Here is a 55,925-nt window from a genome sequence, read left to right on the forward strand (position 1 = left end):
CCGTCCGGCGGTGCGTCACTAGGCTGACCGCGTCATCACCAGGCAAGGACGCACGGGGGTGGGATGAGCGTCACCGAGGACCGGTCGCCGGCCGAGGCCGAGGCCGATGCAGGCGCGGTGCGGCGGATCCTGGACCGCGTGCGCGAGCACCTCGGGATGGACATCGCGTTCCTCTCGGGCCTGACGACGTCCGCGGAGGTCGTGCTCGCCACCAGCGCCGAGACGGGCCCGATGCAGATGGCCGTGGGCGACGCGCGGGACCTCGACGACACGTACTGCGTGCGGGTGCTGTCGGGCAGCCTCCCGGGGGTGATCCCCGACGCGCGTCGGCACCCGGTGGCACGGGAGCTGACCGCGACGGCGGAGCTGGGGATCGGCTCCTACGTCGGCGCGCCGCTGCGGGGCCCGGACGGCCGGCCCGTCGGGATGCTCTGCTGCCTCGGCCGGGGGCCGAACCCGCTGCTCGACGAGGACGCGCTGCGCGTCATGGGGCTCGCCGCGGCGCTGGTCGAGGACCGGCTCGGGGTGCTGGGCCTGCCGCACCGGCCGGCGGTGTCCGAGCGGGTGCGCTGGGTGCGGCAGGTCGTCGCGACCGGGGACCTGCGCACCGTGTTCCAGCCGATCGTGCGGCTGGCGACCGGCGAGGTGGTCGCGGTCGAGGCGCTGTCCCGGTTCGACCCCGCCCGGTTCCCGACGCCGGTGCACGCGTTCGCCGCCGCGTCCGCCGCCGGCCTGGCGGTGGAGCTCGAGCTGCTGGCCGCGCGGTGCGCGCTCGACCGGCTGCCGGACCTGCCCGCCGGCGTGCGGCTGTCCGTGAACCTGTCCGCCGAGGCGCTGCTGGACCCCCGGACGCCCGCCCTGCTGCTGCCGGGCGGCCGGTCGGTCGGCGTCGAGGTCACCGAGCACACCCCGGTGCAGGACTACCCGGCGCTGTGCGCGGTGACGGACCGGCTGAAGGACGCCGGGGTGCACGTCGCGGTCGACGACGCCGGCGCGGGGTTCGCCAGCCTCCGGCACGTGCTCCAGCTCCGGCCGACGATCATCAAGCTCGACCTCGGGCTGGTCCGCGGGATCGACGCCGACCCGGTCCGGCAGGCCCTCGCGCGAGCCGTCGGCGACTTCGCGGGCACGCTGGGGTCCCGGCTGGTGGCCGAGGGCGTCGAGACGCCGCAGGAGCGGGACGCGCTGCTCGGGCTCGGGGTCGAGCTCGGGCAGGGGTACCTGCTGGGGCGGCCGGGGCCGTGGGAGGACGCGGTGGCGGCACCCGCCCGCTGACCGGACGAGGTGCCGCGCCGCCTCAGGCCACGTCCCGCCGCGCCGTCCGCCACAGGCCGATCGCCAGCGGCACCCCGACCCACAGCGCGGTCGACGTCGCGAGGCGCGCCCAGTCGCCGCCGGCCATGTCCCCGGACATGAGCGTGGACACCGGCCCGGACATGTCGAGCCACTCGGCGGGCTCCCGCAGGGCGTCGACCAGGTTCGCGACGATCGTCCACACGGTCGGGAGCGCCAGGTAGGCGACGATCGCCGCCGGGGTGGACAGCAGCGCGAGCCCGAACCCGAGCCCCTGCGCGACGAGCAGCAGCAGCCCGAGGGTGCTGCCGCCGACCAGCGCCCAGTCGAGGGTCCACGGCCCCGCGCCGTCCCGCAGCGCCCCGCCGGTGAGGTTCGCCAGCGCGGCGGCCGCGACGGTGGCGACCATGATCGCCAGCGCGAGCAGCCCGGCCGCGGCGGCCTTCGCCCCGTGCACGCGGGTGCGCCGCGGCTCCAGCACGAACGTCGTCAGGGCGGTGCGCTGCGACCACTCGGAGGTGGCGGCGAGCACGCCGACCAGCGGCAGCAGCAGCAGCTGCCCCGCGGTGGCGGCCTCGGTGAGGTCGGACCAGCTGAGCGACCCCGCGTCGGAGGTCCACAGCATGAGGGCCATGAAGGCGACGTCGACGAGGACGATCAGGGCCAGCAGCCAGCGGCCGGCACGGGTGTCGATCTGCTTGCGGAGCTCGACGCGCACCTGGCGGTGCCACGGGATGCCGGGGAGCGCGGCGGGGGCCGGCAGCGCCACGGCGGGGTTCTCACGGACGGCGGTCATGCCGCGGCCTCCTGTCGGTCGGTCCCAGCGGTGAGCGTGAAGAACAGGTCCTCGATGCCGGCGGACCGGGCGGGGCGCAGGTCGAGCACGACGACGCCCTGGTCGAGCGCGCAGCGGCCGACGGCCTCCGCGCCCGCGGACGTGGCCAGGCCCCCGCCGTCGAGCGGCCGGACGTCGTGGCCCGCGGTGAGCAGCGCGCGGGCGAGCGCGCCGTCGTCGAGGCTGCGCACCTCGGTGCCCGGCGCGGACAGCAGCTCCTGCGCGCTGCCCTGCGCGAGCACCCGCCCGCGGCCGATGAGCACGAGGTCGTCGGCGACGGCCTCGACCTCGCGGAGCAGGTGCGAGGACAGCAGCACGGTGCCGCCGTCGTCGGCGAATGCGCGCAACAGGTCCCGCATCCACCGGATGCCGGCCGGGTCGAGGCCGTTCGCCGGCTCGTCCAGCACCAGAGCCCGCGGTTGCCCGAGCAGCGCGTGCGCCAGCCCGAGCCGCTGCCGCATGCCCAGGGAGTACGTGCGGGTGCGAGCGTCGGCCTCCGCGGCGGTCAGCCCGACCAGCGCCAGGCACTCCGCCACGCGCGAGCCGGGCAGGCCCATGAGCCGCGCCGACAGGGTCAGCACCTCGCGGCCCGAGCGCCCGGCGTGCTGGGCGGACGCGTCGAGCAGGACGCCGACGACGCGGCCGGGGGTGGGCAGGTCCCGCAGCGGCCGGCCCGCGACGGTCGCCGTGCCGGACGTCGCGGTGGCGAGCCCGCACAGCACGCGCATGGTCGTGGACTTGCCGGCCCCGTTCGGGCCGAGGAACCCGGTCACCCGGCCGGGCCGGGCGGTGAACGACACGTCGTCCAGGACGGTCGTGGCGCCGTAGCGCTTGGTGAGGTGGCTGATGTCGATCATGGTGGTCAGCCTCGCCGCGGGGCGTCCCGGCCCGCGTCGGCTCCGGGGCTCGACCCGGGCGGCGCCGGTGGGTGGGCCGCTCCACCTTTCGGCGGAGGCGTCGCAGCCGCCGGGGCGATCCGCGGCGGGCAGCGCCCGACCTATGCTCGCCGGCATGCCCTCCCGTCCCGCCACCGCCGCGGTCGCCGAGCCGCCGCGCCTGGGCGGCTGGTCCCGGACCTGGCGCTACCTCGTCGCCATCGGCACGGGGCTCCTGCTGTGGATGATCGTGGTCATCGACCTCAGCACGCAGCCCGGGGTCGAGGACGACGGCCGCGTCGGCGCCGCCGTCCTGCTGGACCTCGTGGTGGGGGTCCTGTCGATCGGCCTGCTGCCGCTGCGCCGGCGGTACCCCGTCGTGGTGGCCGCGGTGCTGGCCGCCGCCACGGCGGTGTCGTCGTTCGCTGCTGGACCCGCGATCCTCGCGCTCGTGTCGCTCAGCACGCGGCGGCGGTGGCGCGAGGTCCTGCCGGTCGCCGGGCTGTGGTTCGCGGCCGGTCTCGTCTACGAGCTCGTCTACCAGACCGGAGCCCAGGAGGAGCCCCCGAGCCACCTGATGACGATGCTCGTGATCGCGCTCAGCGTGCTCGGCACGGCGCTGGTCATCGCCACGGGCTTCTACATCGGCACCCGGCGCGAGCTCGTCCGCTCCCTCGAGCTGCGGGCCGAGGCCGCGGAGCACGCGCAGGAGTCCCGCGCGGAGCAGGCCCGGCAGGCGGAGCGCACCCGGATCGCCCGGGAGATGCACGACGTGCTCGCGCACCGCATCTCGCTGGTCGCGATGCAGGCCGGCGCCCTGGCCTACCGCGAGGACCTCACCCGGGAGCAGATCACGCAGTCCGCGGAGACGATCCGGGACAGCGCGCACCAGGCGCTCGGCGAGCTGCGCGAGGTGCTCGGCGTCCTGCGCACCGACGGCGGCTCGGGGGTCCTGCGGCCGGGACAGGCCGGGCAGGTCGCCGTCGAGGCCCCGCAGCCGACCCTCGCGGAGCTGCCCGCGCTGCTCGCCGACTCCGTCGAGGCCGGCGGCCGCATCCAGCTCGACACCTCGGGCCTGCCCGGCGGTGACCTCGCGGCGCTCGCGGCCCTGCCCGGCACGACGTCCCGGACGGCGTTCCGCGTCCTGCAGGAGGCGCTGACCAACGCGCGCAAGCACGCACCGGGTCAGGAGGTGCGGGTCCGGCTGGCCGGCGTCCCGGGGGAGCGGCTGCTCCTGGAGGCCCGCAACCTGGTCCCCGCGACCGTGCCGGCCGCCGTCCCCGGTGCCGGGCTGGGCCTGGTGGGCGCGGCGGAGCGCGCGGACCTGCTCGGCGGCTCGCTGGAGCACGGGGTCGAGCGGGACGGCACCTTTGCCATGAGAGTGTGGCTGCCGTGGCCGAGCTGACGACCCCCGCCCCGGTCCGCCTCGTGGTCGTCGACGACGACGCCCTCGTGCGGGCCAGCCTGCGGATGATTCTCGGGGGCGACCCCGCCATCGACATCGTCGCCGAGTGCGCCGACGGGGCCGAGGCGGTCGACGTCGTCGGGCGGCTGCGTCCCGACGTCGTGCTGATGGACGTCCGGATGCCGCGCGTCGACGGCCTCACCGCCCTGCGCACGCTCCGCGCCCAGGGGTCGACCGCCCGGGTGGTCGTGCTCACGACGTTCGACGCCGACGAGCTCGTGCTCCGGGCCCTGCGCGAGGGTGCCGCCGGGTTCCTGCTGAAGGACACGCCGCCGGCCCAGCTGGTCGAGGGCGTCCGCCGCGTCGCCGCCGGGGAGCCGATCCTGTCCCCGACGGTCACGGCGCAGCTCATCGCCACGGTCACCCGCCCCGAGGACCGGACCCGCCGCGACGACGCCGTCCGCCGGCTGGAGCAGCTCACCCCTCGCGAGCGGGACGTCGCGACCGCCGTGGCGCGCGGGCTGTCGAACGCGGAGATCGCCGAGCAGCTCTACCTCGGGCTCGCGACCGTGAAGACCCACGTGGCGCACCTGTTCGCGAAGCTCGACGTGACGAACCGGGTGCAGATCGCGCGGCTGGTGCACGACGCCGGGGTGGAGTAGCGCGCACCGACCGGGTCAGGCCGTCACGTCGCCGATCACGTGCGGGTCGCCCTGGAACGGCCGGAGCGTCGCGGGAGCGGGGAACGGCAGCGTGTGCGTCCCGCGCCCGGGCGCGCCCATGACGTCGGGCGCGACCACGACCCGGTCCGGGCCGACCTCGACGAACCGCACGCGCTGCACCGACCCGTCCGGCAGGTCGAGCTGCCACAGGTCGGCGAGCCACCGCAGCCCGCGCCCCTCCAGCGCCTCCTCCGCCGCGAGCCAGTCGACCGGACCGGTCAGGTCGCGCCCGAGGCGGTCGACCGCGACGAAGTCCTCGCCGTCCGGCCGGATCCAGCCCAGGAGCTCGCGGTCGTCGGCGCGGCGGTGCTCGGACCAGTCGGCGGGCAGCATCGGCACAGGCTAGTGGGGCGCCGCGTCAGCGCAGCCGCACCGGCCCGGCGTCGATCGGCACCCGGAACAGCGCGTACGGCCGCTCGCGCAGGTCCTCGCCGCCCTGGTACGTCGCCTGCCGGTGCAGCTGGTTGGCGGTGACGTAGAGGTACCCGTCGGCGACGGCCATCGTGTCCGGCCAGAGCACGCTCGGGTGGTGCAGCACCGTCCGGAACGTCCCGTCGGGCTCGCGGCACAGCACGGCGTCGTGCTCGTAGGCGGTCAGGTACAGCCGGCCCTCGTCGTCGGTCTCGAGCCCGTCGGAGCCGGTGCCCTTGTCGCCCTCGTCGCGGACCGTCGCGGCGACCCGTGACTCGTCGGCCTGCTCGTCGGCGAGCGCGTCGACGGACACGCTCCACCACCGGCGGGAGGCCAGCGGGCAGTACCAGAGGCGCTCGCCGTCGGCGGAGATGGAGATGCCGTCGGCGCCCATCGCGACCGGCTGCGGCTCCGCGTCCGGCTCGGGCCGCTGCACGAACGGGCGGCCCTCCACGACGGGCCGGAACTCCGACCACGGCTGCGCCTTCGTCGACGGGTGGTCGTGCAGCCGGCGCCACGCCCGGCCCGACGCGAGGTCCACGACGACGATCCCGTTCGGCCCGGAGTCTGAGGAGTCGGTGATGAACGCCGTGCCCGCCTCCCCGCGGCGCAGGTCGAACCGCACGTCGTTGAGGTACGTGCTCGGCAGGGCGACGTCGGTGTCGAACGTGATCACCTGGACGACCTCGTCGGTCGCGAGGTCCACGCACACCAGCTTCGGGCCGCCCTTCGACGTCGGCCGGAACATCGGGCTGCCGGTGTCCAGCACCCAGAGCCGGTCGGCGGGGTCGACGACGACGCTCTGCACCGAGACGAACGCGCTCGCGTCGTCGTCGCCGCCGGGGGAGTTCCACGCCTCGTCCGGGTACGGCACCGCGACGCCGTCGCGCAGCTCCGTGACGGTCGCCGGCACGTCGTCGCCCCACAGCGGGTAGTTGACGAACACGCGCCCCGCGGCGGACACCGTCACGCCGGTCGGCATCGGGCCGTCGAACGCGTGCACGAGCTCCGGCTCGCCGACCGGCGCGTCCTGCGCGGTCACCTCCGGGCCGCTCACGTCCCGCCCGCTCACGCGGCGGCGCCCGGGCGCAGCAGCACCTTCGTCCACCCGTCCTCGCGGGCGTCGAACCGGGCGTACCCGTCGGCCGCCTGGTCGAGCGGCAGCTCGTGGGACACGATGAACGACGGCTTCGCCCTGCCCGCGACGATCAGGTCGCGGAGCTGCCGGTTGTACCGCATGACGGGCGCCTGGCCGGTGCCCATGTGCTGGCCCTTGGTGAAGAACGTGCCGTAGTCGAAGCCGATGCGGCCCTCCTTCGCGCCCTCGTCCGCCGCGCCAGGGTCCTGCGGCATGTACACGCCGACGACGCCGATGCCGCCGGTGGTCCGCACGCTCGCGACCAGGTTGTCGAGCACCAGCTCCGGGTGCTCCTCGCCGGAGGGGTCGTGCGCCTGGTACCCGACGGCCTCGACGCCGCAGTCCACGCCGCGGCCGAGCGTCGCGTCCATCAGCTGCTCGACCGGGTCGCCCTGCGAGAAGTCCACACCGATCGCGCCGATGCTCTCGGCGAGCCTCAGCCGGTCCGGCTCCTTGTCGACGACGAACACCCGGGAGGCCCCGCGGAGCAGCGCGCTGTGCGCGGCCATCAGCCCGACCGGGCCGGCGCCGAACACGGCCACGTCGTCGCCCGGCGACATCCGGGCCAGCTCCGTGCCGTGCCAGCCGGTCGGGAAGATGTCGCTCAGCATCGTGAAGTCGTTCTCGTGCTCCGTGCCCTCCGGCAGCTCGAGCAGGTTCACGTCGCCGTACGGGACGCGCAGGTACTCGGCCTGCCCGCCGTCGTAGGGCCCCATGTTCGCGTAGCCGTACGCCGCGCCGTCCATGCCCTCGATCGGGTTCGTGCGCAGGCAGAACGACGTCCAGCCGTGCAGGCAGTTGCGACACGTCCCGCACGCGATGTTGAACGGGACGCTCACCCGGTCGCCGACCTTGATCCGGCTGACCGCCGGGCCGACCTCCTCGACGACGCCCATGTTCTCGTGCCCGAGGACCTTGCCCTCCTCGACCGAGGTGCGGCCCTCGTACATGTGCAGGTCGGAACCGCAGATGTTCGTCGTGGTGATCCGCACGATCACGTCGGTGGGCTTCTGGATCGTCGGGTCCGGGACCTCGACGACCTCGACGGACCGGGGACCGCGGTAGACGACTGCGCGCATGGGTGTGCTCCCTCGTGAGGTGGCGTGGCCGCTCCGGGCCCGGGGTGGCCGCGGTCGGACCGCACGGCGCCCTTCGATCCTGCGCCCGCGAGCCCGGGTCGGCATCTGGGGGCCGCTCTCGAGCGGCGCGCTCGTGGGGGTCGACCTAGCGTGGCCGCATGCGCGCGATCGGAGTGACGGAACCCGGCGGCCCGGAGCGGCTGCGCGAGCTCGACCTGCCGGAGCCGGAGCCCGGGCCGGGGGAGATCCGCATCGCGGTGCGGGCGGCCGCGGTGAACCCCACGGACACCGGGCTGCGCGAGGGCCTCGGCATCCCCGAGGGGCTGGAGCCGCCGTACGTGCCGGGCATGGACGCCGCGGGCGTCGTCGACGCGATCGGCCCGGGCGTGGAGCTGTCCGTCGGCGACCGGGTGGCGGCCGTCGTGAACCCCCGCCGGCCGGAAGGCGGCGCCTACGCGGAGCGGGTCGTCGTGCCGCAGACGAGCGTCGCCCGGGTGCCCGACGACCTGGACCTGGTCGCGGCGGCGACGGTGCCGCTCAACGGGCTGACGGCGCTGCGGGCGCTGGACCTGCTCACGCTGCCCGACGCGGGGACGCTGGCGGTCACGGGAGCGGCCGGAGCCGTCGGCGGGTACGCGATCGAGCTCGCGACGGCGCACGGCTACCGCGTGGTCGCCGACGCGAAGCCGGAGGACGAGGAGTTCGTCCGCGCCGTCGGCGCCCGCACCGTCGTGCCGCGCGGTGACGGCTTCGGCGACGCCGTCCGCGCGGCGGAGCCAGGCGGGGTCGACGGGCTGCTCGACGCCGCCCTGCTCGGGGCGAAGGCGCTCGGTGCGGTGCGGGACGGCGGCGTCGTCGTCGCGCTGCGGCCGTTCGACGGCGAGGCGGACCGCGGCATCCACGTGCGGACGGTCAGGCCGGCGGACTACCTGGAGGACGGGGCGCGGCTCGCGGAGCTGCTGCGGATGGCGGCCGAGGGGCGGCTCACCGTGCGGGTCGCCGCGACGATGCCCGCGAGCGACGCGGCGGAGGCGCACCGGCGGCTGGCGGCCGGCGGGGTGCGGGGGCGGCTCGTCCTGGAGCTCTGAGCCGCCGCCCCCGGCTGGCGGGCGGGCGTGTCGGAGGGGGCTCGTAGTCTCGATCCATGGTGCTCGACGGTGCGCTCCTGGACTGGCTGCTCGACAGCGACCCCGCCCTGCGCTGGCAGGTCGAACGGGACCTCGCGGGAGCGCCGCCGTCGGTGTGGCGGGCGACGCGGGCGCGGGTCGCGACCGAGGGGTTCGGCGCCCGGCTGCTCGCCCACCAGGACCCGGACGGGCAGTGGGCGGGCGGCGCGTACTTCCCGGCCGGGTACCTCGAGGGCCCCGAGGAGGAGGAGGGCCAGCCGTGGACCGCCACGACCTGGAGCCTCAACGCCCTGCGGGAGTGGGGCGTCGACGCGTCGGCGCTCGCGGGCACCGCCGAGAAGCTCGCCGCGAACAGCCGCTGGGAGTACGACGACCTGCCGTACTGGGACGGCGAGGTCGACGCCTGCATCAACGCCTACACGCTCGCGAACGGCGCGTGGCTGGGCGCGGACGTCTCCGGGCTGGCGCAGTGGTTCGTCGAGCACCGGCTGCCCGACGGCGGCTGGAACTGCGCGTGGGTCGAGGGGTCCACGCGGTCGTCGTTCCACTCCACGCTGAACGCGCTCCGCGGCATCCTGTCGTACGAGCAGGCGACGGGCACCGCGGGGGATCTGCGCGCCGCCCGGCACGCGGGCGAGGAGTACCTGCTGGAGCGGCGGCTGCTCTACCGCCGGTCCACCGGCGAGCTGGTCGCGCCGTGGGCCACCCACCTCGCGTACCCGTTCCGCTGGTTCTACAGCGCGCTCAAGGCCGTGGACCACTTCCGGTCCGCCGCGCTGCACGACGGGGTGCCCCCTGACCCGCGGCTGGCGGACGCGGTCGAGTCGATCCGCGCCGCCCGGCAGTCCGACGGCACGTGGCTGCAGGAGCGGCGCCACCCCGGGACCGCGTGGTTCGAGGTCGACGTGCCGGCGGGGGAGCCGTCGCGGTGGCTGACGTTCCACGCCGCGCGGGTGCTGGCGTGGTGGGACCGGGCGGGCGGCTGATCCGCGCTCGGGCTGCTAGGCGACGCTCAGGTCGAGGTGCAGGGCACGCAGCCGGTCGGGCGACCCGGTCAGCGCGCGGGCCCGGTGCAGCTCGGTCGTGTCCTCGACCGCGACGAGCCGCGCGTGCAGGCCGAGCGGCAGGTCCCCGACCACCGCGCCGTCGTCGAGCGCGAGCCCCGCGGTCGCCCGCCCGGCCACGTCGTCCAGGACCAGCCACGCCTGCTCCGGCGGCAGCCCCGCGTCGACGAGCTCGGGCAGGTCCCGCAGGTGTAGCCCGGCCGTGTACCCGAAGGACGTCGCGAGCCGGGCGCCGACCACGTACTGCAGGGCCCAGCCGTACAGCTCGATCTCGCCACGGAGCGCGTGGTCCTCGTGCGTCCTCATGGGGGTCACCTGTCTTCTCGGGCAGCGCCCGGGTCGTCACCGTCCGAGCACCATAGCCCGGAAAAGAAGAAGGTCAAGCCCGTCCTTCGGCGCGAAGTGGTCGTGCATTGGTGAGAATGCCGCACCCCGGGCGTCGAGAACTCCGTCCGGCGCGATGACCGGGACGCTCGGGCGCCGGCGCTCCCGGTGGTGCCCGAGTTTGCACGCATTTCTGTGCGCATTGTGCGGGTCCGTCGGAAAATCGCTGCACGACCGGAGCACGGGGCGCCGCCACGTGCGGCGCCCCGGCCGGGACGTCGGCCTGCGCCCGTCAGCTGGCGGGTGCGATCCGGGCGTACAGCGCGGCCGGGTCGCCGGCGAGCGAGGCCTTGACCATCGCGCTCCACTCGTCGACGACGACCTCGATCTCCCCGGCGGCCAGGCCGTCGAGCGAGGCGCGGGGCACGAGCGCGGGGTCGATCATCGGCCCGTCGTAGCCGGCCATGATGTCGGTGTCCGCCGCCCCGAGGTGGACGCCCTGGACCAGGGTGCCCTGCGCGGCGAGGTCGAGGCGCACGCCGTTGGTCATGTTCCACTCGGCGGCCTTCGCGGCTCCGTAGGCCCCGTTCCCGGGGAAGGAGAACCACGACAGCGCCGACAGGACGTTGACGACCGCGCCGCCGCCGGCCGCCGCGAGCGCCGGGGCGAACTCGCGGATCATGTCGAGCGTGCCCCAGAAGTGCGTGTCCATCTCACGCCGGATCTCGTCGAGGTCGCCCGTGACGAGCGGCGTCGAGGTGGCGATGCCCGCGTTGTTGATCAGCAGGGTGACGTCCGTCGCCGCCCGGGCGGCGGCCACGACCGAGGCGTGGTCGGTGATGTCGAGCTGCAGCACCTCGACGCGGTCGAGGGACGCGAGCTCGCGCGCCTCCGGGGTCTCGGTGCGCCGTACTGTCGCGTAGACCTTGCGGGCCCCGCGGGCGAGGAGCTCGTCGACGAACCGGCGGCCGATGCCGCGGTTGGCTCCGGTGACGAGGGCGACCTGGTCGGTGATGTCCATGTGTGGCGTTCTCCCTTCTCGCGGTCGGCCTGGTGGTCGACCTGCGCGGGTACGCTAGAACCTCACGTTGACGTCAAGGGCAAGTCCGGCCCGCCGTCATGACCGAAGGGGTGCGCGTGCGCATCGGGGACGTCGCTGAACGGGCCGGGGTCAGCCCCCGGGCCCTGCGCTACTACGAGGAGCAGGGCCTCCTGCCGGCCCAGCGGACGGCGAGCGGCCAGCGCGTGTACGACGAGGCCGCGGTCGAACGCGTCCAGCTGATCCAGCAGCTGTTCGCGGCGGGACTCGCCAGCCGCACGATCGTGGAGCTGCTGCCGTGCGTCGACTCCGGGGTGGCCAGCGACGAGGCGCTCGCCCTCCTCCGGCAGGAGCGTGACCGCATCACCGAGAGCATGGCCGCGCTCGCGCAGGCCCGCGCTCAGCTCGACCGCGTCATCGAGCTCTCGCTGCACCCGGACCCCGAGCACTGTCCCGCGCTCCGGACCGAGACCGCACCGGCAGCGGGATGAGCGCGGTGGGTCCTCCGGCCCTGGCACATCCCCGAGCCGCCCGCCGGTAGGCTGAACCCGCGCCGAACGGGCCCCACCGGTCCGACCGGCGACGCATGGGGCCGACGAGAACACCTCGCGGGTCCCGCGCGCCTGTAGCTCAGTGGATAGAGCACCGCTCTCCTAAAGCGGGTGTCGGCAGTTCGAGTCTGCCCAGGCGCACAGCACCCGTTTGTACAGGTGCATCGAGGAGCTGCTGGGTACTGCGCCGACTTCATGAAGGCCGCGACGTTCTCCACCACGAAATACCGGGGTCTCACCCGGACGATCCTGCGGGGGTTCTCACGCCAGAGGGTGTTGCGCTCATCCTCGGCGTCCTGCTTGCCGAATGTCGAGAGGGCGGCCCACCCACGATGACGTCGACCGAGGGCACGTACCGCGTTCGTAGCCACTCCTGGATCGGCCGGACGAAGACGTCGGCCTCCGGGTGGTTCTGCTGATAGGTGGCCGCAGCCGCGACGTCCATCTCGACGGTCTCCACGGTCGAGTAGCCCCCTTGCGATCCCAACCCCGCACTGAACCCGCTTGCGCGGCGAAGAGATCGAGGACCGTCATCGCCGACGAGCCGCTTCCGGGCACGTCAGTGCTGCGCGAGCATTGGGGGTGACCATGGGGCCGCTCGCTGGCAGCGGGGACGCAACCGGCGAGGTGGGCGGGAGGCGCCCAAGCGCGGTGCCGCCCCCCAGCCCCGGATCCCCGCTTCCAGAGCAATCTCTCCGACCGGATGTCCTGGCAGCGCCGGAGGGACACCGGACCGGAACTGCTGCTGCGCCGGGCTCTCCATCGGCGGTACTGCGCTTCCGTGTCGACTACGCCCTCCCCGGCCTCCCCAGGCGCCGTGCCGACGTCCTGTTCACCCGTGCCCGCATCGCGGTCTTCGTCGACGTCTGCTTCTGGAAGGGCCGCCCGGAGCACGCGACGCGTCCTACGAGCAATGCCGCATGGTGGGAGGTAAAGCTAGCGACGAACGTGCAGCGCGACCGGGATACCGACGCGCATCTGACGTCCATCGGGTGGCTTGTCCCCCGGTTCTGGGAACACGCGGACATGGAGCAGGCGGCGGCCCTCGTCGCTCACGCTTGGACGAATGCTCACGAAACGGGGGCCGGAAGCCGATGAGACTCGGAGTGTCGGTGACGCCTCCTACGATGGCCTCCATCGAGATATCCACAGGCCCTGAGGCCTCGGAAGGACTCCACAGGTGACGCAGTTCGGCAAGCTCATCGAAGTCTCGCTGCCCCTGGAGGACATCAACCACGGGTCCGCCCGGGAGGAGTCGATCCGGCAAGGCCACCCGCCCACCCTGCACTTGTGGTGGGCTCGCCGACCGTTGGCCGCGGCTCCGGGCGTGGTCCCCGCCCAGCTCGACGACCCGTCTTCGCGCCCCCACCGGTTCCCCACCGAGGAGGACCAAGAGGTCGAAGGGGAGCGGCTGCACAACGTCATCCGCCGTCTGGTTGTCTGGGAGAACACCGGCGATGAGCGACTGCTGCGTGAGGCGCACGAGGAGATCCTGACCATTCAGCGGGCCGTCCGCGAGACGCCCGGAACCTCCGGTTCGACGCCAGCCGATTCAACGACGTGGAGTACTGACCGATGACCGACGTCCAAGCGGACTCGCTGGCAGGCGAGGTTATCGGCCGACTGATCCTCACGCCGGATCCGGCCTTCGTGAAGAGCCTCGGCACCCACCACACCCTCGAGTCGGCCATGGCGGACCTTGTTGACAACAGCATCGACGCCCACGCCACGACGGTCACGATCCGGTTCATCACCTGGAACGGTCACCTCGCCGGAATCTTGGTCATCGATGACGGCGACGGTATGGACGCCGACATCGCGGACCGTGCGATGCGGCTCGGAGGTCAGCGTGAGTACGCGGCCGGCGACCTGGGGCACTTCGGTGTGGGGCTCAAGTCAGCGGCCCTCGGGGTCGCGAACGTCCTGACGGTGTGGTCGCGCCGGTACGGAGCCAGCCCCGTCGGCCGCAGACTCACACGCGTCGACATGCAACGCGACTACTCATGCGACGTGCTGAGTACCAAGGCCGCCGAGCGTTCGCTTCGGCACGGACTCGACGGTGCCGAACGCGGCACGATCATCGCGCTCACCGAGCTCAAGGCCGGCGTCCATGGAGCGTCGCCGACCGAGGCGGCGATTTGGCTGTCCCACGCTCAGCAGCGTGTCCGACACCACCTCGGCCTCGTCTACCACCGCCTCCTCGCCGCCAATCGCGTGGTGGTGCAGACGGTGGAGGTCGACGAACACGGCAATCAGGGAGTACTCACGCCGGTCCAACCTGTCGATCCCTTCGCCTACCCCGTCACCGGACGGCCCGGCTTCCCGAAGCAGCTGCACGCCCGCGCGGCGGGAATCGACGTCACCGTCACGTGCCACATCTGGCCGGCGCGGTACGAGAACAACACAGAGTTCAGGCTGCAGCAGAAGTCCGCCGAGGAGACCCAGGGGTTCTACGTCTATCGCGCGGACCGTCTCCTCCAGGCCGGCGGCTGGAACAACGTGGCGAACGCCGGACCGCTCCGCAAGCTCGCGCGGGTCAGCATCGATGCCGACGGTCTCGACGGGCTGGTGCAGCTCAACCCGGAGAAGAACGGCACACAGTTCAGCACGGCGCTGTCCCATGCCCTGGCACGCGCGACCTCCAGCCCTGGCGGCGACGCCGTGTCGTTCGAGGACTTCCTGACCGCTGCCGAGGAGGTGGTGGTTCAGTCGAAGAAGCGGACTCACAAACGCAAGCCCGTGGTGCGGCCGGACCGCGGATTCGCCAAGGGCGTTCGGCGAGCGATCGGAGAGGAACTCGACTTCCATGCGGACGAGGACGCGGTGGAGGTCCGCTGGAAGCGGCTCCCCGCCGGGACGTTCTTCGAGATCGACCGGCCTGCACGGACGCTGTGGCTGAACCTGGCGTACAGGAACCTCTACTCCCCCGGCCAGAAAAGCCTGAACGACGCACCCCTCGTAAAGGCCCTGATCTTCCTGCTCGCTCAGGACCACTTCACGGGCATGCAATACAGCTCCGCGAAGCGCGACGAGGCGGCGGTGTGGCAGGCCGTTCTCGGAGCAGCCGCCGAGGAGGAGAAGGTGCGACGGAACCGAGGAGAGGGACCGCGATGACGTCCGACACGGGACCATTCGTGCCCTCCGAGCGACACCCGGACCTGCCCATGCTCGACGGGTACTGGGCCGACGGCCATCCCGCAAGGCTCCCGATCCTCGGTGCGCCGGAGTGCTTCATCGACCTGGATCCACCGCATCGTGAGATCAAGCTCAGCGTCCCGGCCGACGGCAAGGAGCCCGACCTGGCGAAGTTCCGGAACATCGACTTAGCCACCCACACCGACGACGGTGTCGTCTGGTGGGAGATCCGTGTGCTCGTCGAGCACTCGTTGCACGAGGCGTACTCCCTCCTGACCCGCATCGCCGATCTCGTTCAGCTGGACCGGCAGTCCGTCGGGGTCGCGGCGTACCAGGCACTAGAGACGTACCGTGCGCTGCTGGCCCCGCGCGGCGCGATGAGCGAGGAGCAGCAGATAGGGCTCTACGGCGAGCTGCTGGCACTCGAGCACCTCTTGCGTCACGCCGGCCCGGGCGTCGCGGTGCCGGCGTGGGTGGGGCCGATGAACGAGGAGCACGATATCGCTCTCGCGGACGTCCACTTCGAGGTCAAGACCACCAAGGGTGAGCACCGCCAGCACGTGATCAGCGGGACGCAACAGTTGCAGCCTCTACGCGGCGTCCCGTTGTGGCTGCTCTCCTTGCAGGTAACGCCGACGACGCCCGACGCCGGGCGGAGCCTGGTCGATCTGGTGGCCGACGTCCGTCAGCTCGCCAGTGGGGGCCGGCCGAGGGTCGACGAACTGCTGCGCGGGATGGGCTGGCGTGACTCCGATGCCGACCTTTACGCCTCCCACCTCACCCTTCGGAGCGACCCGCGCGCCTACTGCGTCGACGCGGCATTCCCGGCATTGACGGACGATCGCCTTAGGGTTGCGGTGCCTCAAGCGGAACTGATCAATGACGTGAAGTACCGGGTCGACGTGACCCAGTTGGACTACGGCGTCCCTCCGGCGCCGATGGACGGATTCGTGGAGCACCCTGAGGAGCCGACCGCATGACCGCACCCGCCTGGCAGCACGACCTGACGATGCTGCTCCACGCCGACGCTGATACTGCGCCGCGGCCTCTCGTTTCGACGGTGAACGTCCTCCTCGGCGGCGGAGGCCTCACCGAGGACGAGCTCGCTGCTCACCTCGAAGCCGCGCCCCTCAAGGACCCCGTGGTTCACCGCCTCCACCGGGCGCTCCTGGCGTGGGACTCCGCCACCGCGGCACCGTGGGCGGCGCTCAACGGCGAGCCTGCACCGCCTCCCCATACCCGCTCCCGCCGACAGCGGGCATACGCCCGGCTGGGCTTCTCGGACAAACTGGCGGCAGCGCTCGACGTCAAGTGCCCCGTGGTCGAGAAGCACGAGGTCGTGATCTCCAGGGAGTTCGAGCCGTGGTACGAGGACGCCAAGCACGAGCGTCACAGCTTCTACTGGGCGCACTACGAGGAATACCTCCGCGAGAAGGGATGGGGCGCCGACGTCATCAAGTCGCTCGACGCCGCCTCGGACGACGTCGTCCGTCGCCTGTCCGATCCCACTAGGCCTGAGGCGAAGAGGACTCGCGGGCTTGTGATCGGCTACGTCCAGAGCGGCAAGACGGCGAACTTCACTGGCGTCATCGCCAAGGCCGTCGACTCCGGTTATCGCCTCGTGATCGTCCTCACCGGCACCGTCGAGATGCTGCGCGCCCAGACGCAGCGGCGCCTGGACAAGGAGCTCGTCGGCCACGAGAATCTCGTCCACGGGCTCGACACCACGAGTGAAACCTGGCTCAAGGAGTTCGACTACGCCGGTGACCCGGAGTGGCACGACGACGCGTCGTTCGTGCGACACCCCGGCATCGAGACCGCCGACGGAGTGCCGCGGATTATCCGCGCGACGACGCTCGGTGCTGACTACAGGCGCCTCAAGCAGGAACTCACCAAGCTGCGCTTCCCCAGTCGACCGAAGAAGTCTGCGCCACTGAACCACCCCGAGAACCTCGCGGCCGCGGATGCGTACCTGGCGGTCGTGAAGAAGAACTCCACGACTCTCAAGAAGCTCATCACTGACCTCAAGGCGGTAGGAGCGAAGACATTGGCCGAGCTTCCGATCCTGATCATCGACGACGAGTCCGACCAGGCGTCGCTCGACACGACGAGCCCCAAGGTGAAGGCAGCGGCCGCCACGGAGGCCGAGCGCAAGCGCACGGCGATCAACAAGGCGATCTCCGAGATTCTCGGCCTCGCGCCGCGCGCGCAGTACGTCGGCTACACCGCCACGCCGTTCGCCAATGTCTTCGTCGATCCGACGGATGAGCAGGACATCTTCCCGTCCGACTTCCTCATCACCCTCCACCGCCCGGACGGTTACATGGGTGTGGCGGATTTCCACGACATAGAGCGCGACTGGAGCTCAGAGACGCGCGATCTGACCACGTCCAACCGCATGGCGTTCGTTCGAGACCTGGAGCCGGATGTCGACGCCGCCGATCTGGACGCCGAACTTCTCGATGCCATGGACGCCTTTGTCCTGTCGGGGGCGATCAAGCTCTACCGCACCGAGCACGGTACGAGCACCGGCAAGCACCACACGATGCTGGTGCACGAGTCCGTCAAGAAGGCCGAGCACCGCGAGACTGCGGAGCGTGTTCGGGAAGTATGGTCCGCACACCCGGCGACGTCGCCGGAGGGCATCCGACGCCTCGAGGCCCTGTGGGACGCCGACTACCGCAAGGTCTGCGACGCGCGCCAGGACGGTCCCGTCCCCGAGTCGTTCGCCGCCATCAAGCCGTACATCGGAGCGGCCTACGCCCGGATGACCTCGGACGGCGATCCCGTCATCGTCGTCAACTCAGATGCCGAACTGCAAGCCAACGCCAAGCGTCTCAACTTCGATGCCGAGCCGGTTTGGCGCATTCTCGTCGGTGGCACGAAGCTCAGCCGCGGCTTCACGGTCGAGGGCCTGACCGTGTCCTACTACCGCCGCGCGGCCGGGCAGGGTGACACCCTGATGCAGGCCGGACGCTGGTTCGGATACCGCAAGGGCTACCGGGACCTGGTCCGCCTGTTCATCCCCGATGACCTCTACCAGGCGTTCGAGGCTGTGCTCCGCGACGAGGAGGCCTTGCGGCTCGAGCTGGCGCAGTACGAGGGATTCGACGAGTCCGGGAAGCCGCTCCTGACGCCGCAGGCGGTGCCCCCCCTGATCCGTCAGCATCTGCCAGCGGTCAAGCTGACCGCGCGAAACAAAATGTGGAACGCCCGGCTGATCGAGCAGGGCGTGGGCGGTCGTATCAGGGACCTTTACATGGTGCCCTCCCGCGATGACGGAGACAGCAAGGAACACAACGTCGGAACGGTCGCTCGGATCCTCTCAGGTACCACCGGCCCTGTGCCGGTCAGCGACGGCAAAAACCTGTTCGATGCCAGGATCGGTCTCGTCGACAACTCTGAGATCCTCGACCTCCTGGACCGGCGCACGGGTCTGCGCTGGAACAGCGCCGTGTCGGAGCAGGTGCGGCCGCAGGTTCGCTTCTTCGAGAACGTGGCCCGCGATGGTCGGGTCGAGGGTTGGGCCGTGATGTGGCCGCAGCTCGGCGAGGGAGGCCTGACTAAGCTTGATGGAATTACGGGAAGCGCCCGGCTCGTGGAGCGCGCCCGACGAGAGGGGCGCCACGACTTCTCCGGAAGTGACATCAAGCATCGTCGTCCCGCGGAGGCGTTGGCCGCGGACGGCCCGAGCGCGGAGGTGGCCTTCCAGGCGCTGGCAGAAGGACGCAACGTCGAGCGCCTGGGCGTGGTCCTTGTCTACCTCGCCTGGGATCCGCGTGAGTCAGGCGCACAGCGGCCGACCACCGACGCACCCGCGGACTTGAGGGACATCACGGTGCTCGTTTCGATGGTGGTTCCTCAGGACGCAGCACCAGGCGGACGCGCACTCGTGTGGGAGCGAGTTCAGGACGACGATCTGCACCGCGATCTGGCGGCGGTAGATATTCCGCAGGCGGCACGTTAGCGGTCGCGTGCCGCCGGGACCCCTGCGCGCGCCCAGGACGCAAGTGTCATCGTCATGCCCTTGAGGTCCTGTGCCCTCGAGGACGGTGCACGGCTGCCGGTGTGTGGGAAGTACCCGGTGGCGAACCAACGGCCGTCGATCGGGAAGCTCCACGACCCGGCGAGCTGGTGGAGCATGCGACGGAAGGCCAGTTCCCCGGCATCGTCGACGCGGGGACGCAGTTCGTCGATCCCGTCGACGGCCACGATGCGGAAGGCGCCGGCGAGACACCGCAGGATGGTCGCGGACGCGATAAGGCTTCGGGCGCGTAGAGCTGCCGCACTCTCGGCGCCCGAGGCCACCCGCGCCAGCCCGGGGACCTCGTCGAGGAGCACGTCGAGGAACCGGAGCGTCACATCCCTCACGCCTTCCGGAGCCAGCAGCGCCTCACGCTTCTGCGTCGCCCGGGACTCGAACCCGATCGACGCCGCCCGGACGACGTCGACCAGGGTCTTCGCCGAGAGGAGGTTCTCGCTCGCCCCGGCCATCCGGTCCTTCTCGAAATCCACGATCCCGTCGACCAGCGGGTGCTTCACGGCGAGCTCGGCTGCGACCCGGTTCACCAGGTCGCGTTGATCGAACGCGGCGACCTGGGACTTCGTGATCCCCTTGGCGTTGGTCGCGATGTCCGAGAAGAGCTGTTTGTGCTCCTCGATCCCGACCCCTTCGAAGATCTCCAACGTCACACACTCCGTCTGGAGGCGCTCCGAGAGGCGAGTCCAGCGATCGAGAGCGCTTCCGGCGCTCCGCCCGGCACCCGTGTCGCCCAGGAGGTGCGCGTTCTCCAGTGCCCGGCGACTGGTTCTGAGGCCCGCAGAGATCTGTTCGGCCGCGATGTGCCATCCCAGGATGCGGTGCTGCCCGTCGAGGATCTCGAGCGACGTCTTGGAGTCATCGGGGAACGTCAGCATGCCGCTCGAGACCGCCAGCACCGATGTCTCCTGTTGGAACCTGTCACCCAACCGTGCCTCGGTGTCGAGTAGCAGCGGCGGCGTCGCCCAGCGCTCGTTGTGCTGCCAGTACAGCGAGAAACCTTCGGCATGAGCGAGGTCGACGCGACGGTTCCCCGGGAACTTGTGAGCGGGGTCGGGCTCCGGAAGAAGCTCGGCGATGGCCTGCAGTGGCACGGCGACCACGAACACCGCGATTCCCCCGCGGCTGTAGCGATGCGCTGGGAAGGTGTGGACTCTCTGCGCCAACTGTCACTCCGATGTCTACGTGCTGTGCTTCTGATGTCGGCAGCACGACACAGCAGCTTGACGGTGTTCACCCGCTTTGTGCGCTCCCGACACGCGGGAGAGCTGGCAAGCTCACGCCATGTACGACTGGATCTTCTTCAAGCACGCAACGGATGGCCCTCCCGCCCCGGTTACCGACCTGGCGCATGATCTTCGGGAACGGTTACCTTCCCTCGCCACCGCCGAGACACCGACGGGCGGTCTGCACCGCATGGATCTTCTCAGCGCAGTCGGACCCGTCGCGCGCGCCCACTCGCTCGGCGTCCCGGATCGCGAGACGTTCGCGGCGACCGAGGTCGATCTCGTTGCTCGCCAAACCGGCGTCGCCGTGAGTGTGCAGACTGGCCGTGCGCGGACCAACAATGCCGCGCTGCTCGCCGCCTTGGCCGCCGCCTCGATGCCAGGCATCCGGTGGCTCATCCTGCTCGTGCCCGAGCGTTACAAGGGCAGCACCACGGGCAAGCCCGTCGGGGACGACCTCGCCCGACTGGCTCACAGCACAGGAGTGCACCTGGAGCTCGATGGCGTACTTCTCCTGACGTTCTGAAGCCGCCGGACGCCTGTGTCAACGACGGCTGAAATCTGAGGGTGGGTGAAAGTAGCCCCCCTCATGGTGTGGTCAGTCGGTCGTGGCCGCTGGTGGGCGGCCGAGGTCGCGGTTCTTGAGCCGGTGGGAGTCGCACTTGAAGGCGATGACGTCGGCGCGGTGGACGAGGCGGTCGAGTCATCGCGGCGGCGACGGTGTCGTGGCCGAAGACCTCGCCCCAGCGTTCGAACGGCTCGTTCGAGGTGACGATCAGCGATGCGTATTCGCAGTGGGCTGGGACCAGCTAGAAGAACAAATTCGCGGCCTCTGGCTCGAAGGGGATATAGCCGACCTCGTCGATGACCAGCAACGGGTAGCGGCCCAGGCGCCGCAGCTCGTCCTGCAGCCGGCCGTCGTGGTGCGCGCCTGCGAGGTGATCGACCCACTCCGAAGCGGTAGCGAACAGGACCCGGTGGCCGGCTTGGCAGGTCCGCCTGAAGCAGCGCGGCGACGGTGCTCTTGCCGGACTCGGACGGTCCGATGAGCGCGACGCGGCTCCCGCGCGGGACGGTGAACGACACGTCGTCGAGGAGCAGCTCCCCGAAGCCGACCGACACCGGGTCGCGCAGGAACAGCCGGGTCTCGGCGGCCGTGAGTCCGCGCAGCGCGCGCATCAGGCGGCCCGTCGGGTGAGCGCGACGAACGCGTCGTCCAGGCTCGTCTGCTCGACCCGGAGCTCGTGCGCGACGACGTGATGCACGGCCAGCACCGACGTGACGGCCTGCAGCAAGTCGCCCGTGCCGATCACCACCACCTGGCCGCCGTGCTGCTGCACGCCGGTGACCTCGGGGAGGTCGACCAGCAGCCGGTCGGCGAGGGCGGCCGACGGCCGGAATCGCACGCGCTGTTCCCAGTGACCCGGGCGACCAGGCCGGCGGAGGTGTCGAGCGCCGTCACCCGGCCGGCGTCGATCAGTGCGAGCCGGTCGCAGAGGCGCTCCGCCTCGTCCATGAAGTGCGTGACCAGCAGGACCGTCACGCCGGCGTCGCGCACGTGCTCGACCAGGTCCCACGTGTCCCGCCGGGCCTGCGGGTCGAGCCCAGTCGTCAGCTCGTCGAGCACCGCGACGTCCGGGCTCACGACCAGCGCCAAGGAGATCGCGAGCCGCTGCTTCTGCCCCCCCGGCGAGCTGCCGGTACCGGGTGTCGCGCTTGTCCGCGAGCCCCTGCATCTCCAGCAGCGGCCCGCCGTCGGCGGGCCGCCGGTAGAACGTGCGGTAGAGCTGCATCGCCTCGCCGACCGTCTGCCGGTCCGGCAGACGGACGGCTGTCCTGCAGTTGCACGCCGACGCGCTGCCGGAGCTCACGCCGGTCGCGCCGCGGGTCGAGCCCGAGGACCGCGAGCGACCCCGCGTCGGGCGTGCGCACGCCGGTGAGGCACTCGACGGTCGTGGTGTTGCCGGCGCCGTTCTCCCCGGCCCCGACGGTGAAGGAGACGTCCTCGACGGCGGTCATCTCGCCGTAGGTCTTGCGGAGGTTGGTGACTTCGATATCGTCATGGGTCGAGCCTCGGCGGCGTGGGACGGTCCCGGATCGGCTGGCTGGCGCGGGGTCGGTGGATCCGGGCATCGCCCGATCGGTGGATGCGCCGTCCGAGCGGGGCTTCGCGCCTGCCGGGGAGTACGCCGGTCTCGTTCCCGCGCGGCTGTGGTTGCTGGGGTGCGACTGCGGTGAGGTGGGGTGCTGGCCGCTGGAGGCCGATGTCGTCCTCACCGACCACCAGGTGACGTGGTCCGGGTTCGCCCAGCCGCACCGCCCGGCGTGGTCCTACGCGGGCGTCGGCCCCTTCGTGTTCGACAGGCGGCAGTACGAGGACGCCGTCGCGACCTCCGCTGCCCTCGTGCACCCCTGACCGGCGGGGGCGTCCTCGTCGGGTCGGCGCGCCGGCTCGCCGCCCCCGCCGCGCCGGACGTGCGGTCGACCCGCGGGTCCGCCGCCGTCCCTCGTCGGCGTTACGCTGCTCCCGACGGCGACGCATCCGCGGCGGTCCACGTCGTGGTCCCGCGAGGCGTCCGGCACTCCTGACGGCCGGCAGTTCCCTCTGCCGGCCACGCCCGCCCTGACGGCGGTGTTCTGGCGTGCCGGTCCACGGCCGCGGCTCAGGGGAGCGGGCCGCGCGGTGCCGCCCGGGTCGCGCTCCGGACGACCCGGCCGGTGTGTGCCCGACGCGCGGTGCGTCGTGCAGCCGTCGCGTGCCGTGCCGCCGTCGCGGCCGCGGTGGCTCGTCGAAGGAGGAGATGTGGCAGGACCAGGGTCGGGCCGACGACGTTCCGCGGGGGCGCGTGCCGCGTCCGGGGCGGGCTCCGGCTCGCGGTCCGCGTCGGGCTCGCGCTCCGGGTCGGGCGGGCGCCCGGCCTCCGGCCAGCGTCGCCGCGGTGCGCGCCGGTCCGAGGAGGGCCTGATCCCCGTCCTCGCCGAGGCCGCCGCCGAGGTCGACCGCGCCGTGCAGCGTCCGCCGCTCCGGCCGTCGACCCGCACGAAGTTCCAGGTCGTCGCGCTGCTCGTGCGGGAGGAGCGCGCCCGGACGATCGCCGACGGCGACCTCACCGAGGCGAAGCGCGCCGAGCAGCTCAAGCGGCTCGACGGCGTCGCGACGATGCTGGCCCGCACGGCCGCCCGCGACACCTCGCTGCTGCAGCTGCTCGCGGAGGACGCGAAGGTCTCCGACGCGGCCCGCGCGCTGAAGGCGACGATGATGCGGGCCGCCGGCATGGAGCCGCCCGAGGAGCCCGAGCCGGAGCCCGCCCCGGTCGTGCCGGAGCCCGGCGCCCACACCCGGGTCGTGCCACGTTCCGTGATCTCCCGCCAGCTCGCGAACCCGTTCCTGCCGCCCGACTTCGAGGCCGCCGCCCAGCGGATGGCCCCGAAGGCCCACCGGTTGGCCGGCTGGGAGCTGCTCGAGCCGCTGTTCCGGTCCTTCGAGCAGGCGGCCACCGGCGCGCCCGCCTGCATGCCGCTGCCCGAGCCGCGCGCGGTGCCCGTCCCGCTCGGCCGGGAGCTCATGCCGCACCAGGCGCAGGTCGTCGCCGCGACCGCGACCGGCCACCGCACGTTCCTGCTCGCCGACGAGCCCGGCCTCGGCAAGACCGCGCAGGCGCTGCTCGCCGCCCGCGCCGCCGACGCGTACCCGCTGCTCGTCGTGGTGCCGAACGTCGTGAAGACGAACTGGGCGCGGGAGGTGGCGCTGTGGACCCCGGAGCGCCGCGCCACCGTCGTCCACGGCGACGGCGAGAAGGTCGACGCGTTCGCGGACGTCGTCATCGTGAACTACGAGATCCTCGACCGGCACGTCGGCTGGCTCGGCGACCTCGGCTTCCGCGGGATGGTCGTCGACGAGGCGCACTTCATCAAGAACAAGGGCTCGCAGCGCTCGCAGCACGTCCTCGCGATCGCCGACCGGATCCGCGCGCGCGTCGCCCGGCCGCTGATGATGGCCCTGACCGGCACCCCGCTGATCAACGACATCGAGGACTTCCGGGCCATCTGGCAGCTGCTCGGCTGGATCGACGACACGCAGCCGCTCGGCGCCCTCATGACCACCCTGGAGGACACCGGTCTCACGCCCGCCGACCGGGGCTTCGCCACCGCCGCGCGCACCGCCGTCATCGACATGGGCATCGTCCGCCGCCGCAAGGCCGACGTCGTCGCCGACATCCCGGCCCGCCGGGTCGCGGACCTCCCCGTCGAGCTCGACGGCGCGACCGGCCGCTCGATCCGCGCCGCCGAGGCGGCGCTCGCCGCCCGCATGGTCGAGCGCTACCGGACCGCCGTCGCGACCCGCGGCGAGTCGGCCGTCGTGGACGGGATCGACCTCGACCTCGCCCGCCGGATCGCCGCGTCGGAGCTCAAGGACTCGAGCTCCAAGACCGGCGGCGAGAACGTCTTCACCATGGTCCGGCGCATCGGCCAGGCCAAGGCCGGCCCCGCCGCCGACTACGCCGCGCAGCTCGCCCGCAACGTCGGCAAGGTCGTGTTCTTCGCGAAGCACGTCGACGTGATGGACCAGGCCGAGCAGACGTTCGCCGACCGCGGCATCCGGTACGCCTCGATCCGCGGCGAGCAGACCACCCGCACCCGCGAGAAGAACGTCGCCGCGTTCGTCAACGACCCCGACGTCTCGATCGCCGTGTGCTCGCTGACCGCCGCCGGCGTGGGGCTCAATCTCCAGGTCGCGTCCAACCTCGTGCTCGCCGAGCTCTCCTGGACCTACGCCGAGCAGACGCAGGCCATCGACCGCGTCCACCGCATCGGGCAGGACGAGCCCGTCACCGCCTGGCGGATCATCGCCGCGCAGACGATCGACTCGAAGATCGCCGAGCTCATCGACAGCAAGTCCGGGCTCGCCGCGCGGGCGCTGGACGGCGCGGGGGAGGACGACGTGGCGTCGTCGACCGACGTGCAGCTGGAGGCGCTGGTCGGGCTGCTGACGGACGCGCTCGCCGTTGGGGGCGCCCCGGCCTGAGCGGGGGCGCTCCAGCGGTGCCCGGGTTACGGTCGCCGCTACCGGACGCGAGGGAGGCAGACCGATGGGGTTTGTCCGCAAGATGCTGAAGAGCGCGGTCGTCGCGAAGGTGGCGCAGGTCGCGGTGCGAGAGATGTCGAAGCCCGAGAACCAGCGCAAGGCGCGAGAGCTGCTGGGGTGGGTCACGAAGCGGGGCGGTGCCGCGGGGCAGGCGTGACGTCTGGGCGCCGACGCGTTGGCTGATCCTCGCGTGAGAGGACGGCCTTGGAGACGTGGCGGTGTCTTGGCTCTGGCGGGCCCGGACGATTCGCAGGACAGCCCGGCGAAGGCGCCCGCCTACACGGCGTAGTCGAAGTCCGTGCGGGCCCTCCGACGCGGTCCTTGCACCCGAAGAAGAGCGGCCGCGTGGAGCTCGTGACGCGTCACTGCTGGTGCGGGATACGAGGCCAACGGTCTAGAGGAGCGTGCCGCACGCTGAAGTCGCTCTCGCTGCGGCCGTTGCGAGCGCGTGCCGTCGTCGACCGTCATGACCGCGCCCCTTGTCGACGCCTCGTGCTGACTGGTGCGTAACGCTGGGTGCATTGGCGGGCCGAAGTGCCCACGAGGTGGCTAGCCGATGTGGTCAACTCAGATCATGGCCACTCAGATCAGTTTCGACGACGTCGTGAGCACCCTGCGTGGCGGAGGTTTCGTCGGAAGCAGCCTCGACACCTTCCGCGTGCGCGAGCCCCGCGACTTCTTCGCGGGGCCGACGCTCGTGGTCAAGGATGACCTCGGAGACCTGACGGCCGACGTCATCCTTGTGTCCGCTCGCGGTGCCGCGGGGAAGAGCACTGCCGCTGAGCAGATGTCGTTCGAGCTCGGAGCTCCCCTCTGGAAGCTGGAAGAGGATAGTGCCGTCGGGGCTACATCACTCGCGCACTTGCTGAGTCGCTACACCAACCGTCTCGATTACGAGAGCACGTTCCAACAACTGAGCCGCCCGCAGATCCTCATCGATTCCCTCGACGAGGCGCACGCCCGAGTGTCCGGGACCTCGTGGTCCCAGTTCCTGGACTCGATGGGCGAGGTGGTCCGACACGGAGCGCGGCTCGTGCTCTTCGGTCGCGAGCGGACGCTTGAGGAGGTGTGGGTATCGCTCGACGACGCCGGCGCATCCGTAGCGTGGCTTGAGGTCAGCCACTTCGATGCTCAATCGAGGTTGGACTACGTCGACGGCTTGACGAGGTTGCGGGCTAAGAACCCTGCCGTCGTCGACACGGAAGCGTACGTCGAGGCGCGCGACGCAATTCTCGCCGGACTGACCGGCCCTCTCCCCGATGAGGCGGTGGACGCTTTCGTCGGATATGCACCGGTCCTCGACGCCGTGTCCGTTGCCCTTCGCGCCGACGTCAACCTTTATGCGCTCGCGCGCGAGTTCGAGACGACGTCTGGGGGAACTCGCCACTTGGACGTGCTCCGGGGAATCCTTGAGGCCTTGCTTCATCGGGAGCAGAAGAAGGTCGCTCCTTTGGCCGAGAGTCTTGGACTGGATCCTCAGGCGGTCTACACGCCGGACGAGCAAATGGACTGGCTTTGTGCGACACTCGAGGGCCTTGATTTCCCGGCCGTCGCGCACGTCGAGAGTAAGGTGCGCGCTGAATACCTGACGCAGATTGAGCCGTTCCGCGCCCAGCATCCGTTCCTCAACGAAGGCGACTGGGCTAGCGCTGTTTTTCGAGCGTACGTCGCTTATAGGCGGTTTTCTCTGCTCCCTGGTGAGCGGCTGCTGAGGACGGGCAATGACTCGAGTCTCTTGTTCGACCTTTTCTCCCTTGACCGAGAAGGAGCACTCGTTGATGAGTGGCAGTTCGCCGCTCTTCATGCGTCGGTGACGGCCGGTGAGTCGACTGCCGCTTCGGCGACTGTTTCGATCACCGAGAGTGGACCGAGTCAGTTTGATGTCACGCTTCGCGTCGACGGGCATGGCGCGAAGTCAGCGGTCGACCTCGTGTTGATTTCAAGCCACGAGACCGACATTCGTCTCCTTGGGCCGCTGGAGGGTCTCACCGTCGAGACGTCGCGAGGCGTCTTGATCCCGGCCCATTTGCCGTCGACCGTTCTTGGTCCTGACCTGTTCCTACGATGTGGATCGCTTCGGATCGAGGGTGGCAGTGTTGAGTTCGCGCAGCGCGCGGCGCCAGCGTCGGGCAGCGCTCCCGTCAGCGGCATGGTGACGTTCGACGTGCTTTCGGGCCTTGAACTCCCGGCCGAGATCACCAGGCCCCCTCGGGCTGGAGATTTTGAGCTTATTCCTCCGGGCGGCACGTCGCCGGCGTTTCCTTGGCACTCATACGTCCAGTCGCGGGAAGAGGTCTCGTCGGTGGATCCCTCAAGCCGGGCGGTGCGCTTCCTGAAGATGCTCATGAACCTCACCCGGTCTCATGGGCACGACGGTGAGCGCGGTACCTACGTCATGAAGCTGCAAGGGCGGCAGTCGATCAAGGGTGAAGACTTCGGGAATGTGCTGGAGTTGCTCGAGGCTCGCGGGACCATCCGGACCTCGGGTGACATCGTCTACCTTACGGAACAGTGGGAGCAGCATCGCTTTAGCGGGAAGACGCTCGAAGGTCGACGGCTGATCGAGGATGTGTGGGATGTCTGGGGACCGGTCGCAGACTTGATCAGTTCCTCCCTTAAGGGGCGTTGACGGCGCTTTCGTATTCTGGCTGCGTGTGCTCGGCAGCGTTGAACGCGGCGCACCATCGCCTCGCTGCGCCGATTATGTCCATACTCGAACCCGTCGATGTGGCCTGGCCCGGGTCAATCCTCGTCAGAGCGACCAGGTACCCGCTCTCGATGCTCGTCGTCCCTGGGTGCCCGGCACCGTATCTGGCATTGCGACCCGGCTCAGCCCTGCGTTGACAGCGCCTTCAATACCTGCAAAGTTCGAAGCGGTGGGCCCGCGAGAGCAACCCGCCGCGTACGTCGACGACCGTGGGTTGTTGGGCGGCGGCGGAGTTGCCGTGACCCTCACGAGCGAGCCTGCGGCCGACGGTGCGAGTACAACGCCGGGCGGCTGCGTCGTCGCGCCTCGCTGACCAGGCCTGCCGCACTCGCTAGTGTTCCCTCCGTCAGCGGATCGACGGACTTCCAGGCGTGAGCCCCAGGACATGTCCCCCCGCACGTTCATTCGTGCTGCCCGGGGGACCTCGTCGTGGAAGCGTTGCGCCGGAGTGCGTCGGAGCTGATCGCCTACGCGCGTTCGGACTTCTCCGTCGTCGAGCAGGCGTTGGTCGACTACTTGATGTACCAGGGCGTGGGTAGGCCCGGCGAGGGCGAGCGCAGGTCGTGGCGCTCGTCGCTCCCGGTGCTCGCCGACGACCTGCGCGAGGCCGGACTCGACGGTGTCGAGGTGCTCATGGAGCACCGGCTCCCGATGACCAGCAAGCGGGCGGACGCGGTGCTGGCGGGAGTCCACCCGCGGACCGGGGACCCGAGCTATGTCGTCGTCGAGCTCAAGCAGTGGAGCCGGGCGCGCAGCTGGGACGGCGGCGTCACGCTGCTCGACGTCGACGGAGCCCGCTACCGGCCGGTGCTGCACCCGTCGCTCCAGGTCGACGGGTACGTCGACTACATGCGGGACTTCGTCAGCGTCCTCGCATCGTCGCCCGAGGCCCTGGTCGGCGCGGCCTACCTGCACAACGCCTCCGAGGACGGGATCGCGGACCTGCGCGCACCCGGCCTCGGCGCGCGGTCGCGGCTGTTCACCGGGCAACGTCGCGGTGATTTCCACGACTTCCTCCGCTCGCGGCTGGCACCGGCGTCAGGCGTGCGGGCCGCCGACGCGCTGCTGTCGTCACGCGTCGCGCCGTCTCGGCAGCTGCTGTCGGTCGCGGCCGACGAGATCCAGCAGCGGGAGCAGTTCCGGCTCCTCGACGAGCAGCGGGTCGCCTACGAACTGGTGATGAACACAGTCCGATCGGCGAGCCGGGCGGACACGAAGACCGTTGTGGTGGTGACAGGGGGGCCGGGCAGCGGCAAGAGCGTGATCGCTCTCTCGCTGCTCGGCGAGCTGGCCCGCGAGGGCCGCACCGTCATGCACGGCACGGGGTCGCGGTCGTTCACGCAGACGCTTCGCTCGGTGGCCGGGCGTGGCTCGCCGCGCACACGGAACCTCTTCGCGTACTTCAACAGCTTCATGACGGCGGAACGCAACGGCCTCGACGCGCTCATCCTCGACGAGGCGCACCGGCTTCGGACGACGTCCGTGAACCGGTACACGCGCAAGGACGTCCGTGCCGTCGCGCGCCCGCAGGTCGACGAGCTGTTCGACGCCGCGCGCGTCCCGGTCTTCCTGCTCGACCAGCACCAGGTGGTGCGGCCGGGCGAGATGGGCTCCGTCCACGAGATCCGTGAGCACGCCGAGCGCCGGGGCTTGAAGGTCCTCGAGGTCGACCTGCACGGGCAGTTCCGGTCCGGTGGGAGCGAGGCGTGGATCGAGTGGGTCCTGCGGTTGCTCGAACTCACCCCGGGAGGCCCAGTGCCGTGGCCCGGCGACGACCGGTTCGCGGTCGAGGTCGCTGACGACCCGGCCGACCTGGAGAGGCGTCTGCGGGAGCGGCTCGACGCTGGCCTCAACGCCCGCATGACCGCCGGCTACTGCTGGCCGTGGAGCGATCCCCGCCCCGACGGGACACTCGTCGACGACGTCCAGATCGGTGCCTGGGCCCGCCCCTGGAACGTGCGTGGCGAGCGCGCTGTGGGAGGGGCGCCTCCTTCAGCGCTCTGGGCCACGGCCGACGGCGGGTTCGAGCAGGTCGGCTGCGTCTACACGGCGCAGGGCTTCGAGTACTCCTGGAACGGCGTCATCCTCGGCCCGGACCTGGTCTGGCGCCGCGACCGGTGGGTCGCGCGTCGCGAGCACAACCGCGACCCCGACTTCCGTTCGCGCAAGACCGTGGACGACGAGACGTTCGAGCGGCTCGTCCGGAACGTCTACAAGGTGCTGCTCACCCGCGGGATGGTGGGCGCGGTGCTGTACTCGACGGACGAGGAGACGCAGGCGAAGCTCCGGTCGCTCATCGCCTCTCCGGGAGACATGAGGTAGCGGATCCGCGCCAGCGCGGTGCGCAGAACGATGCCCGATCGACCACCGCCGCCTAGCGCATCGTCGCGGCGCCTGGCGTCTGCGCCGGGGCCCCGTCAGCCCTCCGCGGCGCCGCGGTCCACGAGCGTGAACACGCCGGCGGGGCTCGACGGATCGGGCTCGAGCGCGAGCCCGCCCTCCTGGTCCGCCACGACCACCCCCGCGGCGGACGAGATGTTCACCTGGTCCGGCTGGTCGAGGGTCGCGACGTCCACCTGCTGGTCCGGAGCGGCCGGGTCGCACGTCGCGACCGTGACGACCCCGTCGCCGGGCACGCTCAGGCACGACGGCTTCCCGTCGGTGGTGGCCGTGGTCCGCACCTGGAACGTCGCACCGTCCGGTACGAACACCCACGTGGTCGGGACGCCGCCGGCCTCCGCGGGGTCGGCCACCGTGGTGACGCCGCCCTCCACGGTCGTGGTGACCCACGCGCCGCCGTAGGTCTGGATGTCGACCTGGCGGGTGCCGGTCAGCAGCCCGTCGGGTGCGGGCGCGGACGCGGTGCCGCCGGCGGCGTCCTCGGTCGTCGTGACCGGCGGAGGCGCCGGCGTGGAGGCGTCGGCGCCGTCGGCCTCCGCGTCACCGCCGCTGCACGCTGCCGTCCCGACGACGAGTGCGCAGGCCGCGAGAGCGGACGCGATCGGTCGAGAGGCCCGGGACCGGGAGTGGGTGGGTGTCACGGGTGTCACGGTGTCCTCCTGAGGGTCGGCCGGGTCGCGGCTCGGTCGGCAGCAACCGCCGGGGCGAACGGGTCGGCACGCCCCTGACCTCGAACGTAACGAGACCGGTCGTGGATGCAACCGGGCGCAGCGCCCGACGGACGCACAGCTGGAGGCGCTGATGGGGCTGCTGACGGACGCGCTGGCGGGCCGGGACCCCGCCGCGCGCGCCGCCACGCGCCGCTGTACGGTCGCACGACCACAGCGAGAAGGGAGCCGGCCATGGGCTTCATGCGCAAGGCGATCACGAGCGGGATCGCGCTCAAGGCGGCCCGCGTCGTCGCCCGGGAGATGTCCAAGCCGGAGAACCAGCGCCGGGCCAAGGAGATGCTCGAGAGGGCCACGAAGCGCGGACACGCGCCGAGGACGGTCGGGCGGGGCTGAACCGGCGACGGCGAGGGGCGGACCCGTACCCGGGCCCGCCCCTCACCGTTGACGCGTCCTGCCGCGGCGCCGTCAGCCCTGCGTCAGGGGGGACAGCGTCTCGTCGTCCTTGTACACGTCGGCCGCGTTCTCCTTCGTCACGATCACCGGCGTCAGCAGGAACGACGGCACGACCTTGACCCCGTTGTCGTACGACTCGGTGTCGTTGATCTCCGGGTCCTCGCCCTTCTGCAGCGCCTGGATCTCCTTGATCGTCTGCGCCACGAGCTCGCGGGTGTCCTTGTAGATCGTCGAGTACTGCTCGCCGGCCATGATCGACTTCACCGACTCGACCTCGGAGTCCTGGCCGGTGACGACCGGGGTCTCCTTGCCCGCCTGCGCCACCGAGGTGAGCGCCGCGCGGCCGAGGGTGTCGTTCGGCGACAGCACGCCGTGCAGCTCCTCGGACCCGTACGAGCCGGCGAGGATCGTGTCCATCCGCTTCTGCGCGTTCTCGGCCTTCCAGCCCTGCGTCGCGACCTGCTCGAACGACGTCTGGCCGGAGACGACCACGAGCGTGCCGTCGTCGATCTTCGGCTGCAGGACGCTCATCGCGCCCTCGAAGAACGGCGTCGAGTTGGCGTCGTCGGGCGAGCCGGCGAGGAGCTCGATGTTGTACGGGCCCTCGCCCTTGCGCTCGGCCAGGCCCTCGAGCAGCGCCTGCCCCTGCAGGACGCCGACCTGGTAGTTGTCGAACGCGACGTACATGTCGACGGCCTCGGTGTTCTTCACCAGGCGGTCGTAGGCGATCACGTGGGCGCCGGAGTCGACGGCGGCCTCGAGCTGGGACCCCAGCTGCGAGCCGTCGATCGCGCCGACGACGATCACGCTGGCGCCCTGCTCGGTCATGGCCTGGATCTGGTTCTGCTGCTCGGTGACGCCGCTGTTCGCGAACTGCACGATCGGGTCGAACCCGGCCTCGGCCAGCCCGTCCTCGAACAGCTGCTCGGCGAGCACCCAGTTCTCCGACGTCTTCTGCGGCAGGGCGACCCCGATGGTGGCGTCGGCCGCGAAGCCGCCGCCGCTCTCGGACGACCCCGCGGTCTCCTCGGTGGACGAGCCGCCTCGCTCGGAGGAGCAGCCGGTCAGGAGGAGGGCTCCGGCGGCCCCGGCGGCGACCAGCGCCGCAGTCAGCTTCATCATGGGTGGTGTCACTCTTCCTGGTTGGGCACCCGCCGTTGGGTGCGGTCGAGCGTCGTGCCGGGGGTCCGGCACGAGGGGGAAAGGTGGGGGTCTGGGGGTCTGGTGCGGCGCGGCGGCGCGCGTCAGCTCCGCGCCAGCGTCTCGTTCTGCGACACCGGCACCGCGCCGGTGCCCGCGTCGCTGTCGTCCGGTCCGGGGCCCTCCGGCCGGCCGCGCCGGGCGCCCTTCATCAGCAGCCCGACGACGGACGGCCGACCCTGGACCTTGTTGTAGACGTCGAACGCGACGGCGGCGAGCAGCACCAGGCCCTTGATCATCTGGGTGCTGTCCGAGCCGACGCCCAGGAGCTGCAGGCCGTTGTTCAGCACGGCCATCACCAGACCGCCGATGAGCGACCCGACGACGGTGCCGACGCCGCCGGAGACCGCCGCGCCGCCGATGAACACCGCGGCGATCGCGTCGAGCTCCCAGTTGGTGCCGTCGAACGGCCCGGACGCGGTGGACCGGCCGATGAAGACGACGCCGGCCAGCGCCGCCAGCACGGACATGTTCATCATGACGAAGAAGTTCGTGCGGCGGATGTTGACGCCGGACAGTGCCGCCGCGACCTTGTTGCCGCCCACCGCGTAGACGTGCCGGCCGGTGATCGTGCGGCTGGAGACGAAGCCGTACACCAGCACGAGGACGCCGAGGATCACGCCGGACACCGGGAACGAGGTGCCGACGCGGCCGCTGCCGAACAGCACCGTGGCGTAGGCGATGACCGCGCCGAGCGCGACCATCCGCACGACCGACACCCACAGCGGGACCGGAGTGCCGCCGAGGCGGCGGGCCGAGCGGCGCCGCCGGAGCTCGCCGTAGACCACGCCCGCGATGGCCAGGACGCCGAGCAGCAGCGTCCAGTTGTTCAGCCCGGTGTCCGGGCCCCACTCGGGCAGGTAGCCGGCGCCGAGCGTCTGGATCTCCTCGGGCACCGGGACGGTGTTCGACTTGCCGATGTACTGGTTCGCGCCGCGGAAGAACATCATCCCGGCGAGCGTGGTGATGAACCCCGGGATGCCGACGTAGGCGACCCAGAACCCCTGCCAGGCGCCGATCGCCGCCCCGACGGCCAGGCCGAGCAGGATGCCCGCCCACCAGGGGATGCCCCAGTCCCGGATCGCCAGCGCCACGATGATGCCGACCACCGCGGCCACCGAGCCGACCGACAGGTCGATGTGCCCGGCGATGATCACCAGCACCATGCCGATCGCCAGGATCAGCACGTACGAGTTGCCGTTGATGATGTTCTGCGCGTTCGTGGGCGTGAGCACCTTCCCGCCCGTCGCGATCTGGAAGATGATCACGAGCGCGATCAGCGCGAACACCATGCCGAACTGGCGGGCACCGCCGCCGAACAGCTGCTTGAGAGACGTCATCGTCCGGTAGTCCTTCGTCGGGTTCCGCTGGATCAGGGGGTGGTGAGAGCCGGGGTGGTGCCGGTCATGAGCCGCATCAGGGCCTCCTGGTCGGCCTGCTCCCGGTCGAGGACGCCGGTGACCCGGCCCTCGAAGATCGTGTAGATCCGGTCGCACAGGCCGAGCAGCTCGGGGAGCTCGGAGGAGATGACGACGACGCCCTTGCCCGCGTCGGCGAGGCGCTGCACGAGCCCGTAGATCTCGTACTTCGCGCCGACGTCCACGCCGCGGGTCGGCTCGTCGAGGATGAGCAGGCCGGGCTCGGGGAACATCCACTTCCCGAGCAGCGCCTTCTGCTGGTTGCCGCCGGACAGCTTCGCGACGCCCTGCCGGACCGACGGCGTCCGGATGTTCAGCGACTTCCGGTAGTGCTCCGAGGCCAGGAACGCGGTGTCGGTGTCGAGCACCCGGTGCTTCGTGATCCGCTTGAGGTCGGCCGACACGATGGTGTCCAGGATGCTGTCCAGCAGGTTGAGGCCCTGGACCTTCCGGTCCTCCGGGACGTAGGCGATCTTGTGGTCGATGGCCTGCTGGACGGTGTGCAGCTCGACCGGCTTCCCGTCGATGAGGACCTGCCCGCCGCGGAACCGCCCGTACGACCGGCCGAAGACCGACCGCGCGAGCTCCGTGCGGCCGGCGCCCATGATCCCGGCGAAGCCCACGATCTCGCCGTGCCGGACCTCGAACGAGGACCCCTTGCAGACCATCCGGTCCGCGACCGTCGGGTGCTCCACCCACCAGTCGCGCACCTCGAAGAACGTCTCGCCGATGCTCGGCGTGTGGTCCGGGAACCGGTGGTCCAGCGACCGGCCGACCATGCCGCGGATGATCCGGTCCTCGTCGACCTCGCCCGCCCCGGCGTCCAGCGTCTCGACCGTCCTCCCGTCCCGGATGATCGTGATCGAGTCGGCGATCGCGGCGATCTCGTTGAGCTTGTGGCTGATCATGATGCTGGTCATGCCCTTGGCGCGGAGGTCGCGCAGCAGGTCCAGCAGGTGCGCGGAGTCCTCCTCGTTCAGCGCCGAGGTCGGCTCGTCGAGGATCAGCAGCCGCACGTCCTTGGCCAGCGCCCGGGCGATCTCCACGAGCTGCTGCTGGCCGACGCCGATGTTCTTGACCTGCTCGTCGGGGGACAGGTCGAGGTCGACGCGCTGGAGCAGCTCCGCCGCGCGCTCGCGGGTGGCGTCCCAGTCGATGCCGAGCGGCCCGGTGACCTCGTTGCCGAGGAAGATGTTCTCCGCGATCGACAGCTCCGGGATCAGCGCCAGCTCCTGGTGGATGATCACGATGCCGGCCCGCTCGCTGGACTTGATGTCCTTGAAGCGCACCTCCTCGCCCTGGTAGACGATCTCGCCCTCGTAGGTGCCGTGCGGGTAGACGCCGGACAGGATCTTCATCAACGTGGACTTGCCGGCACCGTTCTCGCCGCAGATCGCGTGGATCTCGCGCTCGCGCACCGTCATCCGGACCTGGTCCAGCGCCTTCACGCCGGGGAAGGTCTTGGTGATCGACCTCATCTCGAGGACGACGGGGGTGTCCAGCATCGTGCCTGCTCCCTGTGCCGCGCTGCACGGCCGGCGTCGGTGCCGGTCTGTCGAGCTCGGGGTGGACGCTAGGACCGCGGCGGGCTTCGCGTCAACCTCTGAAGGCAATGCTCGGCGCTGGCGTGACCAAATCGCAACCAAAGGCCGGTCGGGCGGTCGGGATCGCGGCAATCCAGGGTCGCTGGGGGCCGGTCGCGGGTTTGAACCGAGGATTGCCGACAACCTCTGAAGGCAATCCGATGTCGCGGTCGAAGTCAGTCAGCGCGTCGCCCAGGCCGGTCGCACCGGTCGGGTGGCCCCGGCGATCGCCCCGATGATCTCCTCCGGGGCCGACGTCGCCGCGTCGAACGACCCGTTGTTCCGGCCGTGCCGCAGCACCTCGATCCGGTCCGACACCGCCCGCAGGTCCGCCAGGTTGTGGCTGATGATCACGACCCCGAGGCCCATCTCGCGCAGCCGCTCGACCAGCATCAGCACCTCGGCGGTCTGCACCACGGACAGCGCGGCCGTCGGCTCGTCGAGCACGAGGACCCGCGGCCGCGTCGTCAGCGTCCGGGCGATCGCGACGGCCTGGCGCTGCCCGCCGGACAGCTCGCGCACGGGCGTCCGGACCGACGGCACGGTGATCGTCAGGTCCCGGAGGATCTGCGCCGAGGCCAGCTCCATCCCGTCGATGTCCATCGGGCTGTGCCGGGAGGCGCGCAGCTCGCGGCCGAGGAAGATGTTCGCCGCGACGCTGAGGTTCTCGCACAGCGCCAGGTCCTGGAACACCGTGGAGATGCCGAGGGCGTGGGCTGCTGCGGGGTTGGGGATGCTCACGGCGTCGCCGTCGATCTCCACCGTCCCGCTGTCGGGCTGCAGGACGCCGGAGATGATCTTGGCGAGCGTCGACTTGCCCGCCCCGTTGTCGCCGACCAGCGCGACGACCTCGTGCGCGTGCACCGTCAGGTCCGCGTCGGTCAGCGCCTCGACCGCGCCGAACCGTTTGGTGACCTTGCGCAGGGCGAGCAGGGGCGGGCCGCCGGTGTCGCGTCGGCCCTGCTGCTGCGTCGTCGTCCACTCCACGTCGAGTGCCACGGTCTCAGTCTCCGTCCGGACGGGGGGTCGGCGGGAGGGTGCCGAGGGTGTTCTCCAGCGCGAGCAGCACGGCGCCCATCACCTCGGCGTCCGGGCCGAGCTCCGCGGCGACCACCTCGAGCGGTGCGATGTGGTTCAGCGGCACCCGCCGCCGGATCGCCTCGCGCATCGGGCCGATCAGCAGCTCGCCGGTCTCCGCGAGCTCCCCGCCGACCACCACGCACTGCGGGTTCACCGCGATGGCCAGCCCGGCGACCACCGCGCCGATCGTGGCGCCGGCGTCCTCGACGACCTGGCGGCAGCCGGGGTCCCCGTCGTTGGCGAGGGCGACGATGTCTCTGAGCGTGAGTGAGCCGCGACTGGCGCGGAGCACCTCGATGAGCGCGGGGGCGCCGACGACGGTGTTGAGGCAGCCGCGGCTTCCGCACAGGCAGACGACGCCCTGCGCGTCGACCTGGACGTGGCCGATCTCGCCCGCCGTGCCGGCGAAGCCGCGGTGCAGGTTCTTGTTCAGCGAGACGCCGGCGCCGGTGCCGTGGCTCGCGCGGACGTAGACGGAGTCCTGGAAATGGCGGGTGGCGCCGAGGCGGCTCTCGGCCAGGGCGCCGAGGTTCGCGTCGTTGTCGACGAACACCGGAACGCCCAGGCGCTTCGACATCACCTGGGCGACGGGGGCGTCGTCCCAGCCGCGCAGGATCCCGGGGACCGAGACGGTGCCGGTCGCCGCGTCCACCGGGGCGGGGAGGCCGATGCCGATGCCGAGGAGCTCGTCCAGGCCGGAGCCGACGCGCTCGAGGATCTCGACGATGAGCAGGGCGGCGCGGTCCAGGCTGGTGTCCGCGCGGTGCTCGTGGGGGAGCGGGAGGGCCTGCTCGACGAGGACCTGGTGGGCCGAGTCGGTGAGCGTGATGCTCATGTGCCGGGTGCCCACGTGGACGCCGGCCGCGAGGCCCGTGCGGTGGACCATCGTGACGAGCATCGCGCGGCGCCCGTTGTGGATCGTGGCCCGGACGTCGACCTCGCCCGCCTGCTGGAGCTCGCGGACGATGTTGGAGACCGTCGCGGCGGACAGGCCCGTCGTTGCCGCCAGCTCGACCTGGGTGAGACCGCCGTAGCGGCGGATGGTGTCGACCACGGTGGCGCGGTTGGCTTCGCGCAGGGCGGTCTGGGAGCCGGCCATGTTTGGTGGGCCTCCCGTCCTGCCGCGCCGATGCTGGTGGGGGGAGGGTACTCCGGGGCGGCTCGGTGGCGGTGGCGCGCTGCTCCAGCGACCCGTGGACGGAACGTCCGTGGGGGTGGGGGCCGCGCCGTGTGGCGACCGAGGTCGGAGCTCGCCACGCAGAACGCCAGCGCTGGCTGCGCCCCCCTCGATAGCATCGCGTCGGACCGGAACCGGCGCAGGGGGATGATGGCGACGAACATGATGCGCGACGGGGACGGTGGTCAACAGCCGCTCACCACCCCGCTGCTGAGCACCGGCCAGTACACGGTCGACATCGACCAGCTGCGCAGCGTCGCCAACTCGGTGCTCGGATTGGCAGATCGGGTCCAGGCCGTGGGAACTCGACGATCGATGCACGCAGCCGCCGCCTACGGCTCGCCGCTGGCCACTGCAGGTCAGCAGTGGGCCGACAGGTACGCCTACCTCCTCGACGGCATCGCCGAGGACGTGGAGCACGCCGGTCACGAGCTCAGGGGGTCCGCCGACACGTACCTCGAAGTCGAGCTGAGCGTCGAGGCCCGTGCCAAGGGGATCCAGCGGCAGATGGACTCTGCCTGGTGAGGTCAACGGCCTTCGGGGCGACGTTGGCGACGTGCTCCGACGCGAGCCTCCTCGTGCCGGGGTCGGCGGCGTCCTTGCGTGCCGACGCGGACAACCTCGACCAGCAGGCGCGCGCCCTGGCGCAGCACGTCGTCGAGATCCGCGAAGCCGACGCCTCGTCGTGGACCGGTGCGGCCTCAGAGGGGTGGGCGAGCAGGCGAGAGCAGTACGCGCAGGCCCTGGACGCCGTCTCCCAGGTGCATGCGACCGCGGCCTCGACCCTCCGCCTGCACGCCGACGCGGTCGCGTGGGGGCAGGGGCGTGCCGAGGTCGCGATCGACTTCTGGGCCCGCGGGTGCGAGCTCCGCGATCGTGATCTCGGTCCCAGCGGCTCTCTGCTCGCCGCCGGGCTCGCCCGCACCGCTACAGATGCCGGGGCGCAGCACCGCGCCGCCGCAGAGGACGTGCTGGCATCCGCGCAGCAGCAGGTGCTCGCGTCGGCGCGCGCGGCGGCCGCGGTGCTCGACCAGCTCTCCGCAGACCTGCCCGACGGGAGGTGGCATCTCGGCGACTTCACGACAGGGATCCGGTCGTGGGTGACCGGCATGGCTTCGCTCGTCTGGAAGTTCAACAGCATCCGCGCGCTCGTCGACTCCCGAGGCCTGCTCCGGGATGGTGCCGACCTCACCGAGAGCGGTGCCGAGATGTACCAGGCGTTCACCGACGACCCGACAGGGACTACCCGGCGGCTGGCCGAGCTCGACCTGCTGCGCGATCGTCCGGCGCAGTGGTGGGGGCAGCTCAGCCCCGACATCGCGTTGGCTGCAGTCGGTGGAGCTGGGTTCGCGACCAAGGCCCTGCGCGGCGCCGCCGTCGCGGAAGAGGTCGCATCGGTCGGCGAAGACGTCGCGAACGCGACGCGACGCCTCTACCAGGCGGGATCCCGGTGGGAGAGTCCTGCTGAGCGTGCCCGCTGGCTGGACGACTACACACGCGGCCCGGTGGACTCCAACCCGAACCTCAGGCGGATCCCGCTGAGTGCGCCGGAGGACCTCTTCCAGCTCGGGCAGACGGGCCCGGTCGAGACGCTGATCAAGGGATCCGGCAAGGAAGCGTGGGCGGACGGTCTGACGCTCGACCCCGACGCGGTCGCAGCCGTCGAGATCAAGTTCAGCGGGACACCAGGGCGGTCGCCCTACACGGGGACGGCGCCATCGTTCGTGACGGGCCCCGTGATGGAGCAGTTCAGCGACCAGATCAGTCGCTATGCCGCCGTCATCGCCGACGACGCCAATCCAGTGGCACGGCTGCGCCTGGTGACGAACGAGCAGGCGGTCGCCGACTTCCTCGGGGAGCGTGCCCGCGCCATCCTGGGTCCGGACATCGACTTCCAGGTCGTGGTACGGCCGGAGTGCGGAGAGCTAGACGGTGAACGACTTGCTGATCGCTTCCCCTTCCGGGGGCGCCCTTCCGATCTCCCCGGAGGGCCTCCTGAACGCGCTGCACGCACGGTGGCCCGGGCACGTCCGCGTCAGCGATCCGACGTCCGGGGTGGCTCTCACGGCATGGGTCGACCCAGCAGGCGAGTCCCCGTTCTCGATCAGCCTGAACGATGCGGGCACCACGATGTGGGTGGACGGGACCCCGGAGCAGAACCGGGCGACCGCCGTGTGGATCCGATCGTTGCTCCCCGAGCCGGCTCCGCGGGTGATCGCATTCGACTCCGGATGGACGTGGCACGTCGATCTCGTCCCCGGTATCACGGGGAAGACGTTCGACGCGGCCGCTGTCGACCACTCGCTGCCCGGATGGGACGAGCGGGATCCGGAACTCGCGTGACCGTCGCCGGTGAGCGCGAGCCCGACTTGGACAGGTGCAGCCGGGCGTCGTCTCGTCGGTGAGACCAGTCGGTCCGCTGACAGGCACGCCGTGCGTGTCGGACGACGGCATCACACCAAGCTCGACGACACCGACGACAACCTGGTGGCGTCCTCGTACGCGCAGCTCGTCGGCCGGTCGCGATCGTCCGTTGACCCGGGTTCCAGATGGTCCTAGCGTCGCTCTCGACCGCACCGCCCCTCCGGGCCCCCGACCCCCTCCACGTCACGCACCAGGGTCGCCGCGCCGCGGGACATCGACGTCCCAGGGGGCGGCGCCGGCCGACGTGGACAAGGGGGAGTCACATGCGCATGCGTCAACTCCGTCGCGGCCTCGTGGGCGTCGTAGCCCCGCTCGCGGTCGCCGCACTGCTCGTCTCGGGCGGCCCCGCCGCCGTGGGCGCCGACGACACGACCGACCGCTGGGGTGGTGACAAGGGCGGTGGCCACCACGACACCGCCACGATCACGTCCGAGCCGTGGGGCGCCACCGAGGACGGCACCGCCGTCGAGCGGTACACGCTCAGCAACCGCGGCATGACCGTCCGCATCCTCACGTACGGCGGCATCATCCAGTCGCTGGAGGTCCCCGACCGTCGGAACAACCCGGTCAACGTCGTCCTGGGATTCAGCGACCTGCAGGGCTACATCGACAACAACAACCCCGGCCCGTACTTCGGGGCGATCATCGGCCGGTACGGCAACCGCATCGCGAACGGCCAGTTCGAGCTCGACGGCACCACCTACCAGCTGCCGATCAACAACGACCCGAACAGCCTGCACGGCGGCTTCAAGGGCTTCGACACCAAGGTCTGGACCGCCACGCCGATCCAGAACAACGGCACCGTCGGGCTCCAGCTCAACTACCTGAGCCCCGACGGCGAGGAGGGTTACCCGGGCAACCTCGACGTCCAGGTCACCTACACGCTGACCCGCGACCAGAAGCTCGAGATCCACTACACCGCGACGACGGACGCGCCGACGGTCGTGAACCTGACGAACCACACCTACTGGAACCTCCAGGGCGAGGGCACGTCCTCGATCCTCGACCACGAGCTCACCCTGCCGGCCAGCGGCTACACGCCGGTCGACCCGACGCTGATCCCGACCGGCGAGATCGCCGACGTGTCGGGAACGCCGATGGACTTCCGGTCGGCGACGCCGATTGGCGAGCGCATCCGTGAGCCGTTCGAGCAGCTGCTGTTCGGGCAGGGCTACGACCACAACTGGGTGCTCGACCGGCCCGACGACGGCAGCCTGCAGCTCGCTGCGAAGCTCCGTGACCCGGACTCCGGGCGGACGCTGAAGATGTGGACGACCGAGCCCGGCATCCAGTTCTACTCGGGCAACTTCCTGGACGCGACGCTCGTCGGCACCGGCGGGCACGTGTACCGGCAGTCCGACGGGCTGGCGCTCGAGACGCAGCACTTCCCGGACTCGCCGAACCAGCCGCAGTTCCCGAGCACGACGCTGCGGCCGGGCGAGACGTACGACACGACGACGGTGTTCGACCTGTCGAGGGGAGGGCGGCGGTAGTCGGCCTTCAGGTGCAGCCCCGGGGGCATCCGTTGGGAGGCGGGTGGCCCTGGGGTCTGTCCTGGCGCGAACCGGTCAAGCTGTCGGCGAGTGCGGGGCGTGTGCGCCTGGTCCTGTCGGTGGCGGCACGTACGATCGACGCCATGACGGGCATCCCCATGATCGACCTCTTCGCAGGCTGTGGCGGCATGACTCAGGGGTTCGTCGATGAGGGTTTCGAACCCCTGCTCGCGGTCGAGTGGGACAGGGCAGCGGCGGCCACTTACGCAGCGAACTTCGGCGAAGATCACGTGATCGCCGGCGACATCGCCCGCGTGGCCACCGAGCAGATTCCACAGGCGCGGGTCGTGATCGGGGGGCCCCCCTGCCAGGGGTTCAGCAACCTGGGGTTGAAGGATCTGAATGATCCGAGGAACCAGCTTTGGCGCGAGTACATGCGCGTCGTGGCTGCGGCAAACCCTGAGGTCTTCGTGATTGAGAACGTCGATCGCTTCTCCAAGAGCCCGGAGTTCCAGATGCTGCTCGCGGAGCAGGAGCACGGCGCGCTCCAGGGGTACGAGCTGACCCACGCCGTACTCAACGCCGCGGACTACGGCGTCGCCCAGCGGAGGAAGCGAACGATCGTCATCGGTTCTCGGGTCGGAAGAATCGAAATGCCGACACCGACGCATGCTCAGAAGCCGGTCGAGGGTAGCGGGCTCGCCCCGTGGAGGACGCTTCGCGACGTGATCGGTGGACTTCCCGTGGACCCTGCGTCGACCGAGCTGCCGGCATCGACGACAATGTTCTTCGGCGAGCCGATGCCTGGCACATTCAAGGGTCGCGACATTCATATCAAGCGCAACCCACTTCCCAAGAGTCGAGAGCGCTACTCGTATGTACCGCCCGGCGGGGGACGCTTCGACGTGCCGACGGAGCTCCTCCCGCGCTGCTGGCGAGAGAAGCCGACGGGGACCACGGATGTGATGGGTCGTGGGCGCTGGGACGCGCCTTCGGTAACCATCCGAACAGAGTTCTTCAAGCCGGAGAAGGGCCAGTATCTGCACCCACAGTGGGAGCCAGCTGCTGTCCAGGACCCCGGCTCACGGTGGATCAAGGGCGACCTCTCCCGCAGCGTGGACCGCGTCATAACGCATTACGAGGCGTCACTAATCCAGGACTTCCCCAAGGATTATCAGTGGGTAGGGACGAAGATCCAGATTGCGCGGCAAATCGGCAACGCCGTACCTGGCGGCCTTGCTCGGGCTATCGCTCGGCGAATCAAGCCGTACCTGATCTGAGTCGTGCTTGAGCGCGCGAGGAGTCAGTGCAACCCAAGAATCGCCGGAGATGTCGAAGCCCCGAGCGGATGCAAGCTCGAGGTCTTCCTTCCAGGTGCCGCACAGCAGCGTGAGGCCGTGCCGTTGCGCTACGAGCGGCTTGGCCTGACGCGCGCGGCGCATGGGGTCGCGATAGCCGGAGCACACGGTTTCGATCGATGACCGCGGGATGACGACATCGGGCAAGAAACCGAAGAGTTCGGTCAGGCGCTCGGTCTGACCCACTCGCGGGGCGAAGACGATGTCGAGCTGAGGGCGGGTCAGCCGCTTCAGTGGCTCCGGTGGGAGTGGCGTCCAGCCGAGCAGCGGGATCGCGTATTCGGTGAGCGCTGCACTCAGGATCCCTCGCTTGCCGTCCTTGTTCGCACCTTCCCGAAGCCAGGCTCTGTGGGTGCGCATGAGGAAGGCCCGGTGTCTCGCCTTCCCCGCATCGACCTGGAGCAGCAGACAGACCTCGCACTGCCCCTCCGTGGGAATCATCCAGCCTGACCGAACGGTTGCCTTGAGCTCGACCGGGACACCCACGATCGTGGTGTCGAGCGGGCGCTCCTTGACAAGCTTCAGCTCGTCAAGGACTCGGTACTGGAGCTTCGTGCCGACAGAGGCGCGCTCGTCCGAGTCCACGTCGGGGCTCATCAGGTCGAAACGACCGGTCCGAGAGCCGTCCAGCACGTATTTCACGGCGTCGTCGACGGCCCGAGTGAACGCGGCCTCGAGTGGCGAGGGCGTGAGCCATGTGAGCACCTGTTGCAGCCGCAGGTCCTCGTCCGGCGCCTCGAGGACGTGCGCCGCTCGTTCGCGTCCCGGGCGCGCGTCAGGCGTACAGACATGGCCAGGCGTAGCCAACGGCACCTTTGGCGTCGGCGAGATCGTCACAACTGGACCGTACCGGACCGAGGCCGATGCCGAGAGACGATGGGATCATGAAGACGAACGCGGCAACCAGTGCTCGAATGGCGCGGGTCCGGAACCGCGACACCGCCCCGGAGATGGCGGTCCGGCGCGAGCTCCATGGCCGCGGTCGACGCTTCTTCGTACAGCGCGCAGTGCTTCCGGGTCGCCGGCGGCCTGATCTCGTCTTCCCGCGCGCCCGCGTCGTCGTGTTCGTCGACGGCTGCTTCTGGCACTCGTGCCCCGAGCATGGGACGAAACCCAAGACGAACCCCGAGTGGTGGGCGGAGAAGCTTGCCCGCAACGTCGCCCGCGACCGGCAAACAGACGTGGACCTCGACGACGCCGGGTGGCACGTCGTGCGTGTCTGGGAACACGAATCGGCGGCAGACGCGTCCGATCGTGTGGAAGCCGCGCTGGCCCAAGCGGAGGCCAAGCGGGTGAATCCCTTCGCCGGAACCGTATAGGCGACGAACCTGACGGCATGAACCGCGCTACGGTCTTCGGCGTGCCTGCATCGTTCGCGAAAGACCTCTGCAAGGTCCGCGCCAACGGAAAGCCCAACACGTCGGATGCGAGCGACAAGCTCAGTGTCGCCGTAGGCGAGGAGCTCTTCCGCGTGCTTGGCGTGAACGCCGCTCGTAGCGACGAGAAGGACGAGCCCACCGGTGCTCAGTTCGCCCACCAGGTCGCTGCCGACCTGATGTCGAGGTTCCCGCCGGCAGCCGGGACGGTCGTTCTGCCTGAACGTAAGCTCTTCGAGTTCGACCAGTACCGACATGTCGGAGCGTTGCGCGGTTTCGAGCCAGGTCGGTCGAAGGAGTTCATCAAGGCATGGAAGCGGCTGACGTCTCACGCGCGAAAGGGAGCCTCAGGCGCCGCTCTCGCGCGCGTCGAGACTCTCATCGGGGACGTGGAGTCGGTCATCGACAGCGAAGCCGAGCATCTGTCGAGCCTCTTGGCCCAGGCAGGCGACGAATCGCTGCTCGGACTCGATCTGACGGTCTCGAGGGCCGTTGAGCCGCCCGCGCGACCACAGCTCGCCATCGGTCTGTCGCTCAAGTGGTCCTTGCGTACTGATCGAGCGCAGGACTGCCGATCGCAGGGCGCCAAGATGTCGGCACTCCGGCGCGGGCGCATGCCACATTTCGGTGTCCTCACGATGGAGCCGCGTCCCTACATGCTCAACCTGCTCGGCGGCGGGTCCGGAGACGTCGATTGCGTCTACCACCTCGATCTGCCCGCGCTGACGGCGGCCGTTGACACCGTGTATGTCGGCCCGAGGCGCACGGCGAGTCGCGACCTATTCCATCGACTGGTCGAGCAGCGTCGCGTTCGCGATTACGACGAGCTGGTGGCCGAGATCGCAGCCGTGTGACTGGGTCCTGGGGGTCATGCCCTCGAGGGAGTCGAATCCGGCGGGAGTTGCACTCCCTTAGGATCACCGCGCCCTGAGAGCTTCCCAACCGGCTCGCTGCACACGGGCGGCGAGGAACGTCCAGAGGGCACGGCGGTTGCGTCCGTGACGTCGGTCGACGATGTCACTACGGCAGGGGTACGCGACAGCCAGGATCTGCTACGCGCCAACGAGCCGCCCCCCGTGCTCTCCCGCACCCGCACCACGTGCGGCGCCGTCACCTCCACCGCCGCCACGTCCGGCTCCGCGATCCGCGCCGCGATCCGCCCCACGGCCTCCCGCGCGATGAACGGCGTGTCCAGCGACACCGTCGACAGGGTGGGCCGCGAGTACCGCCCCTCCTCGATGTCGTCGATCCCGATGACCGCGACGTCCTCCGGCACCCGCAGCCCGGCGTCGAACACCGCGCGCATGGCACCCATCGCCAGCAGGTCGGAGTAGCAGAAGATCGCGTCGGGCCGGTCCGAGAGCCGCAGCAAGACCGAAGCAGCCGCGTACCCGTCCGCCCGCCGGTAGTGCGCGGCTGCCCGCAGCAGCTCCGGGTCGACCGGCACCCCGGCGGCCTGCAGCGCCCGCTCGTATCCCGTCGTCCGCTGCTGGGGCGTCGCGTACGACTCCTCCGGCTGCGCGCCGATGGCCGCGATCCGCCGGCGCCCGATCGACAGCAGGTGTGAGACGGCGTCGAACGCGGCCTGGACGTTGTCGATGGCGACGTGGTCGTACCGGCCGTCGAAGTCGTGCTCGCCGAGCAGCACGAGCGGCAGCGTCGACGAGCCCTGCATCTCCAGCAGCTCCGCGCGGGTGACGAGCGGGCTGAACAGGACGCCGTCGAAGAGCATGGTCCGGTCGGCGCCGGTGAGGAGCTGTCGCTCGCGCTCGTGGTCGTGGCCGGTCTGGTCGACCATGACGCGGTAGCCGAGGTCGGCGGCGGCGTTGATGACCTCGCGGGCGAGCTCGGCGAAGAACGGCACGTCGATCTCCGGGACCACCAGGGCGAGGACGCCGGTGCGGCCGGTGCGCAGGGTGCGGGCGACGGGGTTGGGGCGGTAGTCGAGCTCCTCGATGGCGGCGAGCACGCGGCTGCGCATGCGCTCGCTGACGTGCGCGTAGCCGCTCACGACGTTGGAGACGGTGCGCACGGAGACCTGCGCGTGCTCGGCGACGTCCCGCAGCGTCGCGGCCATGGCACCCCCTTCGTCGGTCCACCGCCAGGGTAGGGGTCTTGCCAACGTGTGCAAAGCAGGTCTAGTTTGCACACGTTGGCAAAACCGGTGCGACCCCCCGCGCCGGACCGACCCGCTCGCACGAGGGAGTGCTGATGCACCCGACCCACCGGCCCCGCCGCACCGCCGGGCCCCGCTCCATCCGGCCGCGCAGGCACCGCCTGCTCGGGATCGCCGCCGGCACGCTCGCCGCGGCGACCGTCCTGGCCGCCTGCGGCCCGTCCATCTCCGGCGGCAGCGGCACCGATGAGACCGCCGCCGCCGACGACACCCGCCTCCAGGCCCCGGCCGGTGACAGCCCCAGCGGCGAGATCACGATCTGGGACCGCTCCGGCGACCTGTTCGAGGTGTTCGACGCCGTGATCGACGACTTCAACGAGGTGTACCCCGACATCGTCGTGCACCACGAGGCCGTCGACATCGACGCGAAGCTGCAGAACACGCTCATCACCGAGACCGACGTGCCCGACGGGGTGTTCCTCGACGACGCGAAGGTCGCCGGGTACGCCGACTACCTGTGGGACCTGTCCGACGTGCTCGACCCGTACGTGGACGACATCGCGCCGCAGAAGATCGACGTGAGCTCGCTCGACGGCGGGATCTACGGCGTGCCGTTCGACCTCGACCCGGGCCTGCTGTTCTACAACGCGACCGCGCTGGAGGCGGCGGGCGTCGACGCCACCCAGATCGCGACCTACGACGACCTGCTGGAGGCGGCGCGGCAGTACCAGGCCGCGGTGCCGGGCGCGAAGCCGATCCACCTGGAGCAGAGCGCGTTCCTCGGGCAGCTGCAGCTCGAGATGTACGCGAGCCAGCTCGGCACGAGCATCGCCGACGAGGACGGGGAGCTGCGGATCGACTCCGACGAGTACCGGCAGATCCTCGGGTGGCTCGACACCGTCCAGAAGGAGGGTCTCGGGACCCGCGCGGAGTACCTGTCGCCGAGCGACGTCGGCCCGCTGGAGAGCGGCCAGCAGGTGTTCTACCCGTGGGCCATCTGGTTCAGCTTCGCCCCCGAGCAGCAGCTGACCCAGACGTCGGGCGACTGGCGCGCGATGCCGCTGCCGGCGTGGGAGGAGGGCGGCGCCCGGTCCGGTGCGATGGGCGGCTCGTCGTTCGTCCTGCCGAAGGCGGGGGAGAACGCCGACCTGGCCTGGCTGTTCTACGAGTTCCTCATGTACGACGAGGCCGGCTACACCGCGGTGTGGGGCCCGAACGACGTCTACCCGAACGGCCTGGCCACGTCGATCCCCGCGTACGCACCCGCCGCCGACCCGGAGCAGCCGCTGTTCGGGCCCGTCGCCGGGCTGGGCGACCAGGACCTGTGGACCACCGCCGTCGAGGCGGGCGCGCAGATCCCCGGCGGCGCTCCGACACCGGCGTGGTGGGCGGGCGCGGTCGACTACCTGGGCACCGACGTGCAGCGGATGCTCGACGGCGAGCTCACGCCGGACCAGGTGATCGAGCAGTCGACGGCCGACATCCAGGCCAACCTCGTGGACCGGCAGTGACCGCAGTCGCTGCCCGCACGACCCCGGTCCGCGGCAGGCGCCCCCACCTGCCGCGGGCCGTGGCCCCGTACGCGTTCGTGCTGCCGTTCGTCGCGGTGTTCGTGGCGTTCAGCGTCTACCCGATGATCTTCACGCTGCGGCTGTCGTTCACCGACTGGCGGGGCTCCGGCGCCGCGCAGTGGGTCGGGCTCGACAACTACGCGTACCTGCTGGGCAACGAGGCGTTCTGGTCCTCGCTGGGGAACTCCGCGGTGCTGTGGCTGCTGATCGTGCCGGTGCAGATGGTGCTGGCGCTGGTGGTCGCGGTGCTGCTGGACAACGCGAGGACCAGGATGCGTGGGTTCTACCGGGTGGCTTTCCTGGTGCCGTTCGTGACGCCGCTGGTGGCGGTCGCGCAGATCTGGGTGGTCGTGTTCGACCGGGACTACGGCGCCGTCAACGGGCTGCTCAACCTCGTGGGCCTGCCGGACGTCGGGTGGCTGACGACGACGCAGTGGGCCAAGCCGACCCTGGCGCTGCTGTTCCTGTGGAAGACCACCGGCTTCATCGTGATCATCCTGCTGTCCGGCCTGCAGTCGATCGACGGGGCGGTGTACGAGGCCGCCGCGATCGACGGGGCGTCGCCCGCCCGGCGGTTCGTCAGCATCACGGTGCCGCTCGTGCGCCGCACGCTGATGTTCTCCGTCGTGCTCCAGACGCTCGCCGTGTTCCAGATGTTCGCGGAGCCGTTCGTCGTCACCGACGGCGGGCCGTACGGGTCGACGACGACGGCCGGCCTGCACCTGTACGACCACATCAACCGGGCCGACCTCGGCACCGGCGCGGCCAACTCGTTCCTGCTGGTGATCGTCGTCATGGCGCTGTCGCTGGGGTTCGTGCGCCTGCTGCGGACGGAGGACTGACATGGTGACCGCACCCGCTCCGGCCCGACCCCACGTGCCCGCCCGGCCCGCGGACCGTCCGGCACCCGTCCGGCGCCGCTGGGTCGCCACCGGGCCGCTCGGCACGCAGCTGCTGCTCGGGCTGCTCGCCCTGGCGTTCCTCGCGCCGGTGGTCTGGGCGCTGGTGTCGGCGTTCAAGCCGGCCACGCAGATCGTCAGCGACCCCCTGGGCCTGGACCCGTCGGCGCTGACGCTGGAGAACTTCCGGCGGATGTTCGCCGACGTCCCGATCGGGCAGGGCTTCGTCAACACCGCGGTCGTCCTGGCAGTGAAGGGCTCGATCACGCTGTTCTGCGCGCCGCTCGCGGCGTTCGCGTTCGCGAAGTACACGTTCCGCGGCCGGGACCTGCTGTTCGGCACCGTGCTCATCACGCTGATGCTGCCGACGATCGTCCTCATCATCCCGCTGCTGCTGGAGATGAAGGAGCTCGGCTGGGTCAACACGTACCAGGCGCTGATCCTGCCGGGGGCGGTCGACGCGTTCGCAATCTTCTGGATGCGCCAGGTGATCGCCGCGGTCCCGGACGAGCTGCTGGACGCCGCACGCGTCGACGGCTGCACCGAGTTCGGCATCTTCTGGCGGATCGTCCTGCCGGTGATCCGGCCGGCGCTCGCGGGCCTCGCAGTGCTGACCGTCATGAACATCTACAACGACTTCGTCTGGCCCGTCATCGCCGCCTCGTCCGAGCGGATGGCGACGCTCCAGGTGGTGCTGTCGACCCTCGCGCAGAACATCACCGGCAACCGCATCGGCGCCGACTACGCCACCGTCACCGGCGAGCTGCTGGCCGCCGCGTCGATCGCGCTGGTCCCGCTCCTCATCGCCTTCATCGCCCTCCAGAAGCACTTCATCAACGGCATCCTCGCCGGAAGCGTCAAGGGCTGATCTCCCCGTCCTCCCCGAAAGGCCACGTCCCGATGAGCTCCGCCCTTCCCCGCGCCGAGTACCCGCGCCCCGACCTCGACCGCTCCGCCCGCTGGGCGTCCCTCAACGGGACCTGGGAGCTCGACCTGCCGGACGGCACCGTCCCGGTGGTCGTGCCGTTCGCGTGGGAGACCGCGGCCTCCGGCGTGGCGCGTCCGTGGCTGGAGCACGCGACGTACCGCCGCACCGTCACCGTCCCCGCCGGCTGGGCCGGGTCGCGGGTGGTGCTGTGCTTCGGCGCGGTGCACCACCGGGCGCAGGTCCGCGTCGACGGGGTGCCGGTGGCCGAGCACGTCGGCGGGTACACGCCGTTCGAGGTCGACGTGACGGACACGCTGGCGCCCGGCCGGGAGGGGACCGTCGAGGTCGAGGTGCACGCGCCGGCCGACAAGCGGTCGATCCCGCACGGCAAGCAGCGCTCGATCCCGCGCGACGACTACGACGGCGTCTCGTTCACGCCGACGTCGGGCATCTGGCAGAGCGTGTGGCTCGAGGCGCGCGGCCGGACGTACGCGACGTCGGTGGCGCTGCGCGGCGACTCGCTCACCGGGTTCGACGTCGCCGTGCGGCTCGCGGGCGACGCCCCGGCGGGCGCGCGGGTGGTGGTCGAGGTCGTGGAGGGCTCGGGCGCCGGAGAGCGGATCGGTCTGGTCGCGGACGCGCACGGGTCCGCGACCGGGCGGGTCGAGATCCGCAACCCGCGCCTGTGGGGGCCCACCGACCCGCACCTCTACACGCTCGCGGTGACGGTCGACGGCGGCACGGGGGAGCCCGACGTCGTCCGGGTGACCGGCGGGCTGCGTCGGATCGAGACGCGGGGCGAGCAGCTGCACCTCAACGGCGAGCGGCTCTACGTCACCGGCGTGCTCGACCAGGGCTACTGGCCCGGGTCCGGCCCGACCGCGCCGTCCGAGGCCGCGCTGGTCGCCGACCTGGAGCTCGCGCGCGACCTCGGGTACACGCTGGTCCGCAAGCACATCAAGCTCGAGGAGCCGCGCTGGCTGCACCACGCCGACCGGCTGGGCCTGCTCGTGTGGGCGGAGCCGCCGGCGCCCAGCCGGTTCAGCGAGGAGGCCGCCGCGGCGTTCGAGGCGCAGCTCGCGCCGATGGTCGAGCGCGACGGCAACCACCCGTCGATCGTGATCTGGGGCCTGTACAACGAGGAGTGGGGCCTGGACTGGGACATCCCCGGCTCCTCGTCCCGGGCGGCGGCGGCAGTCCGGGCGTACGACCTGCTGCGGTCCCTCGACGACACGCGGCCGGTGGTGGAGAACTCCGGCTGGTCGCACGTGCGGACGGACCTGGTCGACTGGCACTACTACGACGAGGACCCCGAGACGTGGGCGGCGAACCTCGCGGCGCTCGCGGACGGGTCGCGCGAGGAGTTCCCAGTCAAGCTCGGGGTGGACTTCGTGGTCGACAAGTCGTTCTACGGGTCGCCGTCGCACCCGCGCAGCGGCGTCCCCGTCCTCAACAGCGAGTACGGCGCGGGGTTCACCAGCCTGGAGCGCGGCTGGCACCTGCGCTGGCAGACCCAGGAGCTGCGGCGGCACGACCGGTTCGCCGGCTACGTGTACACCGAGCTCACCGACGTCGAGCACGAGATGGCCGGGCTGCGCGACGCCGACCGGCGCGCGAAGGACCTCGGCGGCGTGGACCCCCGCGACGTGAACGCACCGACGACGCTGGTGCTCGACCTCGTGCCGGCCTGCGCCGGGGCGGACATCCCGGTGCCGGACGCGTCGCTGGACCTGGACGTGCACGTGTCGCACCACGGGACCGGGCCGCTGCTCGGGCGGGTGCGCGTCGCGTGGGTGCAGGCGGGGACGCCGTTCGGCGACGTGCCGGTGGCGGCCGGGGCAGAGTCGGAGCCCGTGAAGGCCGAGCCGTTCCTGCTCAGCGGCGCGGTCCGGGTGACCGTGCCGCCGGCCGGACCGGTCGCGTCGGCGCGGCTGCTGGTGTGGCTGGTGGACGAGGACGACCGCGTCCGGGCGCGGACGTTCGTGGACGCCGCGCCGATCGAGGCCCCGAACCGGCGGGGGGCTCGAGTGGTCTGATGGCCAACTCATGCTGGCCAGCCCCACGTTGCCTCGTCCACGTCGTCTCAGATGACGTCGGCGCCACCACCGACGGCGCGAGGTGCCGCGGCCTGCGACGTAACGGCTCCACGAGGTCGTTCCGTGTGTCAGGCCGAGGTCTTCCGTGGAGTCTGAGCTACTCCTCGCCGGCAGGCGCCTAGATCCGGCGCTGACCCTCCGCCTGTGGGATGCGCTCCGCCGCCTGCCTCGCCAGCTCGTCCCGCTCGGCTTCGGAGAGCGAGTCCCACTCCGTCGCCATTCGCTGGACGGCAGGCCGCACTGCTTCGTCGAACGCGGGTGTACGTGCGACCTCACGCAGCGTGCGCCTGCCCGCCAGGACGTCATCGAGCAGCGCCGCCAGCTCGGTGCCCCTCGCCCGGTCCCGGAGGATCGACACCTGGGCCCGGAGGTGCCGGTCCCACGCGGGGTCATGCGCCGTCAGTCCCAGAAGAGGAGGAGTGCTCTCGTCGCTCATGGCACCAACCTGTTGTTGTAGCTCCCGGCGGGGAGCGGGTGGGTAGAGAAGCCGTGGATCGACCCGAGGTAACCCGCCGCCAGGCCGACGAGTCCGTCGACCATCGTCACCGCCTTGCCGTGCACCTCGATCACCTGCATCCACGTCCGTGCCACCTGGACGATCGTGTAGGCCGCACCCCCGCCGGCGACGATGCCGCCGACCACGGTCCACGACGACGCGGCGGCGACGGCGAGCTCGATGGCCGCAGCGATGGCCAGGTCCAGCATCAGCCCGATGAGGGAGACGAGCGTCTCCTGCGTCGACTTCATGCCCTGCGCGACGTTGTTCACCTCACGTGCGATCGACGTGAGCGGCTCCGCCTGCTGCGCGACGGACTCCTCGAACCGGGAGAAGTAGGCGCTGGCGGCAGCGGCTGCCTCACCGCTCCATCCGGACTCGAGCTCCGTGCGCGCGGCCTTGATCTCCTGCGCGAGCCTTTCGTGGAAATCGGCGAGGTTGTTGAGTGCGCTCGCCGCCGTCGACATGCGCTCCCAGTCACCGGACAGGTTCTCCGTGAGCCACTCGACGGGGTTGGTCCCGCACGCCTTCTCGATCACCACAAGGAGCCAGTAGCTGGGGGACACGAGATCCGGGAAGTGCATGATCGTCGACACGATGTCGGGGATGGGCGCCGACGGTGTCGGTGCCGCCAGGGCCGCGGCGGGGTCGCTCATCGGGGGGTCTGGTTCCCGGCGCTGCTGGGGATCGCGCCGCCCGAGTAGTAGAGGCGGTCCATAGTCTGGCGCGTCCGGTCGTCGCTCGAGCGGTACAGGTCAGCGGTCGCGCTCAGCTCCGCGGCGGACGCCTGCAGAAGCTGGCTGAGGCGGTTCAGCTCGTCCGCCATGGCACTGCGGACGTCCTCGAGCACTCCGGTCGCCTGCAGGAAGATCCCGCTGTCACCGAATCCGTCCAGCGTCACGTGCTCATCGAGATAGGACCGCGCTGTGGCGACCGCAGGCTCGAGGCCCGTCAGGATGCCGCTTGAATTGGTCAGCACTTCTTCGCTGACGTTGAAGCCCACGTCACTGCCCCCTTCATCGAACGTCGGGATGCTAACAGCGCAGCAGAGGGCCACGGCCGCGCACTCACCCGTGTGTAGGTACTGGTCACGGGCACGAGCGACGTCGATCTGGGGAGCTGACGGACGCTAGAGTGCCCGCGTGAATGACGTGCGCATGCTGACCGGTACCCGACTGCTGACGTCGCGGATCGTCTTCGTCGGCTTCCTCGGCGTGATCGCGGTCGGTGTGGTCGTGGCGTTCGTCCTGCACCCGAGCTGGCAGATGGCCGTGTCGGCGTTGTGCCTGCTGGGGTCCGCCGCACTGCTCTGGGTCGTTCTCGGGCGGTGGCTCCTTCCCGGCGCCCACGGCGTGACGCTCCAGGAGCGTGCCGTCGTGCTCGGGTACATGGTCGCGACGCTCGCCCTGTTCTCGATCGGGGCGTGGACGTTCTCGCTCGCCCCGATGTGACTCACCCTCACGGAGGGCCCCGTCGCACCGGCCAGGCGGTGACATGACGTCCGTCAGGGGCTCGGTCTTCGGATGAGCGGATCCACGAGCTGGCACGCACAGCACGACCCGTCCGCTCAGCGCCCGCCGAACCAGCTCGACGACCTGATCGCGGGGCAGCCGCTCGCCGAGCTGAAGCGCCGCCGCCGCGAGGTCCCCACAGCCGTGGCGCTCATCGTCCTCGGAGTCGCGGGTGCCGCCTTCGGGCGCGGCGCGCCGCTTCCGACGTTCATCGCGGTGTGGATGGCGGGGGCCGGAGTCCTCTTTCTCGTCGGCCGAGGTCTGCGTGACCGCCAGGAGCGAGGTGACGGTCCCCGGGGTCGGCTCGTCTCCGGTGAGGTGCGCGGCGAACCCGCCACCGTGCTCCGTCGGAGCACCGCGCGCGAGTGGGTCGCAGCCGGCTTCATCGCCTACCTCGGGCTGTTCTTCTTCGGGAGCGGGTGGTTCGCCCTGGGGGAGGGGCGAACCACTGGTGCGCTTGTGCCGCTCGGGATCCTCCTGCTGCCGTTCGTCGTCGCCGCGATCCGTCGACTCGTCCGCGCGCGTCGCAGCGGGGTGTGGCTCACTCCCACTTCTCTCCTGGTGCGCGAGGGAGGGACGAGCTACCGCACGGGTTGGGACGATGTCGCGGGAGTGTCGCAGTCCACGAGCTCGACCGATCTGGTCGTGGTGCTCCCGCGGACCATGGCAGCGTTGACGGTGACCGGACGCGACCGAGGAGCCCGCGCGGGAGTCACCCTCGGAGACATCCCGATCGCGACCGGGGCGCTGCCTGTCGACGCATACGCCTTGGTTGACCTGCTGTGGCACTATCGCGCGTCCGAGAACCGGCCCGAGCTCGGCACAGCCGCGGCTCCGACGACCGTCCGGCGCATCCAAGCTGCGCGAGGCTGAGGACGCCGCCACTCGCCGAGAGTCGATACCGCGGGGTCCCGTCGCAGCTTCCGCGGGCGACCGACGTGGTGCCCGTGTGATCTCAGCCCGGCCGGCCGCCTCAGCGCTTCCGCGCCCGCCGCGCCCCGAACGGCCCGCCGAACACGATCGAGATCCCCAGCACGAAGCCGACGTCGTACCAGTTGCCGTTGTTGTGCACCTCGTACGGCGTGACGGTGTCGGTGAACAGCGACACGATCCACGTCACCGGCAGGATGATCCCGTGCCACAGCCCCAGCCAGAAGCCGGCGGGGGTGAGCGAGCCGGGCGGCGGGGTGCCGACCTCGGGGTTGACCCCGGCGGCGCACGCGGCCAGCAGCAGCACGCTCGCCGCGGCGAGCCCGACGGCGGCGGCGGTGCGGGAACGGGTGCGGGTCCGGCGGCGCGGCTCCATGCCGGCCATCGTGGCACCGCGGGCTCTCGCCACGCCAGGGCCCGACGCCTGGTCCCGGGCGCGCCGCCGGACCGACGACGCGGCCCCGGGACCGGTCGAGGGCTCAGCGCGTGTAGTACCCCGCGGCCACGTCCTCCAGCAGCGTGGAGTGCGTCGGCGTCCACCCCAGGCGGGAGCGCGTGAGGGCGCTCGACGCCGGGACGTCCAAGCCGAAGAACCCGCCGATCCAGCCGAAGTGACCGGCCGCGTCCTCGGGGGCGATCGAGGCCACCGGCAGGTCCAGCGCGCGCCCGAGGGCGGCGGCGATGTCCCG

The 55,925-nt window shown here is 71.1% G+C and carries 54 protein-coding genes, 1 tRNA gene and 2 pseudogenes (1 of these 57 running past the window's edge); 30 read left to right on the forward strand and 27 right to left on the reverse strand.

All coding sequences use genetic code 11. The features are described from left to right. The first annotated feature begins 63 nt into the window (after positions 1-63). Entirely contained in the window at positions 64-1,275 is a 1,212-nt protein-coding gene (locus KJP73_RS02010) for a sensor domain-containing phosphodiesterase (RefSeq protein ID WP_213281092.1), read from the forward strand. 22 nt (positions 1,276-1,297) lie between these two features. On the opposite strand, the gene KJP73_RS02015 is transcribed toward KJP73_RS02010, so the two are convergent. Together KJP73_RS02015 and KJP73_RS02020 are read right to left on the reverse strand one after the other, a co-directional pair. After that, positions 1,298-2,089, reverse strand: coding sequence for an ABC transporter permease (locus KJP73_RS02015; protein ID WP_213281093.1), 792 nt, complete (start codon positions 2,087-2,089; stop codon positions 1,298-1,300). Further along, positions 2,086-2,985, reverse strand: coding sequence for an ABC transporter ATP-binding protein (locus KJP73_RS02020; RefSeq protein WP_213281094.1), 900 nt, complete (start codon positions 2,983-2,985; stop codon positions 2,086-2,088). The genes KJP73_RS02015 and KJP73_RS02020 overlap by 4 nt, the downstream gene beginning before the upstream one ends. A gap of 154 nt (positions 2,986-3,139) precedes the next feature. Here KJP73_RS02020 and KJP73_RS02025 point away from each other — a divergent pair, with 154 nt between their 5' ends. Together KJP73_RS02025 and KJP73_RS02030 are read left to right on the forward strand one after the other, a co-directional pair. Continuing rightward, on the forward strand, positions 3,140-4,408 hold the full coding sequence (locus tag KJP73_RS02025) for a sensor histidine kinase (RefSeq protein WP_249669020.1): 1,269 nt from the start codon (positions 3,140-3,142) through the stop codon (positions 4,406-4,408). After that, positions 4,396-5,070, forward strand: coding sequence for a response regulator (locus KJP73_RS02030; RefSeq protein WP_349628271.1), 675 nt, complete (start codon positions 4,396-4,398; stop codon positions 5,068-5,070). The genes KJP73_RS02025 and KJP73_RS02030 overlap by 13 nt, the downstream gene beginning before the upstream one ends. Before the next feature lie 15 nt (positions 5,071-5,085). Here the strand turns inward: KJP73_RS02030 and KJP73_RS02035 are convergent, their stop codons facing one another. Genes KJP73_RS02035 through KJP73_RS02045 form a run of 3 tightly spaced genes read right to left on the reverse strand, consistent with a single transcriptional unit; the run spans position 5,086 to position 7,758 of the window. Next, entirely contained in the window at positions 5,086-5,463 is a 378-nt protein-coding gene (locus tag KJP73_RS02035) for a hypothetical protein (protein ID WP_213281096.1), read from the reverse strand. Positions 5,464-5,488: 25 nt separating this feature from the next. Continuing rightward, a complete protein-coding gene (locus KJP73_RS02040; RefSeq protein WP_249669022.1) occupies positions 5,489-6,598 on the reverse strand; it encodes a major royal jelly family protein in 1,110 nt (369 codons plus the stop codon). Positions 6,599-6,609: 11 nt separating this feature from the next. Next, positions 6,610-7,758, reverse strand: a complete 1,149-nt coding sequence (locus tag KJP73_RS02045) for a glutathione-independent formaldehyde dehydrogenase (RefSeq protein WP_213281097.1) — start codon at positions 7,756-7,758, stop codon at positions 6,610-6,612. Between the two features lie 158 nt (positions 7,759-7,916). Here KJP73_RS02045 and KJP73_RS02050 point away from each other — a divergent pair, with 158 nt between their 5' ends. Both KJP73_RS02050 and KJP73_RS02055 read left to right on the forward strand, forming a co-directional pair. Continuing rightward, positions 7,917-8,846: an NADP-dependent oxidoreductase gene (locus KJP73_RS02050; protein WP_213281098.1), complete on the forward strand. Its 930-nt coding sequence runs from the start codon at positions 7,917-7,919 to the stop codon at positions 8,844-8,846. A 56-nt stretch (positions 8,847-8,902) separates the two neighbouring features. Then, complete coding sequence (locus KJP73_RS02055) at positions 8,903-9,871, forward strand: squalene cyclase (RefSeq protein ID WP_213281099.1); 969 nt, start codon at positions 8,903-8,905, stop codon at positions 9,869-9,871. 15 nt (positions 9,872-9,886) lie between these two features. On the opposite strand, the gene KJP73_RS02060 is transcribed toward KJP73_RS02055, so the two are convergent. Both KJP73_RS02060 and KJP73_RS02065 read right to left on the reverse strand, forming a co-directional pair. Continuing rightward, a complete protein-coding gene (locus KJP73_RS02060; RefSeq protein WP_213281100.1) occupies positions 9,887-10,255 on the reverse strand; it encodes a DUF4262 domain-containing protein in 369 nt (122 codons plus the stop codon). Between the two features lie 310 nt (positions 10,256-10,565). Continuing rightward, positions 10,566-11,294, reverse strand: a complete 729-nt coding sequence (locus tag KJP73_RS02065; protein ID WP_213281101.1) for an SDR family oxidoreductase — start codon at positions 11,292-11,294, stop codon at positions 10,566-10,568. A gap of 116 nt (positions 11,295-11,410) precedes the next feature. On the opposite strand from KJP73_RS02065, the gene KJP73_RS02070 reads away from it, so the two are divergent. Continuing rightward, positions 11,411-11,803, forward strand: a complete 393-nt coding sequence (locus KJP73_RS02070) for a MerR family transcriptional regulator (protein ID WP_249669023.1) — start codon at positions 11,411-11,413, stop codon at positions 11,801-11,803. 128 nt (positions 11,804-11,931) lie between these two features. Beyond that, positions 11,932-12,004: transfer RNA gene (locus tag KJP73_RS02075), tRNA-Arg, on the forward strand. 94 nt (positions 12,005-12,098) lie between these two features. On the opposite strand, the gene KJP73_RS19675 is transcribed toward KJP73_RS02075, so the two are convergent. Next, entirely contained in the window at positions 12,099-12,308 is a 210-nt protein-coding gene (locus KJP73_RS19675; RefSeq protein ID WP_433995137.1) for a hypothetical protein, read from the reverse strand. Between the two features lie 735 nt (positions 12,309-13,043). Here KJP73_RS19675 and KJP73_RS02085 point away from each other — a divergent pair. From KJP73_RS02085 to KJP73_RS02100, 4 genes are read left to right on the forward strand one after another with little or no spacing between them, the layout of a single operon-like run. After that, positions 13,044-13,442 (forward strand): DUF1156 domain-containing protein, encoded by a 399-nt coding sequence (locus tag KJP73_RS02085; protein WP_213281104.1) that lies wholly within the window; start codon positions 13,044-13,046, stop codon positions 13,440-13,442. Next, entirely contained in the window at positions 13,439-14,977 is a 1,539-nt protein-coding gene (locus tag KJP73_RS02090; RefSeq protein WP_213281105.1) for an ATP-binding protein, read from the forward strand. The genes KJP73_RS02085 and KJP73_RS02090 overlap by 4 nt, the downstream gene beginning before the upstream one ends. Next, a complete protein-coding gene (locus KJP73_RS02095) occupies positions 14,974-15,978 on the forward strand; it encodes a PD-(D/E)XK motif protein (RefSeq protein ID WP_213281106.1) in 1,005 nt (334 codons plus the stop codon). The genes KJP73_RS02090 and KJP73_RS02095 overlap by 4 nt, the downstream gene beginning before the upstream one ends. Next, the gene (locus tag KJP73_RS02100; RefSeq protein WP_213281107.1) at positions 15,975-18,965 is read left to right on the forward strand and encodes a Z1 domain-containing protein; all 2,991 of its coding nucleotides are present in this window, start codon (positions 15,975-15,977) and stop codon (positions 18,963-18,965) included. The genes KJP73_RS02095 and KJP73_RS02100 overlap by 4 nt, the downstream gene beginning before the upstream one ends. Here the strand turns inward: KJP73_RS02100 and KJP73_RS02105 are convergent. Continuing rightward, complete coding sequence (locus KJP73_RS02105) at positions 18,962-20,203, reverse strand: DNA sulfur modification protein DndB (RefSeq protein ID WP_283770206.1); 1,242 nt, start codon at positions 20,201-20,203, stop codon at positions 18,962-18,964. The genes KJP73_RS02100 and KJP73_RS02105 overlap by 4 nt on opposite strands. Before the next feature lie 118 nt (positions 20,204-20,321). Between KJP73_RS02105 and KJP73_RS02110 the strand changes: the two genes are divergently transcribed. Continuing rightward, complete coding sequence (locus KJP73_RS02110) at positions 20,322-20,789, forward strand: hypothetical protein (protein ID WP_213281109.1); 468 nt, start codon at positions 20,322-20,324, stop codon at positions 20,787-20,789. A gap of 283 nt (positions 20,790-21,072) precedes the next feature. Here the strand turns inward: KJP73_RS02110 and KJP73_RS19680 are convergent, their stop codons facing one another. The 5 genes and pseudogenes from KJP73_RS19680 to KJP73_RS19605 all read right to left on the reverse strand — a co-directional run bounded on the left by KJP73_RS19680 (position 21,073) and on the right by KJP73_RS19605 (position 22,396). Beyond that, the gene (locus KJP73_RS19680; protein WP_433995138.1) at positions 21,073-21,234 is read right to left on the reverse strand and encodes an ATP-binding protein; all 162 of its coding nucleotides are present in this window, start codon (positions 21,232-21,234) and stop codon (positions 21,073-21,075) included. Between the two features lie 67 nt (positions 21,235-21,301). Further along, positions 21,302-21,442: pseudogene (locus tag KJP73_RS19685) on the reverse strand (hypothetical protein); the annotation flags it as partial. Beyond that, a complete protein-coding gene (locus KJP73_RS19150) occupies positions 21,442-21,603 on the reverse strand; it encodes a hypothetical protein (protein ID WP_249669024.1) in 162 nt (53 codons plus the stop codon). The pseudogene KJP73_RS19685 and the gene KJP73_RS19150, both read right to left, overlap by 1 nt. After that, positions 21,573-21,908 carry a hypothetical protein gene (locus KJP73_RS19155; RefSeq protein ID WP_249669025.1) on the reverse strand — a complete coding sequence of 112 codons (336 nt, stop codon included), beginning with the start codon at positions 21,906-21,908 and terminating at the stop codon, positions 21,573-21,575. The genes KJP73_RS19150 and KJP73_RS19155 overlap by 31 nt, the downstream gene beginning before the upstream one ends. Then, complete coding sequence (locus KJP73_RS19605) at positions 21,905-22,396, reverse strand: ATP-binding cassette domain-containing protein (RefSeq protein ID WP_349628273.1); 492 nt, start codon at positions 22,394-22,396, stop codon at positions 21,905-21,907. The genes KJP73_RS19155 and KJP73_RS19605 overlap by 4 nt, the downstream gene beginning before the upstream one ends. A gap of 10 nt (positions 22,397-22,406) precedes the next feature. On the opposite strand from KJP73_RS19605, the gene KJP73_RS02125 reads away from it, so the two are divergent. From KJP73_RS02125 to KJP73_RS02145, 5 genes are all read left to right on the forward strand, one after another. Continuing rightward, positions 22,407-22,679, forward strand: a complete 273-nt coding sequence (locus KJP73_RS02125; protein ID WP_213281110.1) for a hypothetical protein — start codon at positions 22,407-22,409, stop codon at positions 22,677-22,679. A 546-nt stretch (positions 22,680-23,225) separates the two neighbouring features. After that, positions 23,226-25,289, forward strand: coding sequence for a DEAD/DEAH box helicase (locus tag KJP73_RS02130; RefSeq protein ID WP_249669030.1), 2,064 nt, complete (start codon positions 23,226-23,228; stop codon positions 25,287-25,289). Positions 25,290-25,353: 64 nt separating this feature from the next. Then, on the forward strand, positions 25,354-25,506 hold the full coding sequence (locus KJP73_RS02135; RefSeq protein WP_213281112.1) for a hypothetical protein: 153 nt from the start codon (positions 25,354-25,356) through the stop codon (positions 25,504-25,506). A 417-nt stretch (positions 25,507-25,923) separates the two neighbouring features. Beyond that, positions 25,924-27,978 (forward strand): hypothetical protein, encoded by a 2,055-nt coding sequence (locus KJP73_RS02140; RefSeq protein ID WP_213281113.1) that lies wholly within the window; start codon positions 25,924-25,926, stop codon positions 27,976-27,978. Positions 27,979-28,485: 507 nt separating this feature from the next. Then, on the forward strand, positions 28,486-30,378 hold the full coding sequence (locus KJP73_RS02145; RefSeq protein WP_249669026.1) for a DUF2075 domain-containing protein: 1,893 nt from the start codon (positions 28,486-28,488) through the stop codon (positions 30,376-30,378). Positions 30,379-30,473: 95 nt separating this feature from the next. On the opposite strand, the gene KJP73_RS02150 is transcribed toward KJP73_RS02145, so the two are convergent. Then, positions 30,474-31,097, reverse strand: coding sequence for a hypothetical protein (locus KJP73_RS02150; RefSeq protein ID WP_213281114.1), 624 nt, complete (start codon positions 31,095-31,097; stop codon positions 30,474-30,476). A 261-nt stretch (positions 31,098-31,358) separates the two neighbouring features. Here KJP73_RS02150 and KJP73_RS02155 point away from each other — a divergent pair, with 261 nt between their 5' ends. Continuing rightward, the gene (locus KJP73_RS02155) at positions 31,359-31,520 is read left to right on the forward strand and encodes a hypothetical protein (protein WP_213281115.1); all 162 of its coding nucleotides are present in this window, start codon (positions 31,359-31,361) and stop codon (positions 31,518-31,520) included. Positions 31,521-31,592: 72 nt separating this feature from the next. On the opposite strand, the gene KJP73_RS02160 is transcribed toward KJP73_RS02155, so the two are convergent. From KJP73_RS02160 to KJP73_RS02180, 5 genes are all read right to left on the reverse strand, one after another. After that, positions 31,593-32,702 carry a substrate-binding domain-containing protein gene (locus KJP73_RS02160; protein WP_433995136.1) on the reverse strand — a complete coding sequence of 370 codons (1,110 nt, stop codon included), beginning with the start codon at positions 32,700-32,702 and terminating at the stop codon, positions 31,593-31,595. 122 nt (positions 32,703-32,824) lie between these two features. Then, positions 32,825-34,120, reverse strand: a complete 1,296-nt coding sequence (mmsB, locus tag KJP73_RS02165) for a multiple monosaccharide ABC transporter permease (protein ID WP_213281116.1) — start codon at positions 34,118-34,120, stop codon at positions 32,825-32,827. Between the two features lie 32 nt (positions 34,121-34,152). Next, positions 34,153-35,703, reverse strand: coding sequence for a multiple monosaccharide ABC transporter ATP-binding protein (gene mmsA / locus KJP73_RS02170; protein WP_213281117.1), 1,551 nt, complete (start codon positions 35,701-35,703; stop codon positions 34,153-34,155). Positions 35,704-35,961: 258 nt separating this feature from the next. Continuing rightward, entirely contained in the window at positions 35,962-36,768 is an 807-nt protein-coding gene (locus KJP73_RS02175) for an ATP-binding cassette domain-containing protein (protein WP_213281151.1), read from the reverse strand. 16 nt (positions 36,769-36,784) lie between these two features. After that, the gene (locus tag KJP73_RS02180; protein WP_213281118.1) at positions 36,785-37,960 is read right to left on the reverse strand and encodes an ROK family transcriptional regulator; all 1,176 of its coding nucleotides are present in this window, start codon (positions 37,958-37,960) and stop codon (positions 36,785-36,787) included. Positions 37,961-38,188: 228 nt separating this feature from the next. Between KJP73_RS02180 and KJP73_RS02185 the strand changes: the two genes are divergently transcribed. From KJP73_RS02185 to KJP73_RS02200, 4 genes are all read left to right on the forward strand, one after another. After that, positions 38,189-38,563: a hypothetical protein gene (locus tag KJP73_RS02185; RefSeq protein WP_213281119.1), complete on the forward strand. Its 375-nt coding sequence runs from the start codon at positions 38,189-38,191 to the stop codon at positions 38,561-38,563. Continuing rightward, positions 38,560-40,443: a putative T7SS-secreted protein gene (locus tag KJP73_RS02190; RefSeq protein WP_213281120.1), complete on the forward strand. Its 1,884-nt coding sequence runs from the start codon at positions 38,560-38,562 to the stop codon at positions 40,441-40,443. The genes KJP73_RS02185 and KJP73_RS02190 overlap by 4 nt, the downstream gene beginning before the upstream one ends. A gap of 282 nt (positions 40,444-40,725) precedes the next feature. Next, positions 40,726-41,955, forward strand: a complete 1,230-nt coding sequence (locus KJP73_RS02195; protein WP_213281121.1) for an aldose epimerase family protein — start codon at positions 40,726-40,728, stop codon at positions 41,953-41,955. Positions 41,956-42,098: 143 nt separating this feature from the next. Beyond that, the gene (locus KJP73_RS02200; RefSeq protein WP_213281122.1) at positions 42,099-43,235 is read left to right on the forward strand and encodes a DNA cytosine methyltransferase; all 1,137 of its coding nucleotides are present in this window, start codon (positions 42,099-42,101) and stop codon (positions 43,233-43,235) included. A 75-nt stretch (positions 43,236-43,310) separates the two neighbouring features. Here the strand turns inward: KJP73_RS02200 and KJP73_RS19160 are convergent. After that, positions 43,311-44,150 (reverse strand): annotated as a pseudogene (locus tag KJP73_RS19160) (NaeI family type II restriction endonuclease); the annotation flags it as partial. Between the two features lie 47 nt (positions 44,151-44,197). Here KJP73_RS19160 and KJP73_RS02205 point away from each other — a divergent pair. Both KJP73_RS02205 and KJP73_RS02210 read left to right on the forward strand, forming a co-directional pair. After that, positions 44,198-44,632 carry a very short patch repair endonuclease gene (locus KJP73_RS02205; protein WP_213281123.1) on the forward strand — a complete coding sequence of 145 codons (435 nt, stop codon included), beginning with the start codon at positions 44,198-44,200 and terminating at the stop codon, positions 44,630-44,632. A gap of 41 nt (positions 44,633-44,673) precedes the next feature. Then, positions 44,674-45,543, forward strand: a complete 870-nt coding sequence (locus tag KJP73_RS02210; RefSeq protein WP_213281124.1) for an NgoMIV family type II restriction endonuclease — start codon at positions 44,674-44,676, stop codon at positions 45,541-45,543. 14 nt (positions 45,544-45,557) lie between these two features. On the opposite strand, the gene KJP73_RS02215 is transcribed toward KJP73_RS02210, so the two are convergent. Beyond that, entirely contained in the window at positions 45,558-46,766 is a 1,209-nt protein-coding gene (locus tag KJP73_RS02215; RefSeq protein WP_213281125.1) for a LacI family DNA-binding transcriptional regulator, read from the reverse strand. A gap of 134 nt (positions 46,767-46,900) precedes the next feature. Here KJP73_RS02215 and KJP73_RS02220 point away from each other — a divergent pair, with 134 nt between their 5' ends. Genes KJP73_RS02220 through KJP73_RS02235 form a run of 4 tightly spaced genes read left to right on the forward strand, consistent with a single transcriptional unit; the run spans position 46,901 to position 52,239 of the window. After that, the gene (locus KJP73_RS02220; protein WP_213281126.1) at positions 46,901-48,316 is read left to right on the forward strand and encodes an ABC transporter substrate-binding protein; all 1,416 of its coding nucleotides are present in this window, start codon (positions 46,901-46,903) and stop codon (positions 48,314-48,316) included. After that, positions 48,313-49,218, forward strand: coding sequence for a carbohydrate ABC transporter permease (locus tag KJP73_RS02225; protein WP_213281127.1), 906 nt, complete (start codon positions 48,313-48,315; stop codon positions 49,216-49,218). The genes KJP73_RS02220 and KJP73_RS02225 overlap by 4 nt, the downstream gene beginning before the upstream one ends. 1 nt (position 49,219) lies before the next feature. Continuing rightward, on the forward strand, positions 49,220-50,143 hold the full coding sequence (locus tag KJP73_RS02230; protein ID WP_213281128.1) for a carbohydrate ABC transporter permease: 924 nt from the start codon (positions 49,220-49,222) through the stop codon (positions 50,141-50,143). 32 nt (positions 50,144-50,175) lie between these two features. Continuing rightward, on the forward strand, positions 50,176-52,239 hold the full coding sequence (locus tag KJP73_RS02235; protein ID WP_213281129.1) for a glycoside hydrolase family 2 protein: 2,064 nt from the start codon (positions 50,176-50,178) through the stop codon (positions 52,237-52,239). A 178-nt stretch (positions 52,240-52,417) separates the two neighbouring features. Here the strand turns inward: KJP73_RS02235 and KJP73_RS02240 are convergent, their stop codons facing one another. From KJP73_RS02240 to KJP73_RS02250, 3 genes are read right to left on the reverse strand one after another with little or no spacing between them, the layout of a single operon-like run. Continuing rightward, on the reverse strand, positions 52,418-52,735 hold the full coding sequence (locus KJP73_RS02240) for a hypothetical protein (RefSeq protein WP_213281130.1): 318 nt from the start codon (positions 52,733-52,735) through the stop codon (positions 52,418-52,420). Beyond that, a complete protein-coding gene (locus tag KJP73_RS02245; RefSeq protein WP_213281131.1) occupies positions 52,732-53,451 on the reverse strand; it encodes a WXG100 family type VII secretion target in 720 nt (239 codons plus the stop codon). The genes KJP73_RS02240 and KJP73_RS02245 overlap by 4 nt, the downstream gene beginning before the upstream one ends. Further along, positions 53,448-53,798, reverse strand: coding sequence for a hypothetical protein (locus KJP73_RS02250; protein ID WP_213281132.1), 351 nt, complete (start codon positions 53,796-53,798; stop codon positions 53,448-53,450). Before KJP73_RS02250 ends, KJP73_RS02245 begins: the two co-directional genes overlap by 4 nt. A gap of 139 nt (positions 53,799-53,937) precedes the next feature. Here KJP73_RS02250 and KJP73_RS02255 point away from each other — a divergent pair, with 139 nt between their 5' ends. Together KJP73_RS02255 and KJP73_RS02260 are read left to right on the forward strand one after the other, a co-directional pair. Further along, positions 53,938-54,246, forward strand: a complete 309-nt coding sequence (locus KJP73_RS02255) for a hypothetical protein (protein ID WP_213281133.1) — start codon at positions 53,938-53,940, stop codon at positions 54,244-54,246. 72 nt (positions 54,247-54,318) lie between these two features. Beyond that, positions 54,319-55,179, forward strand: coding sequence for a hypothetical protein (locus tag KJP73_RS02260; protein WP_213281134.1), 861 nt, complete (start codon positions 54,319-54,321; stop codon positions 55,177-55,179). A 100-nt stretch (positions 55,180-55,279) separates the two neighbouring features. Here the strand turns inward: KJP73_RS02260 and KJP73_RS02265 are convergent, their stop codons facing one another. Both KJP73_RS02265 and KJP73_RS02270 read right to left on the reverse strand, forming a co-directional pair. Next, a complete protein-coding gene (locus KJP73_RS02265) occupies positions 55,280-55,621 on the reverse strand; it encodes a hypothetical protein (RefSeq protein ID WP_249669027.1) in 342 nt (113 codons plus the stop codon). Positions 55,622-55,715: 94 nt separating this feature from the next. Then, a protein-coding gene (locus KJP73_RS02270; RefSeq protein WP_213281135.1) for an SDR family oxidoreductase crosses the window boundary here: on the reverse strand, positions 55,716-55,925 show its 3' portion. The gene runs 684 nt beyond the window's last position; 210 of the gene's 894 nt are visible here — the last part of the coding sequence; its start codon lies off the right edge, out of view — the gene reads right to left on this strand; the stop codon is at positions 55,716-55,718.

This window comes from Cellulomonas hominis (assembly GCF_901521055.1).
In the GTDB taxonomy this organism is placed as follows: domain Bacteria; phylum Actinomycetota; class Actinomycetes; order Actinomycetales; family Cellulomonadaceae; genus Cellulomonas; species Cellulomonas endometrii.

Bases quoted from the DNA above. Each gene is read 5' to 3' on its own strand.
- KJP73_RS02010 (WP_213281092.1), top strand. From the start codon at position 64: ATGAGCGTCACCGAGGACCGGTCGCCGGCCGAGGCCGAGGCCGATGCA.
- KJP73_RS02015 (WP_213281093.1), bottom strand. From the start codon at position 2,089: ATGACCGCCGTCCGTGAGAACCCCGCCGTGGCGCTGCCGGCCCCCGCC.
- KJP73_RS02020 (WP_213281094.1), bottom strand. From the start codon at position 2,985: ATGATCGACATCAGCCACCTCACCAAGCGCTACGGCGCCACGACCGTC.
- KJP73_RS02025 (WP_249669020.1), top strand. From the start codon at position 3,140: ATGCCCTCCCGTCCCGCCACCGCCGCGGTCGCCGAGCCGCCGCGCCTG.
- KJP73_RS02035 (WP_213281096.1), bottom strand. From the start codon at position 5,463: ATGCTGCCCGCCGACTGGTCCGAGCACCGCCGCGCCGACGACCGCGAG.
- KJP73_RS02045 (WP_213281097.1), bottom strand. From the start codon at position 7,758: ATGCGCGCAGTCGTCTACCGCGGTCCCCGGTCCGTCGAGGTCGTCGAG.
- KJP73_RS02050 (WP_213281098.1), top strand. From the start codon at position 7,917: ATGCGCGCGATCGGAGTGACGGAACCCGGCGGCCCGGAGCGGCTGCGC.
- KJP73_RS02055 (WP_213281099.1), top strand. From the start codon at position 8,903: ATGGTGCTCGACGGTGCGCTCCTGGACTGGCTGCTCGACAGCGACCCC.
- KJP73_RS02060 (WP_213281100.1), bottom strand. From the start codon at position 10,255: ATGAGGACGCACGAGGACCACGCGCTCCGTGGCGAGATCGAGCTGTAC.
- KJP73_RS02065 (WP_213281101.1), bottom strand. From the start codon at position 11,294: ATGGACATCACCGACCAGGTCGCCCTCGTCACCGGAGCCAACCGCGGC.
- KJP73_RS19675 (WP_433995137.1), bottom strand. From the start codon at position 12,308: ATGGACGTCGCGGCTGCGGCCACCTATCAGCAGAACCACCCGGAGGCC.
- KJP73_RS02090 (WP_213281105.1), top strand. From the start codon at position 13,439: ATGACCGACGTCCAAGCGGACTCGCTGGCAGGCGAGGTTATCGGCCGA.
- KJP73_RS02095 (WP_213281106.1), top strand. From the start codon at position 14,974: ATGACGTCCGACACGGGACCATTCGTGCCCTCCGAGCGACACCCGGAC.
- KJP73_RS02100 (WP_213281107.1), top strand. From the start codon at position 15,975: ATGACCGCACCCGCCTGGCAGCACGACCTGACGATGCTGCTCCACGCC.
- KJP73_RS02110 (WP_213281109.1), top strand. From the start codon at position 20,322: ATGTACGACTGGATCTTCTTCAAGCACGCAACGGATGGCCCTCCCGCC.
- KJP73_RS19605 (WP_349628273.1), bottom strand. From the start codon at position 22,396: ATGCCCGGATCCACCGACCCCGCGCCAGCCAGCCGATCCGGGACCGTC.
- KJP73_RS02135 (WP_213281112.1), top strand. From the start codon at position 25,354: ATGGGGTTTGTCCGCAAGATGCTGAAGAGCGCGGTCGTCGCGAAGGTG.
- KJP73_RS02140 (WP_213281113.1), top strand. From the start codon at position 25,924: ATGGCCACTCAGATCAGTTTCGACGACGTCGTGAGCACCCTGCGTGGC.
- KJP73_RS02155 (WP_213281115.1), top strand. From the start codon at position 31,359: ATGGGCTTCATGCGCAAGGCGATCACGAGCGGGATCGCGCTCAAGGCG.
- KJP73_RS02160 (WP_433995136.1), bottom strand. From the start codon at position 32,702: ATGATGAAGCTGACTGCGGCGCTGGTCGCCGCCGGGGCCGCCGGAGCC.
- mmsB (WP_213281116.1), bottom strand. From the start codon at position 34,120: ATGACGTCTCTCAAGCAGCTGTTCGGCGGCGGTGCCCGCCAGTTCGGC.
- mmsA (WP_213281117.1), bottom strand. From the start codon at position 35,703: ATGCTGGACACCCCCGTCGTCCTCGAGATGAGGTCGATCACCAAGACC.
- KJP73_RS02180 (WP_213281118.1), bottom strand. From the start codon at position 37,960: ATGGCCGGCTCCCAGACCGCCCTGCGCGAAGCCAACCGCGCCACCGTG.
- KJP73_RS02185 (WP_213281119.1), top strand. From the start codon at position 38,189: ATGGCGACGAACATGATGCGCGACGGGGACGGTGGTCAACAGCCGCTC.
- KJP73_RS02195 (WP_213281121.1), top strand. From the start codon at position 40,726: ATGCGCATGCGTCAACTCCGTCGCGGCCTCGTGGGCGTCGTAGCCCCG.
- KJP73_RS02200 (WP_213281122.1), top strand. From the start codon at position 42,099: ATGACGGGCATCCCCATGATCGACCTCTTCGCAGGCTGTGGCGGCATG.
- KJP73_RS02205 (WP_213281123.1), top strand. From the start codon at position 44,198: ATGAAGACGAACGCGGCAACCAGTGCTCGAATGGCGCGGGTCCGGAAC.
- KJP73_RS02215 (WP_213281125.1), bottom strand. From the start codon at position 46,766: ATGGCCGCGACGCTGCGGGACGTCGCCGAGCACGCGCAGGTCTCCGTG.
- KJP73_RS02220 (WP_213281126.1), top strand. From the start codon at position 46,901: ATGCACCCGACCCACCGGCCCCGCCGCACCGCCGGGCCCCGCTCCATC.
- KJP73_RS02230 (WP_213281128.1), top strand. From the start codon at position 49,220: ATGGTGACCGCACCCGCTCCGGCCCGACCCCACGTGCCCGCCCGGCCC.
- KJP73_RS02235 (WP_213281129.1), top strand. From the start codon at position 50,176: ATGAGCTCCGCCCTTCCCCGCGCCGAGTACCCGCGCCCCGACCTCGAC.
- KJP73_RS02240 (WP_213281130.1), bottom strand. From the start codon at position 52,735: ATGAGCGACGAGAGCACTCCTCCTCTTCTGGGACTGACGGCGCATGAC.
- KJP73_RS02245 (WP_213281131.1), bottom strand. From the start codon at position 53,451: ATGAGCGACCCCGCCGCGGCCCTGGCGGCACCGACACCGTCGGCGCCC.
- KJP73_RS02260 (WP_213281134.1), top strand. From the start codon at position 54,319: ATGAGCGGATCCACGAGCTGGCACGCACAGCACGACCCGTCCGCTCAG.
- KJP73_RS02265 (WP_249669027.1), bottom strand. From the start codon at position 55,621: ATGGCCGGCATGGAGCCGCGCCGCCGGACCCGCACCCGTTCCCGCACC.